At 65.8% G+C, this 54,684-nt stretch carries 54 protein-coding genes, 1 tRNA gene and 1 pseudogene (2 of these 56 running past the window's edge); 34 read left to right on the forward strand and 22 right to left on the reverse strand.

Annotation, left to right across the window (positions count from 1 at the left end; all coding sequences use genetic code 11):
- Positions 1 to 597: the 3' portion of a glycosyltransferase family 4 protein gene (locus ACEN9Q_RS05450; protein ID WP_495627616.1), read on the forward strand. It extends 567 nt beyond the left edge of the window; 597 of the gene's 1,164 nt are visible here — the last part of the coding sequence; its start codon lies off the left edge, out of view; it ends in the stop codon at positions 595 to 597.
- Positions 584 to 1,870 carry a DUF2334 domain-containing protein gene (locus ACEN9Q_RS05455; protein WP_495627617.1) on the forward strand — a complete coding sequence of 429 codons (1,287 nt, stop codon included), beginning with the start codon at positions 584 to 586 and terminating at the stop codon, positions 1,868 to 1,870. Before ACEN9Q_RS05450 ends, ACEN9Q_RS05455 begins: the two co-directional genes overlap by 14 nt.
- Here ACEN9Q_RS05455 and ACEN9Q_RS05460 read toward each other — a convergent pair.
- On the reverse strand, positions 1,764 to 2,072 hold the full coding sequence (locus ACEN9Q_RS05460) for a hypothetical protein (RefSeq protein WP_082548254.1): 309 nt from the start codon (positions 2,070 to 2,072) through the stop codon (positions 1,764 to 1,766). The genes ACEN9Q_RS05455 and ACEN9Q_RS05460 overlap by 107 nt on opposite strands.
- Before the next feature lie 181 nt (positions 2,073 to 2,253).
- On the opposite strand from ACEN9Q_RS05460, the gene ACEN9Q_RS05465 reads away from it, so the two are divergent.
- Positions 2,254 to 4,668 carry a penicillin acylase family protein gene (locus ACEN9Q_RS05465; RefSeq protein ID WP_495627618.1) on the forward strand — a complete coding sequence of 805 codons (2,415 nt, stop codon included), beginning with the start codon at positions 2,254 to 2,256 and terminating at the stop codon, positions 4,666 to 4,668.
- 138 nt (positions 4,669 to 4,806) lie between these two features.
- Here the strand turns inward: ACEN9Q_RS05465 and ACEN9Q_RS05470 are convergent, their stop codons facing one another.
- Entirely contained in the window at positions 4,807 to 6,984 is a 2,178-nt protein-coding gene (locus ACEN9Q_RS05470) for a putative bifunctional diguanylate cyclase/phosphodiesterase (protein ID WP_495627619.1), read from the reverse strand.
- 1 nt (position 6,985) lies between these two features.
- Positions 6,986 to 9,832, reverse strand: a complete 2,847-nt coding sequence (locus ACEN9Q_RS05475; protein WP_495627620.1) for a response regulator — start codon at positions 9,830 to 9,832, stop codon at positions 6,986 to 6,988.
- Positions 9,833 to 10,184: 352 nt separating this feature from the next.
- Here ACEN9Q_RS05475 and ACEN9Q_RS05480 point away from each other — a divergent pair, with 352 nt between their 5' ends.
- On the forward strand, positions 10,185 to 11,351 hold the full coding sequence (locus ACEN9Q_RS05480) for an IS4 family transposase (RefSeq protein ID WP_495626177.1): 1,167 nt from the start codon (positions 10,185 to 10,187) through the stop codon (positions 11,349 to 11,351).
- Between the two features lie 81 nt (positions 11,352 to 11,432).
- On the opposite strand, the gene ACEN9Q_RS05485 is transcribed toward ACEN9Q_RS05480, so the two are convergent.
- On the reverse strand, positions 11,433 to 11,630 hold the full coding sequence (locus tag ACEN9Q_RS05485) for a YbdD/YjiX family protein (protein ID WP_056127383.1): 198 nt from the start codon (positions 11,628 to 11,630) through the stop codon (positions 11,433 to 11,435).
- Positions 11,630 to 13,705 carry a carbon starvation CstA family protein gene (locus ACEN9Q_RS05490; protein ID WP_495627621.1) on the reverse strand — a complete coding sequence of 692 codons (2,076 nt, stop codon included), beginning with the start codon at positions 13,703 to 13,705 and terminating at the stop codon, positions 11,630 to 11,632. The genes ACEN9Q_RS05485 and ACEN9Q_RS05490 overlap by 1 nt, the downstream gene beginning before the upstream one ends.
- A gap of 255 nt (positions 13,706 to 13,960) precedes the next feature.
- Between ACEN9Q_RS05490 and ACEN9Q_RS05495 the strand changes: the two genes are divergently transcribed.
- The 14 genes and pseudogenes from ACEN9Q_RS05495 to ACEN9Q_RS05560 all read left to right on the forward strand — a co-directional run bounded on the left by ACEN9Q_RS05495 (position 13,961) and on the right by ACEN9Q_RS05560 (position 26,204).
- Positions 13,961 to 15,328, forward strand: a complete 1,368-nt coding sequence (locus tag ACEN9Q_RS05495; RefSeq protein WP_495627622.1) for a cache domain-containing protein — start codon at positions 13,961 to 13,963, stop codon at positions 15,326 to 15,328.
- Complete coding sequence (locus ACEN9Q_RS05500) at positions 15,325 to 15,963, forward strand: response regulator (RefSeq protein WP_056447586.1); 639 nt, start codon at positions 15,325 to 15,327, stop codon at positions 15,961 to 15,963. The genes ACEN9Q_RS05495 and ACEN9Q_RS05500 overlap by 4 nt, the downstream gene beginning before the upstream one ends.
- A 107-nt stretch (positions 15,964 to 16,070) precedes the next feature.
- Positions 16,071 to 17,231, forward strand: a complete 1,161-nt coding sequence (locus tag ACEN9Q_RS05505; protein ID WP_495627623.1) for an HDOD domain-containing protein — start codon at positions 16,071 to 16,073, stop codon at positions 17,229 to 17,231.
- A gap of 1 nt (position 17,232) precedes the next feature.
- Positions 17,233 to 19,308, forward strand: coding sequence for a putative bifunctional diguanylate cyclase/phosphodiesterase (locus ACEN9Q_RS05510; RefSeq protein WP_495628918.1), 2,076 nt, complete (start codon positions 17,233 to 17,235; stop codon positions 19,306 to 19,308).
- A 67-nt stretch (positions 19,309 to 19,375) separates the two neighbouring features.
- Positions 19,376 to 19,465 (forward strand) — tRNA-Ser (locus ACEN9Q_RS05515).
- 578 nt (positions 19,466 to 20,043) lie between these two features.
- Complete coding sequence (locus ACEN9Q_RS05520; protein ID WP_495627624.1) at positions 20,044 to 21,261, forward strand: ParA family protein; 1,218 nt, start codon at positions 20,044 to 20,046, stop codon at positions 21,259 to 21,261.
- A gap of 1 nt (position 21,262) precedes the next feature.
- A complete protein-coding gene (locus ACEN9Q_RS05525; RefSeq protein ID WP_495627625.1) occupies positions 21,263 to 21,901 on the forward strand; it encodes a HEPN domain-containing protein in 639 nt (212 codons plus the stop codon).
- A 331-nt stretch (positions 21,902 to 22,232) separates the two neighbouring features.
- Positions 22,233 to 22,351, forward strand: a pseudogene (locus ACEN9Q_RS05530) (IS481 family transposase); the annotation flags it as partial.
- A gap of 310 nt (positions 22,352 to 22,661) precedes the next feature.
- A complete protein-coding gene (locus ACEN9Q_RS05535; protein WP_495627626.1) occupies positions 22,662 to 23,426 on the forward strand; it encodes a PEP-CTERM sorting domain-containing protein in 765 nt (254 codons plus the stop codon).
- 162 nt (positions 23,427 to 23,588) lie between these two features.
- Complete coding sequence (locus tag ACEN9Q_RS05540) at positions 23,589 to 24,122, forward strand: TM2 domain-containing protein (RefSeq protein WP_495627627.1); 534 nt, start codon at positions 23,589 to 23,591, stop codon at positions 24,120 to 24,122.
- A 175-nt stretch (positions 24,123 to 24,297) separates the two neighbouring features.
- On the forward strand, positions 24,298 to 25,029 hold the full coding sequence (locus ACEN9Q_RS05545) for a helix-turn-helix domain-containing protein (RefSeq protein ID WP_056447594.1): 732 nt from the start codon (positions 24,298 to 24,300) through the stop codon (positions 25,027 to 25,029).
- A 74-nt stretch (positions 25,030 to 25,103) separates the two neighbouring features.
- Positions 25,104 to 25,436 (forward strand): ArsR/SmtB family transcription factor, encoded by a 333-nt coding sequence (locus ACEN9Q_RS05550; protein ID WP_229412835.1) that lies wholly within the window; start codon positions 25,104 to 25,106, stop codon positions 25,434 to 25,436.
- An 8-nt stretch (positions 25,437 to 25,444) separates the two neighbouring features.
- Positions 25,445 to 25,702: a hypothetical protein gene (locus ACEN9Q_RS05555; protein WP_495627628.1), complete on the forward strand. Its 258-nt coding sequence runs from the start codon at positions 25,445 to 25,447 to the stop codon at positions 25,700 to 25,702.
- A 49-nt stretch (positions 25,703 to 25,751) separates the two neighbouring features.
- A complete protein-coding gene (locus ACEN9Q_RS05560) occupies positions 25,752 to 26,204 on the forward strand; it encodes a hypothetical protein (protein WP_056447598.1) in 453 nt (150 codons plus the stop codon).
- Positions 26,205 to 26,264: 60 nt separating this feature from the next.
- On the opposite strand, the gene ACEN9Q_RS05565 is transcribed toward ACEN9Q_RS05560, so the two are convergent.
- Complete coding sequence (locus ACEN9Q_RS05565; RefSeq protein WP_495627629.1) at positions 26,265 to 27,497, reverse strand: alpha-amylase family glycosyl hydrolase; 1,233 nt, start codon at positions 27,495 to 27,497, stop codon at positions 26,265 to 26,267.
- 326 nt (positions 27,498 to 27,823) lie between these two features.
- Here ACEN9Q_RS05565 and ACEN9Q_RS05570 point away from each other — a divergent pair, with 326 nt between their 5' ends.
- Positions 27,824 to 28,882, forward strand: coding sequence for a porin (locus tag ACEN9Q_RS05570; RefSeq protein WP_495627630.1), 1,059 nt, complete (start codon positions 27,824 to 27,826; stop codon positions 28,880 to 28,882).
- Positions 28,883 to 28,964: 82 nt separating this feature from the next.
- Entirely contained in the window at positions 28,965 to 29,396 is a 432-nt protein-coding gene (locus ACEN9Q_RS05575) for a hypothetical protein (protein WP_056447656.1), read from the forward strand.
- A gap of 167 nt (positions 29,397 to 29,563) precedes the next feature.
- Here the strand turns inward: ACEN9Q_RS05575 and ACEN9Q_RS05580 are convergent, their stop codons facing one another.
- The 3 genes from ACEN9Q_RS05580 to ACEN9Q_RS05590 form a co-directional block, all read right to left on the reverse strand.
- Entirely contained in the window at positions 29,564 to 30,604 is a 1,041-nt protein-coding gene (locus ACEN9Q_RS05580; RefSeq protein ID WP_495627631.1) for an SDR family oxidoreductase, read from the reverse strand.
- Positions 30,605 to 30,634: 30 nt separating this feature from the next.
- Complete coding sequence (locus ACEN9Q_RS05585) at positions 30,635 to 31,693, reverse strand: SDR family oxidoreductase (RefSeq protein WP_495627632.1); 1,059 nt, start codon at positions 31,691 to 31,693, stop codon at positions 30,635 to 30,637.
- Positions 31,694 to 32,091: 398 nt separating this feature from the next.
- A complete protein-coding gene (locus ACEN9Q_RS05590; RefSeq protein WP_056447608.1) occupies positions 32,092 to 32,304 on the reverse strand; it encodes a hypothetical protein in 213 nt (70 codons plus the stop codon).
- 176 nt (positions 32,305 to 32,480) lie between these two features.
- Between ACEN9Q_RS05590 and ACEN9Q_RS05595 the strand changes: the two genes are divergently transcribed.
- Genes ACEN9Q_RS05595 through ACEN9Q_RS05605 form a run of 3 tightly spaced genes read left to right on the forward strand, consistent with a single transcriptional unit; the run spans position 32,481 to position 34,999 of the window.
- Positions 32,481 to 33,236, forward strand: coding sequence for a phosphatase PAP2 family protein (locus ACEN9Q_RS05595; RefSeq protein WP_056447610.1), 756 nt, complete (start codon positions 32,481 to 32,483; stop codon positions 33,234 to 33,236).
- Positions 33,233 to 34,147 carry a diacylglycerol/lipid kinase family protein gene (locus ACEN9Q_RS05600; protein ID WP_082548259.1) on the forward strand — a complete coding sequence of 305 codons (915 nt, stop codon included), beginning with the start codon at positions 33,233 to 33,235 and terminating at the stop codon, positions 34,145 to 34,147. The genes ACEN9Q_RS05595 and ACEN9Q_RS05600 overlap by 4 nt, the downstream gene beginning before the upstream one ends.
- Positions 34,148 to 34,162: 15 nt before the next feature.
- Positions 34,163 to 34,999 carry a metallophosphoesterase family protein gene (locus ACEN9Q_RS05605; RefSeq protein ID WP_495627633.1) on the forward strand — a complete coding sequence of 279 codons (837 nt, stop codon included), beginning with the start codon at positions 34,163 to 34,165 and terminating at the stop codon, positions 34,997 to 34,999.
- A 234-nt stretch (positions 35,000 to 35,233) separates the two neighbouring features.
- Here ACEN9Q_RS05605 and cls read toward each other — a convergent pair whose 3' ends face one another.
- Both cls and ACEN9Q_RS05615 read right to left on the reverse strand, forming a co-directional pair.
- Complete coding sequence (gene cls / locus ACEN9Q_RS05610) at positions 35,234 to 36,637, reverse strand: cardiolipin synthase (RefSeq protein ID WP_495627634.1); 1,404 nt, start codon at positions 36,635 to 36,637, stop codon at positions 35,234 to 35,236.
- Positions 36,634 to 38,769 (reverse strand): site-specific recombinase, encoded by a 2,136-nt coding sequence (locus tag ACEN9Q_RS05615; RefSeq protein ID WP_495627635.1) that lies wholly within the window; start codon positions 38,767 to 38,769, stop codon positions 36,634 to 36,636. The genes cls and ACEN9Q_RS05615 overlap by 4 nt, the downstream gene beginning before the upstream one ends.
- Positions 38,770 to 38,894: 125 nt before the next feature.
- Between ACEN9Q_RS05615 and ACEN9Q_RS05620 the strand changes: the two genes are divergently transcribed.
- Positions 38,895 to 39,731, forward strand: coding sequence for a branched-chain amino acid aminotransferase (locus ACEN9Q_RS05620; RefSeq protein ID WP_056447614.1), 837 nt, complete (start codon positions 38,895 to 38,897; stop codon positions 39,729 to 39,731).
- Positions 39,732 to 39,852: 121 nt separating this feature from the next.
- On the opposite strand, the gene ACEN9Q_RS05625 is transcribed toward ACEN9Q_RS05620, so the two are convergent.
- The 6 genes from ACEN9Q_RS05625 to ACEN9Q_RS05650 form a co-directional block, all read right to left on the reverse strand.
- Positions 39,853 to 40,413: a DUF3617 domain-containing protein gene (locus ACEN9Q_RS05625; protein ID WP_495627636.1), complete on the reverse strand. Its 561-nt coding sequence runs from the start codon at positions 40,411 to 40,413 to the stop codon at positions 39,853 to 39,855.
- 30 nt (positions 40,414 to 40,443) lie between these two features.
- Positions 40,444 to 41,040 carry an NUDIX domain-containing protein gene (locus ACEN9Q_RS05630; RefSeq protein WP_495627637.1) on the reverse strand — a complete coding sequence of 199 codons (597 nt, stop codon included), beginning with the start codon at positions 41,038 to 41,040 and terminating at the stop codon, positions 40,444 to 40,446.
- Between the two features lie 76 nt (positions 41,041 to 41,116).
- Positions 41,117 to 41,788 carry a YiaD family glycine zipper/OmpA-like lipoprotein gene (locus tag ACEN9Q_RS05635; RefSeq protein ID WP_200958422.1) on the reverse strand — a complete coding sequence of 224 codons (672 nt, stop codon included), beginning with the start codon at positions 41,786 to 41,788 and terminating at the stop codon, positions 41,117 to 41,119.
- 132 nt (positions 41,789 to 41,920) lie between these two features.
- On the reverse strand, positions 41,921 to 42,067 hold the full coding sequence (locus ACEN9Q_RS05640; protein ID WP_157202169.1) for a lmo0937 family membrane protein: 147 nt from the start codon (positions 42,065 to 42,067) through the stop codon (positions 41,921 to 41,923).
- Between the two features lie 98 nt (positions 42,068 to 42,165).
- On the reverse strand, positions 42,166 to 42,396 hold the full coding sequence (locus ACEN9Q_RS05645) for a hypothetical protein (RefSeq protein WP_495627638.1): 231 nt from the start codon (positions 42,394 to 42,396) through the stop codon (positions 42,166 to 42,168).
- 231 nt (positions 42,397 to 42,627) lie between these two features.
- Positions 42,628 to 43,434, reverse strand: coding sequence for a glycine zipper 2TM domain-containing protein (locus tag ACEN9Q_RS05650; protein ID WP_495627639.1), 807 nt, complete (start codon positions 43,432 to 43,434; stop codon positions 42,628 to 42,630).
- A 241-nt stretch (positions 43,435 to 43,675) separates the two neighbouring features.
- Here ACEN9Q_RS05650 and ACEN9Q_RS05655 point away from each other — a divergent pair, with 241 nt between their 5' ends.
- Positions 43,676 to 44,407 carry a Crp/Fnr family transcriptional regulator gene (locus tag ACEN9Q_RS05655; RefSeq protein ID WP_056450965.1) on the forward strand — a complete coding sequence of 244 codons (732 nt, stop codon included), beginning with the start codon at positions 43,676 to 43,678 and terminating at the stop codon, positions 44,405 to 44,407.
- A gap of 342 nt (positions 44,408 to 44,749) precedes the next feature.
- Here the strand turns inward: ACEN9Q_RS05655 and ACEN9Q_RS05660 are convergent, their stop codons facing one another.
- From ACEN9Q_RS05660 to ACEN9Q_RS05670, 3 genes are all read right to left on the reverse strand, one after another.
- Positions 44,750 to 44,971, reverse strand: coding sequence for a YMGG-like glycine zipper-containing protein (locus tag ACEN9Q_RS05660; RefSeq protein ID WP_056450720.1), 222 nt, complete (start codon positions 44,969 to 44,971; stop codon positions 44,750 to 44,752).
- Positions 44,972 to 45,021: 50 nt separating this feature from the next.
- A complete protein-coding gene (locus ACEN9Q_RS05665; protein ID WP_056450726.1) occupies positions 45,022 to 45,351 on the reverse strand; it encodes a BON domain-containing protein in 330 nt (109 codons plus the stop codon).
- A 119-nt stretch (positions 45,352 to 45,470) separates the two neighbouring features.
- Positions 45,471 to 47,522: an AsmA family protein gene (locus tag ACEN9Q_RS05670; protein ID WP_495627640.1), complete on the reverse strand. Its 2,052-nt coding sequence runs from the start codon at positions 47,520 to 47,522 to the stop codon at positions 45,471 to 45,473.
- 194 nt (positions 47,523 to 47,716) lie between these two features.
- On the opposite strand from ACEN9Q_RS05670, the gene ACEN9Q_RS05675 reads away from it, so the two are divergent.
- The 6 genes from ACEN9Q_RS05675 to ACEN9Q_RS05700 all read left to right on the forward strand — a co-directional run bounded on the left by ACEN9Q_RS05675 (position 47,717) and on the right by ACEN9Q_RS05700 (position 50,850).
- Positions 47,717 to 48,109 (forward strand): DUF4398 domain-containing protein, encoded by a 393-nt coding sequence (locus ACEN9Q_RS05675; protein ID WP_056450732.1) that lies wholly within the window; start codon positions 47,717 to 47,719, stop codon positions 48,107 to 48,109.
- Between the two features lie 77 nt (positions 48,110 to 48,186).
- Positions 48,187 to 49,110 carry an OmpA family protein gene (locus ACEN9Q_RS05680; RefSeq protein ID WP_495627641.1) on the forward strand — a complete coding sequence of 308 codons (924 nt, stop codon included), beginning with the start codon at positions 48,187 to 48,189 and terminating at the stop codon, positions 49,108 to 49,110.
- Positions 49,111 to 49,147: 37 nt separating this feature from the next.
- A complete protein-coding gene (locus ACEN9Q_RS05685) occupies positions 49,148 to 49,684 on the forward strand; it encodes a ferritin-like domain-containing protein (protein ID WP_056450739.1) in 537 nt (178 codons plus the stop codon).
- Positions 49,685 to 49,720: 36 nt separating this feature from the next.
- Positions 49,721 to 50,062 (forward strand): DUF883 family protein, encoded by a 342-nt coding sequence (locus ACEN9Q_RS05690; protein WP_082548410.1) that lies wholly within the window; start codon positions 49,721 to 49,723, stop codon positions 50,060 to 50,062.
- 18 nt (positions 50,063 to 50,080) lie between these two features.
- A complete protein-coding gene (locus ACEN9Q_RS05695) occupies positions 50,081 to 50,467 on the forward strand; it encodes a phage holin family protein (RefSeq protein WP_056450742.1) in 387 nt (128 codons plus the stop codon).
- A gap of 17 nt (positions 50,468 to 50,484) precedes the next feature.
- Entirely contained in the window at positions 50,485 to 50,850 is a 366-nt protein-coding gene (locus ACEN9Q_RS05700) for a hypothetical protein (protein ID WP_056450745.1), read from the forward strand.
- Between the two features lie 201 nt (positions 50,851 to 51,051).
- On the opposite strand, the gene ACEN9Q_RS05705 is transcribed toward ACEN9Q_RS05700, so the two are convergent.
- Positions 51,052 to 51,516: an outer membrane lipoprotein gene (locus ACEN9Q_RS05705; RefSeq protein ID WP_056450748.1), complete on the reverse strand. Its 465-nt coding sequence runs from the start codon at positions 51,514 to 51,516 to the stop codon at positions 51,052 to 51,054.
- A gap of 198 nt (positions 51,517 to 51,714) precedes the next feature.
- On the opposite strand from ACEN9Q_RS05705, the gene ACEN9Q_RS05710 reads away from it, so the two are divergent.
- The 3 genes from ACEN9Q_RS05710 to ACEN9Q_RS05720 all read left to right on the forward strand — a co-directional run bounded on the left by ACEN9Q_RS05710 (position 51,715) and on the right by ACEN9Q_RS05720 (position 54,045).
- The gene (locus ACEN9Q_RS05710) at positions 51,715 to 52,263 is read left to right on the forward strand and encodes a hypothetical protein (RefSeq protein ID WP_056450751.1); all 549 of its coding nucleotides are present in this window, start codon (positions 51,715 to 51,717) and stop codon (positions 52,261 to 52,263) included.
- Positions 52,264 to 52,328: 65 nt separating this feature from the next.
- The gene (locus tag ACEN9Q_RS05715) at positions 52,329 to 52,643 is read left to right on the forward strand and encodes a BON domain-containing protein (RefSeq protein ID WP_056450754.1); all 315 of its coding nucleotides are present in this window, start codon (positions 52,329 to 52,331) and stop codon (positions 52,641 to 52,643) included.
- Positions 52,644 to 52,770: 127 nt separating this feature from the next.
- Positions 52,771 to 54,045, forward strand: coding sequence for an AI-2E family transporter (locus tag ACEN9Q_RS05720; protein WP_082548412.1), 1,275 nt, complete (start codon positions 52,771 to 52,773; stop codon positions 54,043 to 54,045).
- Positions 54,046 to 54,096: 51 nt separating this feature from the next.
- On the opposite strand, the gene ACEN9Q_RS05725 is transcribed toward ACEN9Q_RS05720, so the two are convergent.
- Positions 54,097 to 54,684: the 3' portion of a YihY/virulence factor BrkB family protein gene (locus ACEN9Q_RS05725; RefSeq protein ID WP_056450756.1), read on the reverse strand. It continues 345 nt past the right edge of the window; 588 of the gene's 933 nt are visible here — the last part of the coding sequence; its start codon lies off the right edge, out of view; its stop codon occupies positions 54,097 to 54,099.

Genomic DNA, 54,684 nt, shown 5'->3' on the forward strand with positions numbered 1-54,684 from the left:
CGCGAGCGCCTCGGCCTCGATCCGGACGCGCGCCTGCTCGTCTATGCCGGCCGCTTCACGCCCGAAAAGAAACTGCATGTGCTCATCGAAGCCGTGCGCAAGCTGGGCGATCCCTATCACCTGATCCTCGTTGGCGGTGGCGGCGTGCTGCCGTTTTGCGACCACGTGACGCACATCCCGTTCCGGCGCGACCAGCGCCAGCTGGCCCGCCTGCTGGCCAGCTGCGACGTGCTCGTGCACCCCGGCGATTGCGAGACCTTCGGCCTGATCGTGCTCGAAGCGATGGCTTGCGGCCTGCCCGTCGTCGCCACGAACCGGGGCGGCGTGGCCGAGCTGGTCGACGCGGAGACGGGTATCCTCGCCGAGCCGAACCATGTCGACAGCCTGGCCGGCGCGATCGAAGCGATCTTCCGGCGCGACCTGGAACGCATGGGCCACGCCGCGCGCCGCAAGGCCGTCGAACGCTACGACTGGAACGAAATCCTCCCGCAGGTGCTTGGCCGCTACGAGGCATTGGTCGGCGGCCATCCTTATGTCGGCCGTGTCGTCGGCGGCGACGTGATCAACGAGCGGGAGCGCATCCATGTCACGGACTGACGACCCCATCGACGAGCAGGTGCTGTGCGTGTCGATCCACGACGTGGCGCCGGCCACGTGGACGGATTGCCTGCGCCTCGTGCAGGCCGTGCGCGCCGTGGCGGACATCCCGCTGACGTGGCTCGTCGTGCCGCATTATCACTTCCGGCCAGAGCAATCGCCGGCCATGGAAGCGTGCCTGAACGTGGCGCTGGAACGCGGCGACGAGCTGGCGCTGCACGGCTACAGCCATCTCGATACGGAAGCGGGCGGCGGCGGCCTGCGCGCCCGCTTCCTGCGCACCGTCTACACGCGGCGCGAGGGCGAGTTCGCGGCGCTGGCCGAGGCGGAAGCGCGGCGCCGCCTGGCGCTCGGCCTGGACTGGTTCGCGGCACGCGGCTGGACCCCGACAGGTTTCATCCCCCCGGCCTGGCTGCTGGGCGAGGGCGCGTGGCGGGCCCTGCGCGACTCGCCGTTCGCGTACACGACGACATTCAGCCATTTCCACTGCCTGCCCGGTGCGCGGGATGCCCAGCCCGGCAGGGAGGTGCAACGCAGCGGCGCACCGCCGGCAAGCGAACGCGGCAAGGCATCCCGGCACGCGCACGAGCGTCGCGACGGCTATCGCGGCGATGGCGGCGCAGGCATGCAGTATGGCAGCGGGGCCATGCAGAACGGCCAGCGGAACCACTCGCGACACGACAGCCCGAACCGGCAATTCGATCAAAGCAACTGGACTGGTCCCGTTGCCGTTGACGATGCGTGCGATGCGCGCGATGCGCGCAGCCGGCACAACGAAGCTGCCCAACCCGCGAATCAACCCGCGACCCAACCCGCGACCCGTCGCGCGAATCCGGACCCGAACCAGCCGGACGTGCAGCGCCTGCCGGCTCCGACCGACCCGCACGGGCCGTTCACGCAGAACAACCGCCACGGCACGCATGCGATCCTGTCGCCGTCGCTCGTGTACGCGGCGCGCAACCGCAGCGGGCGCCTGCTGTCGCCGCGCGTCGCCGATGCGACGGCGGCCATGCTCGCGCAGTCACCGCTCGTGCGCTTCAGCCTGCATCCGCCCGATGCGCGCTATCCGGAACTCATCCGGCACATCCAGCAGGTGCTGGAACGCCTGCTGGAACGGCGCGAGGCCATCACGAAGGCCGAGTGCGCGCGCCGTCTCATCCGCGGTGTCACCAGTACGGATCCCACCAGCCGCCCCGCCAGTAACCCGGACCCCAGCCGTAGTAGCCCGGGCCCGGCCCATAGTGCTGCAGATCGTACTTCGCGCCCAGATTGATCACGCAGCTGCGCCACGCGTCCGACTGGGCGGCATAGCCGAGCCGGGTGCAGGCCGGTCCATAGATCGCCATCATCTGCTCGACGTCGGCCTGCGCCTGCGCCGCGCGTTCCTGTGGCGTGGCGCACCCGGCCAGCGTCAGCACGATGGACAGGCCTGCCCACCGCAGCGATGGGAATATCCAAGTGAGCACGCGAACCATGGCGCCTCCCTCATCCGACACGCGCGTCCTGCGCGCCTGTCTTCAGCTTAGGAGACCGCGCCGGCCGACCATCAAGCTCGCTCAATCGCGTGAAGGGAACCACGGCGGATATGAAATGTCACGCACTCGCCCGGACGTGGGATTTCTGGCAAGATGCATTTTTTTCCGAAGGATGAGCGGCATGGGACAGCGTGGATGGCGGAAGTGGGGACGGCGGGTCGCGGCCGGGATCGTCGTGCTGCCGGTGCTCGTCGCGGGCGGCGCCTGGATGACCTTCCGCGCGAGCCTGCCCGAGCTCGACGGCCAGCACCGTTCGCCGCTGCTGTCCGCGCCCGTGACGGTGGAGCGCGACGCGGACGGCGTGCCGACGATCAGCGGTGCCAACCGGCTCGACGTCGCCTATGCCACCGGCTTCGTGCACGGCCAGGAGCGCTTTTTCCAGATGGACCTGCTGCGCCGCAGCGCCGCCGGCGAACTGGCCGAGCTGTTCGGACCCAAGGCGCTGCCGCTCGACCGCGCGCACCGGCTGCACCGCTTCCGTGCCCGCGCCGCGCAGGTCCTGCAGCGCATGACGCCGGCCGAGCGCGCGCTGCTGGAGCGCTATGCCGCCGGCGTCAACGACGGCCTCGGCGGGCTCCGTGCGCGGCCGTTCGAATATCTGCTGAGCCGTACGGCGCCGCGGCCGTGGACGCCGGCCGATTCGCTGCTGGCCGTGTGGGCCATGTACTTCGACCTGCAGGGCAACCAGGAGCCGCGCGAACTGGCGCGCGGCTGGCTGGCCGCGCATCTCGATCCGGCCCAGCTGGCCTTCCTGCTGCCGGAGGCGACCCGCTGGGATACGCCGCTGGATACGCCGCTGGATGCGCCCGCCGTCGCGCCGGCACCCGCGCCGGTTCCGGCCACGGCGCCGGCCTGGTGGGGCCGCAAGGACGCCGTGCCCGCGCGCCAGGTGGCGGGCATCGCGTTCACGGACTCGGTCGGCAGCAACAACTACGCCATCGCCGGGACGCGTACGGCGAGCGGCGCCGCCATCGTCTCGGACGACATGCACCTCGGCCTGCAACTGCCGAACACGTGGTACCGCCTCGCGCTGCGCTTCCCGGACGACCACGGCCGGCCGCGCCGCATCGTCGGCGTGAGCCTGCCGGGGACGCCGCCGGCCGTCATCGTCGGCAGCAACGGCCATGTCGCGTGGGCCTTCACCAACAGTTATGCGGACACGCTCGACCTCGTCCGGCTGGGCACCGATGCGGCCCACCCCGGCCAGGTGCGCCTGCCATCCGGCTGGGAGACGCCCGTGGCGCACACGGAGACGCTGCTCGTGAAGGGCGAGCCGGCGCAATCGATGACCGTGCGCGACACGAGCCTCGGCCCGATCCGCACGGTCGAGGGCACGCTGTACGCCGTGCACTGGGTGGCGCATGCGCCCGACGCGCTGAACCTGAACCACCTGAAGCTGGAGTCGTCGACGAACCTCGATGACGCGCTGGCCGCGGCGGCAAGCGACGGCATCCCGGCGCAGAACGTCGTCCTCGGCGACGACCGCGGCAACATCGCCTGGACCATCGGCGGCGCGCTGCCGCACCGGACCCAGGGCGGCGTCGGCATCTCGTTCCCGCTGGCCTTCGACGGTGCGGTGCCGACCTGGGACGGGCTGCTCGCGCCCGCGACGCACCCGCGCGTCGTGAACCCGCCCGGCGGCCAGCTGGTGACCGCGAACAGCCGCCAGCTGGCGGGCGACGCGGCCCAGGCGATCGGCGACGGCGGCTTCGACCTCGGGGCGCGCGTCAACCAGCTGAGCGGGAACGTGCGCCGGCTGGGCGACAAGACGGACGTGCCGGCCGCGTTCCAGGCTTCGCTCGACGACCGCGCGCCGTTCATCGCGCTGTGGCGCCAGCGCGCCCTGGCGGCGCTGGACGCCCGTGCGCTCGACAAGCACCCGCAGCGCGCCGCGTTCCGCCACCTGCTGGAAACGAGCTGGGACGGCCGCGCCAGCACGACGTCCGTCGGCTACCGCCTGGCGCGCCAGTTCATGTGGTCGCTGCACGACCTGCTGTTCGCCGGCGTCGACGCGCAGCTGGCCAGGCTCGACCCGAAGGCCAGCATCGTGGCCGCGACGTCGCGCTGGCCGGAGGTCGTCGCGCGCCTGCTGGACGAGCGTCCGGCCGCGTGGCTGCCGTCCGGCTACGCCAGCTGGCAGGACCTGCAGCTGGCCGCAGTCGACCGCGCCGTCGCCGAACTCACGGCCGACGGCACGCCGCTCGCGCAGGCCACCTGGGGGCGGCGCAACACGGCCGCGATCGCGCATCCGTTCACGATCGCGGTGCCGGCGCTGCGCCGCTGGCTGAGCGTCCCGCCGGACCAGCTGCCGGGCGACGCCAACATGCCGCGCGTGGCCGGTCCCAAGTTCGGGCAGTCGGAACGGCTGACGGTGGCGCCGGGCCATGAGGAAGCCGGCCTGTTCGACATGCCGGGCGGGCAGAGCGGGCATCCGCTGTCGCCGGATTTCCTCAAGGGGCACGAGGCGTGGGTGCACGGGAAGCCGACGCCCCTGTTGCCGGGGGCGGCGGTGCATACGCTGACGTTCACGCGATAAAGACACAGCAAGCCGTCGTTCCCGGACCCGCCGTCCGCCCTGGCTGGAAACCAATGACGTCGCGCGGTTGCTGAAAACTTGGGCCCCCGCCTGCGCGGGGGCGACGGATATGAGTGCGTCCGCGAAAACAGCAGGCTTTCAGCGTGCCGTCACCGGCACCCACAACTGCTGCAGCATGCCGGTCACCGCATCCGCCGGCGCGGGCCGGCCGAGGTAGAAGCCCTGCACGAGGTCGCAGCCGTATTCCTCCAGCAGCACGAGCTGTTCGCCCGTCTCGACGCCTTCCGCCACGACGATCATCTTCAGCCCGTGCGCCATGGCGATGATGGCGCGGGTGATCGCCGCGTTCTCGGAATCCTGCGGCAGGCCGCTGATGAAGCTGCGGTCGATTTTCAGCGTGCGCACGTCGAAGCGCTTCAGGTAGTTCATCGACGAATAGCCGGTGCCGAAGTCGTCGATCGACAGGTACACGCCGATGCCGCGCAGCTGTTCCAGCGTCGCCAGGGTCGCCTTCGCATCGTCCATCAGCGTCCCCTCGGTCAGCTCAAGTTCCAGCAGGCGCGGGTCGAGGCCCGTGTCGTGCAGGGCGGACAGCACGATCTGCGACAGGTTCTCGTCCTTGAACTGCTTGGCCGACAGGTTCACGGCCATGCGCACGGGCCGGCGCATCAGCTTCTGCCAGTGGCGCGCCTGGTTGCATGCCGTGCGCAGGACCCATTCGCCGATCGGCACGATCAGGCCCGTCTCTTCGGCCAGCGGGATGAATTCGTTGGGCGAGACGACGCCGCGCTCCGCATGGCGCCAGCGCACGAGGGCTTCCACGCCGACGATCTCGGACGAGCGCACGTCGAGCTGCGGTTGATACAGCAGGTACAGCTCGTCGTTCTGCAAGGCCTTGCGCAGGCCGACTTCGAGCTTCACGTGGCTCATGATCTGCATCGTCAGCGACGACGAGTACAGCTTGGCGTTGTTCTTGCCGCAGTTCTTCGCGTGGTACATCGCGGTGTCGGCGTACTTGAGCAGCGACGTGCAGTCGTCGCCGTCCTCGGGGAACAGCGAGATGCCGATGCTCGCCGTGACGAAGATCTCGTTGCCCTCGATGATGAAGGGGCGGCGCATGGCGTCCTTCACGCGGTGCGCCACGTTGAGGGCGTGCTCGACCCGTTCGAGGTCGGGGATCAGGATCGTGAATTCGTCGCCGCCCAGCCGCGCGAGGTTCGTGTCCGCGCTCCCGGCCGCGTCCGCGCGCGGCAGCAGGTCGCCGCGCGACAGCAGGTCGTTCGGCCGGATCGTCTCGCGCAGGCGGTCCGACACCTGCTTCAGCAACTGGTCGCCGACGTTGTGGCCGAGCGTGTCGTTGATGCGCTTGAACGCGTCCAGGTCCATGAACAGGACGGCGAACTTCTTGTTGCTGATCTTCGAGCGCTGCAGCTCGCGTTCCAGCGTCTCGAGAAAGGCCTGCCGGTTCGGGATGCCCGTCAGGCTGTCGCAATAGGCAAGACGCCGGATCTGCTCCTCGGCGCGTTTGCGTTCGCTGATGTCGCGCACGAGCCCCAGCACTTCGTCCGGGCCGGTGGCGACGAGGCGCGCCTCGACATGCTGCGCTTCGCCGAAGCGGATCAGTTCATATTCGACCGAGCGCACCTGGTGCACGTGCAGGGCCATGCCGACCTGTTCGAGCAGGCGTTCGGCGATGTCGCGCGGCAGGACGTCCGTCACGTGGCGGCCGACGATCTGTTCCTCCGCGCCCGCGTCGCGCACGCCGCGGCCAGGTCCGTCGCGGCCCGGCCCTTCGCGGCCCGGTTCGTAGTCGAGGTAGACGCCGTCGCGCGACATGCGGAAGAACGTGTCGGGGATGGCGGCCAGCACGGCGCGGTTCTGGGCGTCGGCGATGCGCAGGCGGACGATGGCGTCGCTGGCGCGCAGCACGTACAGCACGCGGTGGCCGAGGATCGGCCAGTTGATCGGCTTCGACACGAAGTCCGTGGCGCCGGCCTCGTAGGCATTGGTGACGGCTTCCAGGTCGTCGCCGCCGGTGACCATCACGATCGGGACCATCGCGCCGTTCGGCAGGTCGCGGATCGCGCGGCACGCGGCGAAGCCGTCCATCTTCGGCATCTCGACGTCCAGCAGGATCAGGTCGGGCGCGCGCGCGCGCGCGAGGGCCACGGCCTGTTCGCCGTCCGCGGCCTCGATGCCTTGCAGGCCGACGCCGTCCAGCATCTCGAGCATCAGGAGGCGCATCACCGGATCGTCGTCGGCGACCAGGACGGTGGCGGGCAACCGGGCGCGCTCGCGGGAGGAATGGGCTGGCATGTCAGGTTTCCTTTTCGAGGATGGCGGCGAGCGAATGCCGGACGGCCTGGAACTCCTGTTCCATGTCGGTCAGGATCGCGTCGGCGCCTTCGGTGGTGTCGGCGCGGCCCAGGTGCTCCAATGCCTTGCACAGGGCGGCGAGGGCCTCGGCGCCCACGTTGGCGCTGGCCGATTTGAGGGTGTGCGCGATGCGCCGCACATTGCCCGTATCGAGGCCGTCGATGGCACTGCGCAGCGTGCGCAGCTGCTGCGGCGTGTCGTCGACGTAGGCGGCGATCACCTTCTGCACGAGGGCGTCGCCGCGCTCGCGCGACAGGGCGCGGATCTTCTCCAGCGCGACGCGGTTGATGACGTCGCGCTGGATCACTTCGACGGATTCGCGCGGCAGCCGCGGGGGCGCGTCGTCGTGGTGGATGGTGGCGGCCAGCGGCAGCGCCATCCAGCGTCCGATCACGGCGGCCAGTTCCTGCTGGCTGAACGGCTTCGACAGGTAGTCGTCCATGCCGGCCGCGAGGCATGCTTCGCGGTCGCCCTGCAGCGCGTTCGCCGTGATGGCGATGATGGGAAGGACGCGGCCCCGCCCCGCTTCGCGTTCCGCGCGCCGGATCGCGGCCGTCGCGGCGAAGCCGTCCATCACGGGCATCTGGCAATCCATCAGCACGGCGTCGTACTGGTTCTCGTTGCGGCGTTCCTGCACGGCCTGCAGGGCGTCCTGGCCGTTGCGGGCGCAATCGACCTGCAGGTCGAGGCTTTCCAGCATCGCCCGGGCCACTTCGACGTTGACGGGATTGTCCTCGGCCAGCAGCACGCGCCGCGTGCGCGGGCGGCTGGCGTCCAGTTGCAGGGGACGCGGCGGCAGGAAGCGCGGCGCCGGCGCCACCTGGCCGCGCGGCGGCGTCGCCAGGCAGGCGAACAGGTCGGCCGCGCGCGCCGGCTTGATCAACTGGTACGCGACGCCGGCCTCGCGCCGCTGCACCGGGTCGGCGGCCAGCAGTTCGGGGCTGAGCAGCACGAGCCGCGTGGCGCGCGTGGCCGGGTCGGACTTGATCTGCGCGGCCAGCAGCAGGCCGCTCGTGTGCGCCAGCTCCATGTCGAGGATGGCGGCGTCGTACGGCTGGCCGGCGCGCGCCGCCTCGTCCAGGCGGGCCAGCGCTTCGTCCGCGCTTTCCGCCGCATCGCACTCGACGCGCCAGGTGCCCAGGTGGCGTTCGAGACCGACGCGGCTCGTTTCCCGTTCGTCGACGACGAGCACGCGCAGGCCGTCGATCGTGTGCTGGTGGTCGCCCGGCGCATCGGGGTCGACGCGGCGCTTGTCGAAGGCGACCGTGAACCAGAACACGGAACCCTGCGTCAGCGCGTTCTCGACGCCGATGGCGCCGCCCATCAGTTCCACCAGCTGTTTCGAAATGGCGAGACCGAGTCCGGTGCCGCCGTATTTTCTCGTGGTGGAATCGTCGGCCTGCGAGAACGCCTCGAAGATGCGGCTGCGCGCGTCGCGCGAGATGCCGATGCCGGTGTCGTGCACTTCGAAGCGCAGCATCACGGCCTGGTTGTCTTCGCTGGCGATGCGCACCTTGGCGAGGATGCGGCCCTGGTCGGTGAACTTGACCGCGTTGCCGAGCAGGTTGGCCATGATCTGGCGCAGGCGGTTCGGGTCGCCGCAGATCGCGACCGGGATGTCGTTGGCGATGTCGAAGTGGAGCGCGATGTTCTTCGCCTCGGCCTGCGGCGTGTAGACGGTGTGGATGTCGTCCAGCAGGTCCCACAGGTTGAAGTTGATGTACTCGACGGTGAGCTTGCCGGCCTCGATCTTGGAAAAATCGAGGATGTCGTTGATGATCACCAGCAGGTGTTCGCCCGACTGTTTGACGAGGCGGGTGTAGTTGCGCTGGGTCTCGGTGAGCTCCGTCCCGAGCAGCATTTCCGTCATGCCGAGCACGCCGTTCATCGGGGTGCGGATCTCGTGGCTCATCGTGGCGAGGAAGGCGCTCTTCGCGCGGCTCGCCGCCTCGGCCGCGTTCTTCGCCCGTTCCAGCTGTTCGGTGCGCACGCTGACCTGGCGCTCCAGTTCGTCGCGGTGGTGGGTGAGCGCGGCGCCGCGTCCTTCGACCTGGGCCAGCATATTGTTGAAGCTGTCGATCAGCATGCCCAGTTCGTCGCTGCGGTTGTGGGCGATACGCAGCGTGTAGTTCTGGCTGGCCGACACTTTTTGCGCCGCGTTGATCAGCTTGCCGATGGGGTCGCCGATGCTGCGCCGCAGCCGCCGCGCCAGCACGAACGCCGTCAGCATCGCGGCGCCCAGCGCGGCGGCCATCACGCCCAGCGCACGCGCGATGTCCAGCCACAACGGCACGAGGTCACTCTCGATCATCACCGCGCCCACGGGCGGCAGGGGATGGCCGTCGGCATCCGCCGCCGCGCCGAGCACGTGGTAGACGCGCAGCGCCGGCAGCCATGGCCGGCTGCCCGCGGCGGCGGCGGCGGCGAGGGCATCCGGCGCGACGCTGTCCAGCGCCTCGTCCGGGCCGGCGTCGTGGCCGGGCGCGTGCCACGCGGCGAACGGCCGGCCCTTGCCGTCGTACAGGACGGCGGCGCTGAGGCGTTGACGGGCGTCCAGCGCCGCCAGCAACTGCGTGGCGAGGCGGCGGTCGTTGAACTGCACGGCATCGAGAGCGCCCTGCGCGAGCACGGCCGCGAGCGCATCGAGCTCCTGCCGTTCGGCGCGGCGCTGGCCGGCCACGGTCGCCACGGCGAAGACGATGTAGACGACCAGCAGCGCGCTCGCGGCGGCCTGCAGGCACATCGACGTCAGTTTTCGGTTGAGGCTTGAGCGCTCGAGAGTCAGCATGGGTTGGGCGGATCCGGCGGTCGGCGCTGCGAACGAACCTGTCAAGCAGGCTCACCATGCAAGAAAGCAAATTCTTGCAGGAATTGACTATAGGGGAGGGCTATGGCGCGCCGTTTGTGCTGGCGCAAAGCGGCGGGGAACCGAGAGGAGGGAAAGACCTATAAAACGTCGTCCCCGCGGAGGCGGGGACCCAATTTTGCATGAGCTGTCGAGCTGCATGCGGAACTTGGGTCCCCGCCTGCGCGCACTGCTGTCCGGAATAATTTGAGGGGAAATCGCTGAAGGTGTTGCAGGGACTGGTTTACGGGCGTATACCCGAGTCGCCAAACTCAAAAAACCAAAACCCCGCAACATGTTCAGCATAGCTACCTTTCAGGAATTATTAAAGGGCCTGCCCCGCTCGGAGTTCGATCGGCTGGTAAAAAGACACAAGGCCGACAAGTACTCTAAAAAATTCGGGCACTGGCAGCACCTGATCGCAATGATGTACGGGCAGCTCAGTGAAGCGCCGGGCTTGCGGGCGCTGGAGACGGGCTTTAATCATCACCGCTCTCACCATTACCATTTGGGCGCCGGGATGATCAAACGTACGACGCTGGCCGATGCGAACGCCAGGCGCTCCGATACCGTGTTCAGTGACGTCGCCAATTGGCTGATGGGACAGGTGTCGCGTCAGTTGCGCAGCGATAGTGCTGAATTGATGTATCTGCTCGACTCGACGTCGTTGACGCTCAAGGGACGGGAATTCGAGCGCTGGACACAAGAAAACCGCACCCGCAACACCCAGGGTATCAAGGTCCATGTCCTGCTCGATGCCGAGACCCGGACGCCAGACTGGATTTCGTTCAGCGCGGCCAACGTCAACGACGTAGAGAAAGCCTGGAGCGTACCGCTGGTTCGGGGCGCCCTTTACGTCTTCGACAAAGGCTACTGCGACTACGCCTGGTGGAACGCCATCAGTCAGGCTGGGGCGCAGTTCGTTACCCGGTTCAAACGCAATGCCGGCCTACAGATAATCGAAGAAAGAAGCATTCCCGCCGAAGCCGCCGGGGTCGTGCTCAATGATGAAATCGTCCGGCTCAAACATAAGCGTCCCGGAGGACGAGGCAACCCGTACCTGGCATCGCTACGGCGTATCACGATCGCTCGCCCGGAAAAGGACACGCCGCTTGTCCTGGCCACCAACGATCTGGACAGCGCCGCGTTCGAGATCGCCCAGCGTTACAAGGAGCGCTGGGGAATCGAACTGTTTTTCAAGTGGATCAAGCAGCACCTGAAAATCAAAAAATTCCTCGGGCGGAGCGAAAACGCAGTGCGCATCCAAGTGCTTACAGCGTTGATCAGCTATTTGCTCGTGGCGCTCTACAAGCAGCGGCACTCGCTCAAGATCAGTCTCTGGGACTGTCTCGTGCTGATACGCGCCACCTTGTTTCAGCGCCCCGAGATCGAAGCTTCCCGCTATCGACAACGACGGCGACTTCAGCAAGAAATGGCAGAGCTCCAGCTGAGCCTCATCTGATGAAACTGTCAAGAATTTTATTCCGGACAGCAGTGCGCCTGCGCGGGGACGACGGGTGGGTGCGACCTGCTTACTGCCAGCTCAGCAACACCCGCCGCGCTTGCCGTTGCCGTAGCGCGCCTGCTGGCGCTCGCGGAAGAACTCCTCGTAGCTCATGACCGGCTGGTCCGGATGGGTCTTTTCCATGTGCGCCACATAGGTGTCGTATTCCGGCAGGCCGACCATCAGGCGCATGCTTTGCCCGAGGTAGCGGCCCGCCTGTGCCAGCGCGCCGAGCATCACTGCGCCTCGGCCATCGATGCGGCCGGCGCCGCGACGTACGGCGTTTCCTGCGCGCTCGGACGGGCATTCCTGCGCGCGGCCAGCGCCGTGCGGATGCCGTACAGCAGCACCGCCAGCACGACGACCATGAAGAAGCCGCACAAGGTGGCGTCGACGTAGTCGTTGAAGATGATGCGGCCCATCTGGTCGAGCGACTTGGCCGGCGCCAGCACCTGGCCCTGGTCGAGCGCGGCCTGGAACTTGTGGGCGTGCGCCATGAAGCCGACCTTGACGTTCGGATCGAAGATCTTGAGCCAGCCGGCGGACAGGGTGCAGATCAGCAGCCAGATGGTCGGCACGATCGAGACCCACGCGTACTGGCCGCGCTTCATCTTGAACAGCACGACGGTACCCAGCGTGAGCGCGATACCGGCCAGCATCTGGTTGGCGATGCCGAACAGCGGCCACAAGGTGTTGATGCCGCCCAGCGGATCGACGACGCCCTGGTACAGGAAATAGCCCCAGGCGGCCACGCACAGGCCCGTGGCGATCAGGTTGGCGGGCAGCGACTCGGTGCGCTTGAACGACGGCGCGAAGGCGCCCAGCAGGTCCTGCAGCATGAAGCGGCCGGCGCGCGTGCCCGCGTCGACGGCGGTGAGGATGAACAGCGCCTCGAACAGGATCGCGAAGTGGTACCAGAACGCCATCATGACCTTGCCGCCGATGACGTTCGACAGGATGTGGGCCATGCCGACGGCCAGCGTCGGGGCGCCGCCGGCGCGCGAGATGATGGTGTTTTCGCCGACGTCTTTCGCGATCTGCGTCAGCTGGTCGGGCGTGATCACGAAGCCCCAGTGCGAGACCGCGGCGGCGGCCGTCTGGGCGGTGGTGCCGATCACGGCGGCCGGGCTGTTCATCGCGAAATAGACGCCCGGGTCGATCGTCGACGCGGCGACGAGTGCCATGATCGCGACGAACGATTCCATCAGCATGCCGCCGTAGCCGATGAAGCGGGCGTGCTGTTCGTTCTCGATCATCTTCGGCGTGGTGCCCGACGAGATCAATGCGTGGAAGCCGGACACGGCGCCGCACGCGATGGTGATGAACAGGAACGGGAACAGCGAGCCGGACCAGGCCGGGCCGGTGCCGTCGATGAAGCGGGTGATCGAGGGCATCTGCATCATCGGCGCGACGAACACGATGCCCAGCGCGAGGCCGACGATGGTGCCGATCTTGAGGAACGTGGACAGGTAGTCGCGCGGCGCCAGCAGCAGCCACACGGGAATGACCGACGCCACGAAGCCGTAGCCGATCAGCATCCAGGTGAGCTGGATGCCGGTGAAGTTGAACATCGCGCCCAGGGTGGCCGAGTCGTGCACGTACTGGCCGCCGGCGATGGCGCCGATCAGCAGCACGAAGCCGATCAGCGACACTTCGCCGATGCGGCCCACGCGGATGTAGCGCGAGTAGATGCCCATGAACAGCGCGATCGGGATCGTCGCCATCACGGTGAACGCGCCCCACGGCGAGGCGGTGAGGGCCTTCACGACGATCAGCGCCAGCACGGCCAGGATGATCACCATGATCATGAAGGTGCCGAACAGGGCGATCACGCCGGGGATCTCGCCCATCTCGGACTTGATCAGGTCGCCGAGCGAGCGGCCGTCGCGGCGCATCGAGATGAACAGCACCATGAAGTCCTGCACGGCGCCGGCGAACACGACGCCGGCCAGGATCCACAGCATGCCCGGCAGATAGCCCATCTGCGCGGCGAGCACGGGGCCGACGAGCGGACCGGCGCCGGCGATCGCGGCGAAGTGGTGGCCGAACAGCACGTAGCGGTTCGTCGGCACGAAATCGAGGCCGTCGTTGTACTTGTACGCCGGGGTCTGGCGGCGGGCGTCGAGGCCCATCACCTTGTCGGCGATGAACCGGCTGTAGAAGCGGTACGCGATCAGGTAGACGCAGACCGCCGCGACGACGACCCAGACGGCGTTGATGGATTCGCCGCGCTTGAGGGCGACGTAGGCGAGCGACGCGGCGCCCGCGAGCGACAGCGCAGCCCAGCCGAGCTGGCTTGTTAGACGTTTCATTATTGACTCCTCCGATTGGATGCGCTGCCCGACCGGTCGATGCCGGCTTGCATGAACAGCAGCGTGCCTGTCAGTATCTTGCACGGGTCGGCATCCAACAAGCGCACGACTACGCAGCGCGCTACGTAATCCTACGTACGGCGGGCTCCCCGAGCCCACGCGCAACGCCAACACGGCACATACGTCACGCGTGGGCACTGGGTGCCCACCCTACGCTGTACAATTTGATGTTACGACTGATTCCACGCGCACGGCATGCAATTACGGCAGAAGGTCATTTTTCTCGCGATCGCCCCGCTGATCGTGGCGCTGTGCGCGATCGCCCTGTTCGTCCGGCAGCAGGCGATCGCGCTGGCGCACGAGCAACACGCGACCATCCAGCAGGCCTATCTGGCCAGCAAGCAGGCGGAACTGCGCCATTACGTGGACCTGGCCTCGCACTCGATCGCCCACCTGACGGCGTCCGGCCGCAGCGACCCGGCCACGCTGGCGGAGGCCAAGCGCGTGCTGCAATCGCTGAGCTTCGGCGACGACGGCTATTTCTTCGTCTACGACATGCACGGCCGCAACCTGATGCACCCGCGCCAGCCCGAGCTGGTCGGACGCGACCTGTGGAACCTGCGCGACCAGTTCGGTGCGCCGACCATCCAGAACATCGTCGCCGTGGCGAAGCAGGGCGGAGGACTCGTGCGCTACAACTGGGTCAAGCCGTCGACGAACAAATCGGGCCCCAAGCTCGGCTACGTCGTGGCGGTCCCGCAATGGGGCTGGATCATGGGCAGCGGCCTGTACCTGGACGACGTGCAGGCCGCGCTCGACCAGGTCGACGCCCAGCAGTCGCGCAACATCCAGACGACGATGTGGTGGATCGCCGGTCTCGCCATCCTCGCCACGCTCGTCATCGGCGGCGCCGGTCTGGCGCTGAACATCAGCGAATCGCGGGTGGCGGACACGAAGCTGAAAGCCCTCGCGCAGCGCGTCGTCGATTCGCAGGAGCAGGAACGGGCGCGCCTGTCGCGCGACCTGCACGACGGCATCAGCCAGTGGCTCGTGTCGATCAAGCTGCAGATCGAGGCGGGCATCATCCGCCTCGGCGGCACGCCGGACCAGCAGCGCCAGGCGCGCGCCAGCTTCGAGCGCACGGCGGAAGAACTCAACAAGGTGCTGGGCGAGGTGCGCCGCATCTCGCACGACCTGCGTCCGACCCTGCTCGATGACCTCGGCCTCGCGGCCGCGCTCGACCACCTGGCCGAGGAATTCTCGCAGCACAGCGGCACGCCGGTGACGTTCGCCGCAACGGGCGACCGCGATGCCGAGTACCTGCCGCAGACCGTCGGCACGGTGCTGTTCCGCATCGCCCAGGAAGCGCTGACGAACATCGAGCGCCACGCGGGCGCACGGCACATCGACCTGTCCCTGCACACGGGCCGCGGGCGCGTGCTGCTCACCATCGCCGACGACGGCGCCGGCTTCGACGCCGAGGGCGTGGCCACGCACCCGCAGCGCGGCATCGGCCTGCGCAACATGATGGAGCGGCTGGACGCCATCGGCGGCCACCTCGACATCGCATCGTCGGCGGCCGGCACCACCGTGTGCGCGAGCGTCGAACTGGAGGATGAATGACGACCGGGACCATCCACATCATGCTCGTCGACGACCACCCGCTCGTGCGCGACGGCCTGCGCGCGCGCCTGGAGGCCGTGCCCCATTTCCGCGTCGTGGCCGAAGCGGATTCCGGCGCCGAGGCGCTCGCGCTCGCGGGCAGCACGCGCATCGACCTCGTGCTGATGGACATCACCATGCGCGACGGCAGCGGCATCGAGGCCACGGCGCGGCTGACCACGAATTTCCCGGACATCGCGGTGCTGATCCTGTCGATGCACGACAAGCTGGAATACGTCACCCAGGCCATGCAGGCCGGCGCGCGCGGCTATGTGCTGAAGGACGCGCCGGGCAAGGACATCGTGCTCGCCATCGACACCGTCATGGCCGGCGGCATCTACTACAGCGCCGCCGTCGCGCGCCAGCTGGCACGCCCGGCCGCCCAGGACAACCAGCTCACTTCGCGCGAGCAGGAAGTGCTGCGCCACATCGCCAACGGCGAATCGAACAAGCAGATCGCGCGGGCGCTCGACCTGTCCGTGCGCACCGTCGAAACGCACCGCCTGAACATCAAGCGCAAGCTGGGGATCGAGGGGCAGGCGGAGCTGATCAAGTTCGCCGTGCAGCACGGCCGGTTCGGCAGCGCAGGCGTGTAAATATATCTGTAAAAGCGTATCCTATAGGAAACAGAAACAGTTGCTTTCCGAAAAGGGGTGCTCTACTATTAGCTGGTTACTATCAATGCATATTCGCTAATCCGCCAATGGCCAGCGCCCCGTTCCCGGTGGTTGAAATACGTTCCGTCGCCAATGCGCAGAACGAGTGGGTCGCACTTTTGCTTGGCACGCCGGGGCAGGGGCTCGACGATGCCGGGCTGCTGGGCGTGTTCGGCACGGCGGACCTGCTGGCCGCCATCGCGCCGCTCGACTGCGTCGTCCGGCTCGACGACATCGCCGTCCTCACGCCACCCGTCCTGAACGTCCTGCCGGCCAACCGCGTGCTGCTGGCCGTGCGCGCCGCGGCGCTGGCGACGGACGGCACGGCGCGCCGCCTGGCGGAATTGCAGATGGCCGGCTACCGGGTGCTGATCGACGGTCCGCTGCCGGAAGGCGTCGCGGCACCGGTCGCGCTGCGCACCGTCGCGCGCGACGCGTGCGCCGAGCTGCCGCGCGCCGGCGCGCTGCCCGCGCTGTTCGGCCCGCACCTGGCCTACCAGGTCGACGACATGGCGCGCTACCGCGCCTGCGAGAACGCCGGCTTTTCCTGGTTCAGCGGCGACTACGCGCTTGGCGGCAGCGTGCCGGAAGGCGACGACGGCACGTCGCGCCGCCACATGCTGACGATGCTCGCCCTGCTGGCCCGCGATGCCGATTCGCGCGAGCTCGAAGCGCAGCTCAAGCAGGACCCGGCCCTGTCTTACCATCTTTTGAAGCTCGTGAACTCGGCCGCGTTTTCCGTCGGCACCCAGATCACGGGCTTCGCCCAGGCGATCAGCCGCCTGGGCCGCCGCCAGCTGCAGCGCTGGCTGCAATTGCTGCTGTACGCGCGCCAGCATCCGGACAGTCCGCCGAACCTGATGCTGCCCGTGGCCGCGCTGCGCGGCGCGGCGCTGGAAGCGCTGTGCAAGCGCGACGGCGGCGACCGCGACGACCAGGACCTCGCCTTCATGGCCGGCGTGTTCTCGCTGCTGGACCGCCTGTTCCAGATGCCGATGGCGGACGTCGTACAGGACTTGAACCTGCCCGAACATGTCGAAGCCGCGCTGCTGCGGCGCGAGGGGCAGCTCGGACAACGATTGCGGCTGGCCGAAGCAGGCCGGCCCGACCCGGAGACGTTGGAGGAGGCGGGCGTCGACGGGGCGGACTGGTGGCAGAGCCAGTTGCATGCCTATCACTGGGCCATCCAGGTAGCCCGCAATGTCTAAGATGCCAGCCGCTGCGCCAATGGATTTCGTGGGCGGCAGCGCTGCCGTCTGCGACGCCGTGTTGAAACTCCGGGGCGATGCCCTGTACGCCGAACTGGGACACATCGCCGCGGCGCTGCTCGCCAGCCCGCACGGCGCCTTCATCCCCGACGACGCCATTCCGCGGGCCGCGGTCGACGGTGCGCTGCTGCAGGAAGTGCGCGCCGACGCCCTGTGCTTCGGCCGCTACGAAGTCGCCGGCCGCACCTACAGCCTTGAAGACTGGCGCCTGCTGGAAGGCCTGGCCGGCCTCACCGGTTCGCTGCTGCAGGTGCATTCGCTGGCCCGGCGCACCACCCATGCCTACGCCCAGGTCGAGGCGCAACTGGCGCACCAGTCGCAGATCCTGGACCAGATCCACGAATCCGTCCTCACGCTCGACCGCCTGGGCTACATCACCAGCTGGAACAAGGGCGCGGAACTCCTGTTCGGCTACACGGCGCTGGAAGCCGTGGGCCGCAACATCCTGTTCCTGTACGCGGAGGAAGAGCCGGATTTCGAGGACGCCTTCGCGGAGCAGGGCGGCCGCATGATGGAAGTGCGGCGCCGGAAGAAATCGGGCGAAGTGTTCTGGGCCAGCCTGTCGCTGTCGCCGCTGTGCGACCTGGAAGACCGTCCCATCGGCCTGATCGCCTACCTCACCGACATCACGGAACGCAAGCTGGCCGAGGAACGCCTGCATCATCTGGCCTACTACCAGGAGCTCACCGGCCTGCCGAACCGCACGCTGTTCGGCCGCCTCGTCGACCAGGCCCTGATGGTCGCCCAGCGCAACGAGTCGACGGCCTGCGTGCTGTACCTGGACCTGAACCGCTTCAAGCTGATCAACGGCACCCTGGGCCGCAGGGTCGGCGACGAACTGCTGCGCCAGGTCGCCGAACGCCTGCGCAACACGCTGCGCGACGAAGACGTCGTGGCGCACCTGTCCGGCGACGAATTCGCCGTCGGCCTGTTCGACATCCGCCAGCACTTCGAGGCCACGACGGTCGCGCAAAAACTGCAGGGCGCGCTGGAAGCGCCGTTCCTCGTGCAGGGCCACGACCTGCGCGTGGGCGCGAGCATCGGCATCTCGGTCTACCCGCAGGACGGCCAGGACGCGGAAACGCTGCTGCGCATGGCCGACATCGCGATGGAGCGCGCCAAGGAACACGCCGAAAATCCGGACCGCAGCGTCGCCTTCTACCGCCTCGACATGAACGAAGGCATGCAGCAGCGCATGCTGATCGAATCCGGCCTGCGCCACGCCCTCGGCAACGGCGAACTCATTCTGCACTACCAGCCCAAATTCGAAATCGGCTCGACCCGCCTCGTGGGCGCCGAAGCCCTCGTGCGCTGGAAGCATCCGGTGCGCGGCATGGTCCCGCCGATCGAATTCATCCCGCTGGCCGAAAGCACGGGCCTGATCGTGCAGGTCGGCGAGTGGGTGCTGGAACAGGCCTGCGCCCAGGCCGCGATCTGGCAACGCGCCGGCCTGCCGCCGTTCCGCCTCGCGGTGAACGTGTCGGCACGCGAATTCACGGCATCGCTGCCGGGCCGCGTCGCGGAAACCCTGCGCCGCTACCGCCTCGACGCGCACTGGCTGGAACTGGAGATCACGGAAAGCACGCTGATGCACGACATCGAGCACGTGATCGCCATCATGGACCGCATCAGCGCGCTGGGCGTGGCGCTGTCGCTGGACGATTTCGGCACAGGCTATTCGAGCCTGTCGTACCTGAAGCGCTTCCCGATCGACACGCTGAAGATCGACCGCTCGTTCACGACCGGCATCCCGCAGGACCCGAGCGATTGCGCCATCGCGAGCACCATCATCGGCATGGGCCGCAAGCTGGGGCACCGCGTGATCGCGGAAGGCGTGGAGACCCTGGAGCAGCTGGAGTTCCTGCGCCAGGCCGGCTGCGACGAAGTGCAGGGCTATCTGTACGGGAAGCCGCTGCCTGCGTATGAATTCGAGAAGAGTCTGCGGGAAAACTGGCTGCTGATGGCACGCATGGAGTCGGATGCGGCCGTTGGATCGGTCGTGTGGTCGGCCAAGTAGGCCCAGTCTGTTTGCTGCCCGTTTGCTGCCCGTGGGGCAATGATTTATGTATAATGCCGGTTCCTCAGGAAGCGTGGCCGAGTGGTTGAAGGCAGCAGTCTTGAAAACTGCCGACGGGGGAACCCGTTCGTGAGTTCGAATCTCACCGCTTCCGCCAGAACACATGAATAAGCCCTTGAATTGCAGGGTTTTTTCGTATCGTTTGTCTCTAGAGCAGTCCGCGAATTGTTGCGTTACTGCCTTATCGATTTACAAGTTGCGGAAACGATTTCCTCAATCGATCGTTATTTCCCTCGTACGTAGAGTCGCACGTGCATGCTTTTGCTTCTTGAAGTGCGATCCGATATATCGAATAGGTCCATCGCTGTTTGATCTTCAATTTGAAACTCCCGTTTCGGTCTGTCGGTGCCGGTCGCGACATGTCCCCTAGCTCCCTTTAGCTACCTTGCAAGGAGTTCGGTCGTTTGCGATCAGGATTTTCCGGCCGCGGCAGTTAGGCGGATTAGCGCCTAGGCACAAGAGTATCCAAGTGGCGGCACTCGTTGACGGTTCTGTAGTTCGATACGGAAGCGATCATTGTCGTCGGCGCGGCTCGTCACCTTGTTGGCACCGACTGCGCTTTTGTAGTTGGCGTTGGTCAGCATGATCGGTGTGACGCTCCGAAGCGTTATCAACATGTATACGAAATTTCCCCGAAGAAGTACACTATGGAAAATCAAACCTTGGAGAACTGCAATGGCCACTTCAGCGAAAAAAACGACAGGTCCCGCAGCAAAGAAAAGCACTAGCGCCGCCACGACGCCGAAGGTCAGCATTAAGGCGCCACCAGTGAAGAAGGCGAATGCGAAACCCGTAGCTGCGAAGCGTGTTCTCAGGGCTAAATTATCCCCTAAAAGCCAGAGCCAGAAAAAATCTCCCAAAGTTTTGTGTTTATTTAATCACAAGGGTGGCGTCAGTAAAACGACGACTGCCTTCAATTTAGGTTGGATGCTTGCTACACAAAAGAAGCGAGTACTTCTGGCTGACTTTGATCCGCAATGTAATTTGACAGGAATGGTTCTGGGATTTAAGGGGATTGAGGATTTGGAGAATACTTATTCACCTGATCCTGCAAATAATGTAAAGGACGGCTTGGCGCCAGCTTTCGAATCTAAGCCTAGGCAAATTGTTGGTGCTGAATGTGTTCAGGTGCAAGGAAACGCAAATTTATTTTTACTGCCTGGGCACATCGGTTTGGCTGAATATGAAACGACGCTGGGTATTGCGCAAGAGCTAAGTGGATCGCTGCTTGCCTTAAGAAATCTTCCTGGTTCTCTTCGTTACCTTCTTGATCTCACTGCCGAGAAATATAATATTGATTATGTTATTGTTGATATGAGCCCTAGTTTGGGTCCAATTAATCAGAATCTATTGATGACATGTGATCATTTTATTGTTCCATTGCATCCTGATTATTTTTCATCAATGGCCCTCAGTTCGCTTGCAAAGTCATTGCCACGGTGGGCTGCTTGGGCTAGAACTGCATACGACATTGAGGTACTGCGAGAAGCCGATTACCCTTTTCCACAACCCCACGCTCAATTTATTGGTGCAATCGTGCAAAAATATCGCCCCCGTAACGGTCAGCCGAGCGCGGCGTTTGAACGTTGGATTGGTCGCCTTACTGATGGCCTGGAAAAAGAATTGGTGCCGAGTCTTGAAAAAGCGGGATTGCTTAACAGGGAAGCCTTCGAAAGTAAAGTGGATTTCGCGCCGTATGAACCGCTGTTATCAGTTGCTGATTTTAATAGTCTAATTGCTTTATCTCAAGAACATCAGATTCCTGTGTATGGGCTGACCGCTAGAGGTTTGAAGCAAAAGGGGAAAGTTTGGCAGCAAACCTCTGCAAATATGAAGGTTTTTGAGGCTGCGTTTAAAGATTGTGCAGCCAAGATTATTGCGCTTACTAAATAAAATGAGCCCGATACAACAGTTCGACCTCGTTTGGAAGCGATGTAATGAACTAAATGCTCTTTATCGATACCTTACAAGTAAAGCTACAGCGGTTCTGAATTTTGATGAGCTACTTCGAGCTGAATGGGTTGCGCGCGTTAGTGCTTTGGATCTTTATGTTCATGAGCTAATAACGCAGCAATTAATTCAAATTTTTCGTGGCGAACGACTGGCGCCGGTCGGTTTTAAAAAATATCCTTTTACAGGTGAAGTTCTGTTAAGGATGCGGCATGCGGATATCGAGCAGCAAGCAGCAGCTTTTGAGCTTGATGTGCGAAATCGTTTAAACATTCTTTCATTTCAGGATCCGGAGAAAATCGCTGATGGCGTCAGAATGGTGTCTGAGATCGAGCTTTGGAATGAGTTGGCAACTAGGGCGGGCGCGCCAATAAACCAACGTGTTGTGCGTGCAAAAGCTCTCAAACTACAACTCTCTGCGGTTGTAAATCGACGAAACAAGATTGCACACGAAGGAGATCTCAAGCCGGGTGTTCCGAGGGAGACATGGGAGATCGAAGCAACTGACCTCCAAACTGTAGTTTCTTGTATCGAGTTTGTGGTGCATGGCTTGGACCAGTTGGTGTGGAAAGCAACGCCATAAATTTGAGGTATGGCTCGGAATTTGAGTGCACTAAGAGACATGTTAAAGCCAGTATTCATGCGAATCATAGAGGCTCTTTTACTTTTTCGCTTCGTGTGAAAGTCGAAGGGCTGGGCTTACGAGCCAAGACATTTCAAATCGTCTCATTTGCCGTCCAAGTAGTGCATAGCATTGAGAGCTGACGCGGTGATTACTTGGTCAGTTTCGTGCGATCATATTCCCTGTCGCGGGATGGCCCTGTTCCGAGCAAAGGCCATGCTTGATCAGTTGATCGCTGGTTTTCCTCCGACGGTCGCCCACCAGTTCCGAACCGTCAGGTGAAGTTCGATCCATGAGCAATCGCGTCCATCCCAAGCTCGTACGGCGCCAAAGTTTCGGCAGGAAATCAAAGAGTCTGGCCTGTCTCACCGCGAGGCAGCCAAGGTCTTCAATATTTCTCGTGCCACCGCTGGGGCCGCCCGTACCAAGGCATCATTGCCCCGTGTTGCAATGGTTACCATAGGTTGATTTTCCTATCGCCATCTTATTATCTCTGCTAGAGCTTTGCTATTAAAGAAATGCGGCAAGCCCCGCCGTACATCTCGACAGAGACATCCGCACCTTTGCGTTCGAATAAGCGAAAGGCTGGCAGCGCTTCTTATAGTCGATCGAGGTCGGCTGGCTCGTCACCTATCCATTCTGCGCGCCTGGCAATATTCCCGGGGCCAGACGACTGCGATACCGCCAGGGCTGCGCCAGGTGCCCGTCAACGGAGCAGATCATGAAAACCTCGCTTCACGCAGCCATCGCGACGCTTCTTTCCGCGGCAATGCTGGGTGCCTCGCCCGGTGCTTTGGCACAATTGGGTGCAACCTCATCGTTCGATTCGTTCGCCTATCAACTCGTCGACCTCAATGTCTGCGACGGCATCGATCCCAGCGTCAGCTTCCTCGATGATTCATCGGTGAACGGATGGGCGCTCCTGCGCGACATCAACGGCGCCGTACGCGAATCGGTGCAGGACGGCAGCAGGGGAGAGCGCCCCGTCCAGGTACGGATCGACACGGGGGACGCGTATCTGGCCGGCGACGCCACCCCGACCAGCGCCAGCTCGCTGGTTACCATCCAGGGCGGCATCGCCGATACCAACACCGACAGCTTCCTCGGGTTCGTCCTGGCGCCGTACACGCAAGTCACGTTCACCATCGATGCCAGGGCAACCGCCAGCGCGGCCGGTTCTCCGAACTATGCGTTTGCCACCGTGGCGGTGAACGGGACCGTCACGGACGAGGACGGCAATCACATCCTCGAAACGGATGGCCTGTCCAGCTACCTCGCGTCCTCCGATACATTGTCGGTCACCTTGCGCTCGGCCGGCGTCGCACGCATGGGAACGCTCGAGTTCGCCACCGCGGCCCACGCCCTGTTGCAGCCGGTACCGGAGCCGGCCTCGATGGCGATGCTGGTCGTCGGGCTGGCCGTCGTGGGCGGTTACGCGCGCCGGCGGTCAGCGCGCGGCGCGTACTCGCGCGCCGTGTGCATGTGAGGAATGCGGCGTCGAAACACCATCTTCGTATCCGACGGGGCTGCGATGGCTGGTCCTGTCGATGCCGGCTGAATGTCGGTTGATAATTTATTGCCAACACGAAATAGATGCGATACTCTTCAACAATAGTTGTTAGTTCGAAATCAAACTGTTGGAGGACGCATGGCAATGGTGTTTTGCAGAGGCTGCGGTAAAGAGATCCATGAAACGGCCGTTTCGTGCCCCCATTGCGGATGCCAGCAGACGGCCGCTGCGACGGGCAATATCAAAAGCCAGAGCGTGGCCGCGGTGCTGGCGGCGTTCGTCGGCGGGATCGGTATCCATCGGTTCTATTTGCGCAGCCCAATCTCCGGTATTTTCTACATCCTGTTTTGCTGGACCGGGATTCCGGGTCTGATCGCCTTCGTCGAGACGTTCATCTACACCTTCATGAGCCAGCAGAGCTGGGCGAGAAAATACAATAACGGTGTGATCAGCGAGCCTGTGCATATCGCGATCCGGATTCTCGTATTGATTTTCCCCGTGGCGTTCGTTGCCGGCATTCTTGCCGCCATCGCGATTCCCGCGTATCAGAGTTATCGGCTCAAGGCCGAAGCGGCGAAGTCGAGCGTTTCCATCGAAGCGCCCCGGCATGCCGCCGTTCATTCCGTGATCGTCGTCCCGGCTGCAAAGACGGTGACGCCGCTCGCCGCCTGAGCGTCGACGGCCGCTCATCGCACGCGAAGACCAGCTTCTTCGCGTCGCGCCGTGGGCCAGGTCGTCGGCCTGGCTCATCAGATCTCTTCGTGGTGGCCGGCCGGTATGGCTGGACATGCTACGATCGCACGAATCAGCTCCCATCTTATAGCCCTCCGTATCGGAATCCGCGACCATGTCCGAAGTCACCCAACTGCTCACGACTATCAAGCGCCAACTGAAGCTGCAAGGCAAGACATACCGCGACGTGGCCGGTACGCTGGGCCTGTCGGAGGCGAGCGTCAAGCGGCTGCTGACGTCGGACACGCTCGGCGTCGACCGCCTCATCGAGATCAGCAACATGCTCGGTTTTACGCTGGCCGAGCTCGCGCAGGAGGCGGCGCTGTCCGGCACCCGGTTGCATACCTTGAGTCCGGCGCAGGAAAAGGAACTCGTGTCGGACACGAAACTGCTGCTCGTCGCCGCGTGCGCGCTGAATCACTGGACGTTGGCGGACATCCTCGCCGTGTACCGTCTTACGGAGGCAGAGTGCCTGCAGAAGCTGCTGCACCTCGACCGCCTGCACCTGATCGCGCTGATGCCGGGCAATCGCATCCGCCTGAACGTGGCGCGCGATTTCGACTGGCTGCCCGATGGGCCCATCCGCCGTTACTTTCGTACGCAGGGCCTGGCTGATTTCCTCGACGGCCGCTTCGACCTGCCCGACGAGACGCTTGCCTTCACGCACGGCATGCTGACGGAGAGCGCGCTCGCGGCGATGCAGGTGGAGCTGCGCCGCTTGCGCGCCCGCTTCGCCGAACTGCATGAGGAAAGCCTGGCGTCGCCGCTGCCCAGGCGGCGCGGCAGCGGCCTGCTGCTGGCGCTGCGCGAGTGGGAGCCGGCCGGGTTCACGGCGCTGCGGCGCTGACGATCGCTGCGCCGCCGGCGCGTATGCATCAATCCGTTCTGGACTTTCTTTCACCTGTCAGATATTGTTTACACGTGAAAGACAAATCCAAACACCTGCAGGGAGACCGCTTGCTGGCCATGCTGGCGGCGCTCGCCAATCCGCACCGGCTGCGCATCGTCGCGGCGCTGGAGACGGGCGGGCGCAATTACGTGAGCCAGCTGGCGCGCGAGATCGGGTTGAGTCGTCCATTGCTGCACCTGCACCTGCAAAAGCTGGAAGAGGCCGGGCTCGTCACGAGCCAGCTCGAACTGTCCAGCGACGGCAAGGCGCTCAAGTATTTCGATGTGGCCGAGTTCGGTGTGTTGCTGGCGCCCGCCGCCATCGCCGAAGCGGTCAAGACGTTGAACCTTCACGAGGAAGAGTAGAGGCTGCCATGTCCACCACCGTGTATCTGTTGACGATCTGCCTGCCCCTGGCCACCGTCCTGCTGGTCTTCGGCATGAAGTATTTCGCCATGATCCAGCAGGCGAAGGCGCGCACTGCCCGCGACGAGGCCGACCGCCGGCTGGCGGACGACCTCGCCCGGACCCAGGCCGAGACCGTGGCCCAGCTGGCGGCGATGAATGCCGCGCTCGCACGGCTGGATGGGCGCATGGGCGCGGTCGAGAAAGTGTTGAAGGAAGTCGAGTAATCGCAGTTCAATGGCCGCAAGGTCATCGACCAACGTTCGAGGAGCCATCATGCGCGAAGTGTCGTTGTTGCGGCTGTACCTGTTGCGGGCGATGTATCTGCTGGTCGTCGGCGGGCTCGGCGTGTTTGCCGTGCCGTCGATTCTCCGCCATGCGGGGCAGCGCGAGCTGGCACAGGGCATCGTCGATGCCATGTTGCTGGCGTTCTGGCTGCTGTGCATCGTCGGCCTGCGCTATCCGTTGCGGATGCTGCCCGTGCTGTTGTGGGAACTGGTGTGGAAGGTGCTGTGGCTCGGCATGGTTGCCTGGCCTGCATGGCGTGCGGGCACGATGGACGCCGCCACGGCGGAAAACACGTTCAATTGCGCCTTCGTCGTGATCATGCCGTTCGTGCTTCCCTGGGGTTATCTCGTGCGCCATTACCTGCGCGCACCCGGCGACCCGTGGCGCGCGGATCGTTCCGCGTTTGGCGGGACGCCCGAGCGCAAGGCGGCCGAGGCCTGAGCCCGGGCGCCTGTCCGCTGAGCGCGGCCTCCGACCGGTCAGCCCGGCCGCCTTCCCGGGTCAGTGCTGGCGCGGCGCGTCGATGCGATAGTCCCAGGCGGCCAGCGTCTGCGGCTTGCCGCCGGGCAGGGTGTAGCGCTGGGCGCCGTCCGACACGTTGACCGTCACCTGCACGCTGTTGCCAGCCAGTGTGCGGCGGAACGCGAACACCTTGTCGTTGCCGGTTCGAAGCACCTGGACGGGGCCGCCGTACTGGCCGTTCCACAGCGCCGGATTGGCGTGCTTGAGTGCCAGTAACTGCGTGTAGAAGGGCGCATAGGCGTAGTCCTTCCACTGGATCGGATCTTTTTCGAAGAACTGGATGCGCTTGTCGAGGCCGGATTCCTGTCCGCCATAGATCAGCGGCATGCCCGGCAGCGTGGCGGCCAGCACGGCCATCGCCTTGAATGCGGGGCCGTACAGTTCGGCGTCGCTGCCGGCCCAGGAGTTCTCGTCGTGGTTGCTCGTGAAGCGCATGCGGTAGGCGCCCGGCGGGAATGCCTTCGGGGGGTGTTCGACGAAATCCGTGAGCGTGCGCGCATCCGCCTTGCCCTTGGCGACGGCCTTGAACAGGTCTTTCGTGTCCCATCCATACGTCATGTCGAAAGCGTGTTCGTGCAGCTCGGGCTTGTCGGCCTCGGCCAGCATGAACACGGGTTTTACGCGGTCGAGCTCGGCGCGAGCCTGGTTCCAGAACGGCGTCGGCACCTTGCCGGCGACGTCGCACCGGAAGCCGTCGACGTCGGCTTCGCGCACCCAGTACAGCATCGCGTCCGTCATGCCTTTCCACAGGCCGGGCTTGCTGTAGTCGAGGCCCGTCACGTCGGTCCAGTACTCGGGCTCGGCGCCATCCGTGTAGGTGACCGGATAGATCTCGCCCTTGTCGTTCTTGAGATACCAGTCGCTGTGCGCCTGCGTCCACGGGTTGTCGAACGCCGTGTGGTTCGCGACCCAGTCGAGGATCACGTGCATGCCGAGGCCGTGTGCCTGCCTGACGAGGGCCCGCAACTCGTCGAGCGTGCCGAATTCCGGGTTGACGGCCGTGTAATCGCGCACGGCGTAATAGCTGCCCAGCGTGCCCTTGCGGTTCTTTTCGCCGATCGGCTGGATCGGCATCAGCCACAGGATGTCCACGCCCATCTTCTTGAGGCGCGGCAGATGTTGCGCAAAGGCCTTGAACGTACCTTCGGGCGTGTATTGCCGGATGTTCACTTCATAGATATTGGCGTTGCGCGACCAATTTACGTGTTGCATTGGTGCAACGTTTGTTGTTTTCGTGGTCACTGCCATTGCTGGCAGGGCCGCACACAAAGCGAGGGAAATTGTAGTCAGGGTACGGTGGAGCTGTCTCATGGTTCTTGTTATTCCGTAGTTTAGTTACAAATTGGCTCATGTGATTCTAAATCGGAATCCTGGCGATGACCAGTCGGCAAAATCGAAACCATCATATGTTCCGTACGTACATACGTCAGAATACGCTGACAAGACATCGGGAAAAGATGAGAGTAGATTTGTGCGATATTGGACAGATAGAGTTGTGGTTAAGCGGATAGTGTTAAGGCGTAGAGAGGAATTGCGCCATGAACAAGGGTTTCGTTGTGTGTGTGATGCTGGGCGGATGTGCGTCGCTCGCATGCGCGCAGGATTCTGAAAGTGCGGCCAGCGCCGGCAATCCGGATGCGACGCGCAAGAGCGCTTGCACCGATTGCGCCCGGCCGGCAGGCACGCGCGCGGGCACGGACTACGTCGGCGAAGCGCCGGGCGGGCATGACATCGCCGTGTTCACGGGACAGCCGACCCGGAGCAATGGCGCGGTCTGGGCCTCGCCGCCGCGCCGCACGTACGGACGCCTCGACGACATCGGCACCCAGCCGGGCACCTGCGGCTTCACGCTGGGCCACCAGTACAACTTCGAATACCTGGCGCATCCCGACGTCGGCGATCCGTTCCACGCCGGCACGGCCGGCAAGGCCAGCAATCTCGTCACGCGGAGCGGCTTGCCCATCGACGGCGGCGTGCGCTATTACAACAGCCAGTTCAAGCACCTGAGCACGGGCGCGTCCTGGACCACCGACACGCTCGGCGGCGACCCGCTCGGGGACCGCGCCTGGGGCATGTCGATCGGCTTCGACTACGGCGCACTGTCGCTGCGCGCCGCCCACCAGAACCGGCACGTGGCCCAGATCCATTTGTACGACTTGGCAGGCAACAATATGGATGCCAAGAACTCCCTGATCGCGGCCAATGTGCGCATGCGCTGGGGCACGGCCTATGCCGCGTATTCCGCCAACCGCGGCTGGGGCAGCTCGCCGCTGTACAACCCCGACAATCCGTATGGCGCCGGCGTGGCCAGCACGTCGTCGACCGACAGCCGCGACACCCTCGTCGGCGTCGCCGTCCCGGTGACGCGCTCGACCACCTTCCTCGCCTCGTTCATCCACAAGAACGACCGTGACCTGGCCAACCGCGACGCCAACCAGTTCGCGATCGGCGCCAGCTACGTCGTCTCGCGCAGCACCGACTTCTACGCCGCGTTCTCGCGCACCGTCAACACGAACGGCACCGGCATCCTGATCGGCGGCGCGGCCCGCCCGAGCGGCAGCTCGGCCGTGAACGTCGGCATGCGCCACGCTTTTTAGCGCTGGTTCCCGTGCGCTGCGCCGCTGCGCGGCAAAAGCAGGTAGCCTGTCCTCATGATTTTTGCATTATTTCGGAGGCAACATGACTGGTACGAGCACACTTGATCCAGATAACTTTCCTGAAGCACCCGACCGTAGCCTGGGCAAGGGCCACGGCATCGATTCGCTCGGTCCGAGCGATATTTCGGACACCGGCAGTGACGTCGTCGGCGGTCCCGGCTTCGCGGCCAATCTGGACGACGATCAGAAGATCGACCTGGACACCGGCACGACGTCCGACAACGAAGCCGGCTACGACAGCGCCGGCGCCGACCTGGGCGACCCGAACTTCGAAAGCGACAGCGACTTCGGCGGCACGGGCGAACGGGCCGCGGCCGGCCGCGACCTGATCGGCAAGGACGGCAGCGACATCGATACCGACCGCATCGAATCGATTCCGAGCCTGCCGCTGACGGACGACGATGTCGACTTCCTCGGCAGCGAGCCGCCGCGGGGGCGGGCGCCGGGCAAGTAAGCCGCGGCACATCACGCACGAGGGCCGGATGGTGGATGCCATCCGGCCCTTTGTCATTGCCGCTCACGCGTCATGGCCGCGAGGCTCATCCAGCCGTAGGGCGGGCACCCCGTGCCCGCCAAATGCATGCGTCACGGCGGCGCGGACGTGGGCACGGGGTGCCCACCCTACGACGCATGCCACGCCGTCCGCTGCCACGGCTTGCGCGTCAGCGCCCAGGCCGCCAGCAGCGCGCCGCCCAGCAGCACGGTCTTGGTGGACTTTGATCGCATCTCGAACGATGTGTACGGGCTCCGTTCGACGACGAGGTGGTCGCTGTCGTTGCGCTGGCGGAGTTCCTGCGCGGCGTCCGGCCGGTACAGGGTGTCGCGGCGCGCGCTCGAATTCGGGCGGTCGGATTGCTGCTGGCTGAACATCGTTCTGCCCATGAAGCGGTCGAGCGCGCGCGGCATCAGGTAGCCCGCCAGCGACGTCAGCTTCGAATGGCCACCCACATACAGGTCGCGTTCGGGCACCTGGGCTGCGTGCACGATGGCCTGCGCCACCAGCTCTGGCGCGTAGTTCGGCGGGGGCAGGTCGGGCTCGTGTTCCATATAGCTCTTGGCGTGGTTCGGGAACGGCGTGGCGATGGCGGACGGCTTGATCACGGTGAGCGAGATGCCCGCGTCTTCCTTGTCCAGCTCCATGCGCAGCGATTCCGTGAACGCCTTGATCGCGTGCTTGGACGCGGAATACGTACCCTGCAGCGGCACGGCGCGGTCCGACACTTCGCTGCCGAGGTTGATGAGGGCGCCGCCGCCGCGTCCCTTCATCAGCCTGACGGCTTCCAGCGAGCCGTGCACGACGCCCCAGAAATTTGTCTGCATGACCTTGCGCATGTCTTCCAGCGCGATGTCTTCGTTCCTGCCGTACACGCTGATGCCCGCATTGTTGACCCACGTGTCGACGCGGCCGAAGCGCTCCATCGCTTGCTGGCCGATGCGCGCCACGTCGGCAGGGTTGCCGACGTCGGCCGTGACGGTTGCCACTTCCATGCCGCGCTGGCGCATTTCGTGCGCGAGGGTGTCGAGGGCGTCGGCGTCGCGCGCCGCCAGCACGAGCCGTGCGCCGCCTTCGGCCGCCATGCGGGCGGTGGCCAGGCCGATGCCGCTCGTCGCACCCGTGATCACCATCACCTGTTCATCCAGTTTTTTCAGCTTGAGGGACATGATGCCTCCTTGTCGATCGATGACGGAGATTCACAGCGCCTGGCGCAGGCGGCTCGCGGACCACGTGCGCGCGGCCGGACGTCCCGCCAGCTTCCACGCGGCGTACAGGGCGCCGGCGCCCAGCAGCGCGCCCATCACCTTGCCCTTGCGCAGCGACAGCGCCGTGTACGGGCACGTCTCGATCACGTGCGCGGAGATGCCCTGGCGTTCGCGCAGTTCGTGCTGCGGGTTCGGCTCGTGCAGCGCATCGCCGCGGTTCGGCGCGCTGGTCGCGTCCGACTGCTGCTGCTTGAACATCGTCGCGCGCAGGTAGCGGTCGAGCACGGCGGGCAGCGCGAAGCTGCCGGCCGAGAGCGCCTTGGCCGCGCCGCCGACGAATACGTCGCGCCTGGGATGCTGGGCCGCGTACAGGATCGCCTTGGCCACGAGTTGCGGCGCGTAGACCGGCGGCGGCAGGCTCGGTTCCCTGTCCATGTAATTCTTGGCGTGGGCGACGAACATCGTGTCGACGGCGGCCGGCTTGACGAGCGTGACGGAGATCGGCGCCCTGTCTTTTTCCAGTTCGACGCGCAGCGAATCCGTGAACGCCTTCACGGCGTGTTTCGATGCGGCGTAGATGCCTTGCAGGGGGATGGAATGGTCGGACAGTTCGCTGCCCAGGTTGATGATGGTGCCGCCGCCGCGCGCTTTCATGTGCTTGACGGCTTCCAGCGAGCCGTGCACGACGCCCCAGTAATTGGTGTCGAACAGGCGCTGCATGTCGTCCAGCGACACGTCTTCGTTGCGGCCGAAGATCGAGATGCCGGCGTTGTTGATCCACGTGTCGATGCGGCCGAAGCGTTCCATCGCGGCGTGGCCGATGCGTTCGACGTCGGCCGGGTTGCCGACGTCGGCGACGACGGTCGCGACTTGCGTGCCGGTGCGGCGCAGCTCGCTTGCCAGCTGGTCGAGCGCGTCGGCGCTGCGCGCGGCGAGGACCAGCTTGGCGCATTGCTCGGCGGCCATGCGCGCCGTCGTGAGGCCGATGCCGCTCGTGGCGCCGGTAATGACCATCACCTGCTCGTTAATCTTGCGTAGTTGCAGTGCCATGAATGCTCCTTCTCTCGGTTGGAGAACGGACGCCGCATTCCGCGGCATGCGGATTCCGGAGGCCCGCTCAATGCGTACGGTCGATACGATGACCGATCACGACAATCGTGGTCGCACGGCAGAATTCAAGACGTTTTTACAAGGTGGGGCGAGGAGCAGGGTTTGCAAGGTCGATAACGACGCCGCGCGGCGCACCCTTTCGGGGGCCGCCGCCAGTTGTGCGCGATAAGGCCGCGTTCGCTGATAGCATCGATGTCATACGCGAGCTTTTATTGAACATCGTTTTCTTTCGACCGCGTGCCCGGAAGACGGCGCCGGTTTTCGGGCAGCGACCAGTGAGAGACGACAGGCGCCGGCCCCGCGAAAGACAACGAATCAAAACGATGATGCTTATGGATTCAATGCGCCTTGGACAGGATCAGCAGCCAGCGGCGCAGCAGCAGCACTTCCACGTGGCCCGGTTCGACGCCGGTATCGCACTCGATGATCGGGTTGACCGGGTAGAAGCGCTTGCGGAAGTCGCGCGTCACCAGCACTTCGCGGCGACCAAGGCGCAGCAGGAAAGGCGTCGGAGCGTATTCAAGGCCGAAGGAGCTGTTCAGAGTAGTCATGACGATCCCTTAATCGAGTTAATTTGCGAATCAGGTTGGGCTGTTCTGGGCAAGTTGTCTTGCTCGAGTAGGTACAGAATAGCACAACTACTGTATGAATCCACAGTTACTGTACAAAAAACCAGTTATTGCATATTTGTGTGGTTTTTTCGCCAATACACCCCATCTGGAGCGGCATGTTGAATACCGTTCCGTCACGCCTCTCGCGCTTCCTCGCCGCCCGCCTGTCGCCCGAGGGCGAGCTGGGCCTGCACCTGACCGTCGGCCTCGCGCTGCTGCTGGCGGCCGCCTGGATCTTCGGCGCGATCGCCGCGGACGTCGTGCATGGTGCCACCATCACGCGCGTCGACGTGCGGCTCGCCCACTGGTTCCACGAGCGCGCCACGCCCGGCTTCACGCGCGCCATGCTGTTCGTCACGCACTGGAACGGCCTCGCCGGTTCCAGCGTCATGGGCGCGCTGCTGGCCCTGTGGTTCTGGCGCCGCCGCGCGCGTTACTGGCTGATCGCCTGCCTCATCGCCGTGCCGGGCGGCATGCTGCTGAACGTCGCGCTCAAGCACGTGTTCCGGCGCGTGCGCCCGTCCTTCGACGACCCGCTGCTGAGCCTGCTCACCTACAGCTTCCCCAGCGGCCACACGGCGGCGGCCACGGTGTTCTACGGCCTGCTCGCGTGCTACCTCGTGCGCCGCGTGCACGCGTGGCGCGCGCGCGTGCTCGTCGTGACGGCAGCCGGCGCGATGGTGGCGCTCGTCGCGCTGTCGCGCATGTACCTGGGCGTGCACTACCTGTCCGACGTGCTGGCTGCGGCGGCCGAGGGTGCGGCGTGGCTGGCCATCTGCATCACGGCCGTCTCCACCCTGCACCGGCGCCGGCTGGCGCGGGGAGAGACATCGTGGAGCGAGCGTACCCATGCGGCGGAGGACCTCGGATGAAGCCCGTGACCGTGATCGTCAACGCCGGCGCCGGCACCGGGCACGACGAGGCGGCGTGCGACACGCTCAAGACGCAACTAACCGACGCGGGACTGGATGCCGAACTGGTCCTGGCCGATGGCGGCGAACGGATGATCGCCACGGCGCGCCGCGCGCTGGAGCAGGGCGCGCGCCTCGTGGCGGCCGGCGGCGGCGACGGCACGATCAATGCGGTGGCCTCGGTGATGGTCGACAGCGGCGTGCCGTTCGGCGTGCTGCCGCTCGGCACGCTGAACCATTTCGCCAAGGACCTCGGCATCCCGCTCGACCTCGATGCGGCCGTGCGCAACCTGGCGACGGGCCGGCCGGTGCAAGTCGACGTGGGCGAGGTGAACGGCCGCATCTTCCTGAACAATTCGAGCCTCGGCCTGTATCCGGACATCGTGCGCGACCGCGAGAAGCAGCAGCGCCGCCTCGGCCGCGGCAAGTGGCCGGCGGCCGTCTGGGCGGCGCTGGCCGCGCTGCGCCGCTATCCGTTCCTGTCGATGCGCCTCGACGTGAACGGCGAGCGCCTGGCGCGGCGCACGCCGTTCGTCTTCATCGGCAACAATGCCTACACGATGGAAGGCTTGTCGATCGGCGAGCGGGCGCGCCTGGACGAAGGCGTGCTGAGCCTGTACATGGCCCAGCATCCCACCCGCCTGGGCCTGCTGCGCTTCGCCGTTGACGCGCTGCGCGGCCGCCTCGGCGAGGCGCGCGACTTCGACGTGCTGACGGCGCCCGGGTTCGACATCGACACGCACCGCCGCCATCTGCTCGTGGCGACGGACGGCGAGGTGACGGAAATGCGTCCGCCGCTGCACTACCGGATGCGGCCTGGCGCACTGACGGTGCTCGTGCCGCCGGTACAAAATGGCGCCAACGATCGCTAACGGAAAGGGAAGCCCATGCGTACACTCGTCCATCTGTCCGACCTGCATTTCGGCCGGGTCGACCCCGTGCTGCTCGATCCGCTGCGCGAACTGGTCCACAAGCTCGCGCCCGACGTCGTCGTCGTCTCGGGCGACCTGACGCAGCGGGCCAAGAGCGAGCAGTTCGAGGAGGCGAAGGCCTGGCTCGACACCTTGCCGGGCCCGCAGATCATCGTGCCGGGCAACCACGACATTTCGCTGTACAACGTGTTCCGCCGGTTCCTGTTGCCGCTCGACCGCTACAAGCGCTACATCACGGACGACCTCGACCCCGTCCATATCGACGACGAGATCGCCGTGCTGGGCGTGAACACGGCGCGTTCGCTCACGTTCAAGGACGGCCGCGTGAACCGCGAGCAGGTGGAAAAGATCCGCGCGACCTTGTCCGGCCTCCCGCCCGGCGTCACGCGCGTCGTCGTCACGCACCACCCGTTCGACCTGCCCAAGGGCGTGGAAGAAGGCGACCTGGTCGACCGCGCGCACATGGCGATGGACGTGTTCGCGGAACTGGGCGTGGACCTCTTGATGGCCGGCCACCTGCACATGAGCCACGCGGGCAATACGCAGGCGCGCTACAAGATCAGCGAGTACGCCGCGCTCGTCGTGCAGGCCGGCACGGCGACGTCCACGCGCGGGCGGGGCGAGGTGAATTCGTTCAACGTGATCCGCATCGAGCCGCTGCGCATCGAAGTCGACCGTTATGGCTGGGACAGCGTGCACAACCAGTTCCAGTTGCTCGCCACCGAAAAATTCATGCGCAGCGGGAACATCTGGGCCGAGGTTGCGGATGGGATGATGGCGGCGGGGATCTAGCCACGTGCGCGGATCAACGCCGTCGCCTCGGACATATCGACATCGTCCCCGCGCGCATATCAACGTCGTCCCCGCGCGCATATCTACGTCGTCCCTGCGCGCATATCAACGTCGTCCCCGCGCAGGCGGGGATCCAATTTTGCGTCCCGGGCCGCTCGAACTTGGGTTCCCGCCTGCGCGGGAACGACGACGTGAGTAGTCGGATCACTTGACGCGGGCGGCCCGCGCGTCCACTCAAATCCAGTATTCCCCCAACCGCGACATCCATTCCTTGATCCGGTCCGACCACGGCCGGTGCCGCCACCGTTCGAGCAGGACTTCCTTCGAGTCGCGCAAATCCTCGTTGAACGCGCTTTCCATCGCGGTGCCGAATGCCGGGTCCATCACGACGACGTTCAGTTCGTAGTTGTGGATGAAGCTGCGCCGGTCGATGTTGGCCGAGCCGATCGTCGACCAGCCGCCGTCGATCACGGCCGTCTTGGCGTGCAGCACGGCGATCTGCAGCTCGAAGATGTGCACGCCGCCGGCCAGCAGCGGGTCGTAGAACGCCTGGCCCGCATACCGGATCAGGCCGTGGTCCGACACGCCGGGCAGCACGAGCTTCACGTCCACCCCGCGTTTCGCCGCCGCGATCAGGGCGTCGACGATCTGCTGGTCGGGCACGAAATAGGCGGACGTGATGTGGATCGTCTTCTTCGCCTCGCTGATCGCGACGACGAGCGCCTTGTAGATGTCCGATTCGTGGTCCGGGCTTGAGGCGAGCACGCGGATGATCTTGTCGCCGGCGGGCGTCAAGGTCGGGAAATACTCGGCCTGCGGCAGTTCGCCGCCTTCCTGCTGCACCCACAGGTCGATGAACGACCATTGCAGCGGCGCGACGGCCGGGCCTTCGATCTTGACGTGGGTGTCGCGCCAGCCGACCTTGTCGCCGTCGACCTGGTCCGGCTTCCGGCGCGAGCGGAACAGCGAGCTGTTGGCATACGTGCTGCTGATGTTGATCCCGCCCGTGAACGCCACCTTGCCGTCGACGACCATCAGCTTGCGGTGGTTGCGGTTGTTCAGCTCCCACTTGCCGCGCGCCTTGGCCGGGTTGACGGGATTGAAGATCAGCACGCGGATGCCGGCCTGGCGCATGCGGTCGAAGAAGGCGGCCGGCGTCGCGAGGGCGCCGACGGCGTCGACCATCACGTTCACCGCCACGCCCTGGCGCTGCTTCTCGATCAGGACGTCGGCGAATTCGTTGCCGATCCTGTCCTGGTCGAAGATGTAGGTCTCGAGGTTGATGGAACTCGTGGCGACGCGCGCGGCGGCCATCATCTCGCGCATCGTCGCCGGGCCGTCGAACAGCAGGGTGACCTTGTTGCCCGCGATGAGCGGCACGCCCGTCGCCTGTTCTTCCAGCGCGGCCAGCGCCTTGAGGTTGCCGCTCGCATTGGCCCAGCGCCGCGCGACGAGGGCGGACGCCTTCTTGGGCGGCAACGTGCCCTTCGTCGTCGCGATCGTCGGCGTGGCCTTGGCCGCCGGCGCGGGATCGACGTCCGGCAGCGACTTGCACGCGACGACGCCGCAACACAGGCACAGGGCCAGGAGCCAGGCGAACGGGGACAGGCGGCGTGCGAAGCGCAGTGGGAATCTCATTTGAATCCTCGCGGGTTGGGGGCAAGCTGTGCCTCGTCGAGGTCACGCGGTCCGATGAAGAAATCGAGCGGCGCCGCGCGCAGGCGGCGGCCCAGCGCGTGCAGCAGCTTGAGCCCGTGGTGGAAGCGCACCTTGCGCGCCCTGAGCGCCACCCACAGCGCGAGGCCGAAGCTCACCAGCAGGTTGACCATGCCGATCAGGGCGATGCCGAGTAAGGTCACGGCGATCGTCTCCGGATCGAGCGGCTTCCCGAGGCCGACGATGCCGATGGCGAAGTTGGCGGACGAGAACGTCACGTGGCGCACGTCGAGCGGCAGGCCGAGGAGGAAGCCGGCGGTGGCCGTCGTGCCCATCAGCACGCCGAACACGAAGTTGCCCATCAGGCCGCCGAGGTTGTCCTCGACGTAGCGCGCGAAGCGGGCCCGCCGTTCCTCGCCGAGCAGGCGGCGCAGCCAGCGCAGCTGTTCGACCCGCCGGCCCATGCGCGTGTACAGCGCCTTGTTGTCGTAGTAGCCGGACACGAGGCCGGACACGAATAGCCACGCGCCCGCGATGGCCGCGTGCAGCAGCGCGAGCGAGTGCCACGGGTGGCTGTCCGCGATCAGGTGTTCCGCCTTGGCCGGCGTGACGAGGTGGGTGCCGAAGGCCCAGTACCACGCGAGGGCGATGATCCACGCGACCGGGATCACGGTCGCGAGGTTGCCCAGCACGGCGACGATCTGCGTGCGGAACACTTTGTTCACGAGGGCCGCCATGCTGTCGACGTCGACCTGGCGCCGGCTCTTGCCGCGCACGTTGCCCCGTTGCGCCGTGTCGTGCAACGCGGCGGCGATGCGCGCGGCCGTCATCGCCGGCTGCTTGGTGGCGATGGTGAAGTGCAGCACGTGCACGAGGATGAAGCCGGCGGCGTAGTTGAGGCTGTAGAACAGCGCCTCGATCAGCGGCGCGCGGTGCTGGTACGAGATCAGGATCTTGAAGAGTGCCATGAAGCCGATGACGATGCCGGCCCCGGCCGACGACGCGAACATGCCGCCCAGGTCGGCGCGCCGTTCGGCGATGTAGTGCTCGCCCGTGCGGCTCGCGTTTTCCGTCACGTTGCGGGCCAGCAGGTCGATGTTGTCGCGCAGCAGGCCGCGCACTTCGTATTTCGTGTTGTGCGCCTCGGCCAGTTCCTGCGCGAGGTCGACGGCGGCCGCGCGCCGCAGGCTCGTCGGCGGCGCCGAGGCCGGCGTCGCCTCGTTCGCGAGCGCCTCCACGTCGATCGTCGGCGCGGACGGCAGCTCGCCGCTCGTATCGACGAGGAACAAGAGCTTCCTCAGGCGGTCGATGCTCTGCGTCAGCGCGACGAGCAGGTAGGTCAGCGCGACGCTCGTGCCCGAGGCGAGGGCCTTGCTGCGGATCTTGAGCACGACGTCTTCGCACTGGTCCAGCATCACGAGCAGGTGGCGTGCGTCTTCCATCGTGTCGACCTCGCCCGCGGTCAGGCGGCCGTAGTCGTCGAGGTATTTGTTCGCCTCGATGTTTTGCATGAGGAAGGGCGAATCGACTTCCTCGATCTCCATGTGGGCGTGGATCAGGCGCGGCTCCAGGCCCAGCGCGCAGACGCGGCAGGACAGCGTCCGGATCGCGTCGAGCAGGCCGGCCAGCACGACCTGGCGCGCGCGGGCGGGTTCGGCGGGTTCGTCCATGGCGCCGTCCGGCGGCGCGGCAGCGGCCACGACGTCGAACATCTCGAGCCAGTCGGCGGTCGGCACGGCGCGGATCCACTGATAATCGTCGTCGCGGCACAGGACCTTGTCGAGCGTGTCCGACAGGTACAGCTCGTCCAGCGCGGGCGGCAGGATGCGGTAGGCGATGCGCTTTTTCAGTTCGGTGAAAAAGCCGTCGTTCGACAGGATGCCGACGTCGGAATACAGGCTCGTGTGGCGGCGCGTTTCGAGCAGGGTGGTCAGGTAGCGGCGCAGGGTCCAGGCCTGGCCGGGATGGCCTTTCAGGAGCTGGGCCAGCGTGCGCACCTGGGCGATCGCGTCGCCGTGGTCGCGCGCGCGGCGCGGGCGCAGCTGGTCGACCAGGTCGACGAGGAGGTCGATGCGGTCGCTGTCGGGATCGAGGCGTTCGAGAATCGGGAGCATGGAAAACATTCGCGGCATGGAAATGTCAGTGTACGCGTGGATACCCCCGGCCACTGTACGCTGACGAACCGAGCGGACCGGGCCTGCGTTACACTGGATGCGTGACGTCATCGCGAGGGGAGAACATGTACCTGACTTACTACAAGGGACAATGGGCCGAAGGGAATACGCCGCTGCTCGGCGCGATGGATCACAGCGTGTGGCTGGGTTCGTCGGTCTTCGATGGCGCGCGTGCGCTGCGCGGCCACCTGCCGGACCTGCGGCCGCACCTGGAGCGCGTGATCGCGTCGGCCGAGAAGGTGGGCCTGCGCTGCCCGCTGGGCGTCGACGAGATGGAGGCGCTGGTGCGTGAAGGCGTCGCGCGCTTTCCGGCGGATGCGGAGCTGTACATCCGTCCGCTCGTGTTCGCTTCCGAAGGTTTCCTCATCCCCACGCCGGAAGCGGCCGGCTTCGCGCTGACCCTGTTCGACGCGCCGCTGCCGCCGTTCGCCGGCTTTTCCGCCTGCCTGTCGCCGCTGCTCCGCCCGGAACCCACGATGGCCCCGACGGACGCCAAGGCGTCCGCGCTGTACGCCAACACGGCACGCGCGCTGCGCGCCGCGAAGGCACGCGGCTTCGACAACGCCGTCCTGCTGGACGCGGCGGGCAACGTGGCGGAGTTCGCGACGTCGAACCTGTTCATGGTGGCGGCCGACGGCGCAGTCGTCACGCCGGCGCTGAACGGCACCTTCCTGGCCGGCATCACCCGCGCCCGCGTGATCGCGCTGCTGGCCGGGGCCGGCGTGAACGTGGTCGAGCGCACCGTCCGGCCGGAAGAGCTGGAAACGGCGCGCGAGATCTTCAGCACCGGCAACTACGGCAAGGTCACGCCGTGCACGCGCTACGAAGCCCGCGACCTGCCCGCGGGGCCGCTGGCCCAACGGGCGCGCGAGCTGTACCTCGCCTACACCGAGACGACCTGAGTCGACAATTCGGGGTCAGAGCCCGGTTTTGGGCAAGTTGTCTGGGGCAAAACCAGCGCGGCGCGTCGACAATAAAAAGCCAGGCACGCGGCCTGGCCGGACGTCCCGCCGGGGGCCGCCGCTATTTTGCCCGCGGGACGGCGATCGGACGGACGTTGCCGCAGTCGGCCGCCAGCCATTTGCCCGTCACGTCCATGTCGACGACCTGGTTGCGCCCCTGTTCGTCGCTCCTGATCTTCATGCGGGCGCGGTAGCGCGTGTCGCCGTCCGACGTGACGTCGCCTTCGCCGCTCACGCGCGGCTTCGTGCAGGTAAAGGCGATGTGGCCGCGGGTGGCCGACTGCTGGGTGAACGTCTGCTTGCAGTCGCCCTGCTGGACGGGGAATTCCTTGCGCTCGGCCATGTCGCGCGTCATGCACAGCTGCGTCTGCAGCGCGCCGCCCGCGCCGATGTCGAGCTGCACGCCGTTCTGCTGCATCATCTGCTGCATCTGCCGGCGCTGCTCGGGCGACATGCTGGCCATCTGCTGCTGCATGGCGGCCATCGCTTGCGCCACCGCCGGATCGCTCGACGTGACCTGGTTCGACAGCGACCACAGGCCCGGCTTCATGGTCTGGGCGCCGGCGGGGAGCGCCGCGCAGGCGCAGGCCAGCAGGAGGGTGAGGGCAATGTTTTTGTTCATCGTCATGGGTTCCTTGTCATCGATGCGCGATCACGACGCTTCGCCGTGCCGCCCCAGCACCTTGCGCTCCAGGTACATCAGCAGCAGCACCGTCTTGGCGTCGACGATGTCGCCCGTTTCGACCATGGCGAGCGCGTCGTCGAAATCCAGTTCCACGACCTCGATGTCCTCGCCTTCCCCGGCATTGCCGCCGCCGCCGTCGCGGCGCCGCTCGCGCTCGTACTCGGCGACGAACAGGTGGACGCGTTCCGTGGTCGAGGCCGGACTGGCATACAGCTGCAGCGCCGGTTGCACGCGCTCGATGTCGTAGCCGGTTTCCTCGCGCGCCTCGGCCAGCGCGCGCGTGGCTGGGTCGGCGCCGTCCAGCATGCCGGCCGCCGCTTCGAGCAGGAAGCCATCGTGGCCGGCCAGCCGCGCGCCGACGCGGAACTGGCGCGTCAGCACGACCGAGCGATGGGTACGGTTGTACAGCAGCACGGCGGCGCCGTCCGCGCTGTCGTAGACCTCGCGCGACTGCACCTGCAGGTCGCCGTCATGGCGGCGCAACGCGTAGGTGACGTTTTTCAGGGGCAGATAATGGTCCGAGAGAATTTCCTCGCGGACGATGCGCACCGTGTCGCTGGACATGGCATCTCCTGTGGTTGGCCTTGCCGGAGGATACACCGTGCGTCGTGAGATCCGGCGCGCACCTGCGCCGGCGCGCTCAGCCTTGCTGGGCGGGTTCGCCGACGAAGATTTCGACGCGGCGGTTGCGCGCGCGGCCGGCCGGATCGTCGTTCGAGGCAACGGGCTCGCGGGCAGCGCGGCCTTCGACCGTGATGCGGGCCGGATTCACGCCGCGCGCCGTCAGGTAGTCGCGCGTGTGGGCGGCGCGGTCGAGCGACAGCGGCTGGTTGATCTGGTCGCCGCCCGTGTTGTCCGTGTGGCCGATGATGGTCACGTTGGTGGCCGGATTCTCGTTCAGGGTGGCGGCGAAGCGGTCGAGGATGGGGCGGAAATTCGGCTTGATGTCGGAGCGGTTCGTGTCGAACGAGATGTCGCTCGGGATCTCCAGCTTGAGGCGGTTGTCGGACGTCTGCGAGACCTGCACGCCGGTGCCGCGCGTGGCCTGTTCCATCGCCTGGCGCTGCTGTTCCATGTGGCGCGACCAGACGTTGCCGGCGACGGCGCCCGCCGCCGCGCCCAGGATCGCGCCGCGCGTGGCCCGGCCGGAACCGCCGCCGCCCGTCGTGGCGCCGAGGATCGCGCCGAGGCCGGCACCGATGCCGGCGCCGCTGGCGGTGCCGCGCTGGGTCTGGTTCATGTCGGCACAGCCGGTGGCGGCCACGGCGAGGGCGGTGGCGCACAGGGTCGAACGGATCAGGGTTGTTTTCATGGGGAGTCTCCTTCAAAAAAAATATCCGTTTCGTGGTCGCACCCGCAGTAGCAGGCACGACCGCGAAACGGATCGGTCAGGACCGCACGTCGCTGCGGTTCGGCACGACGGTGCGTGCCTTCGTCGTGATGACTATATGCCTCGGCCACTGATCAGGCGCACCAGGATCATGATGACGGCGACGACCAGCAGGATATGGATGAAACCGCCGACGGTGTAGGAGGTTACCAGACCGACGAGCCACAGAATGATGAGAATGACGGCAATTGTATAGAGCATGATGATGTCCTCATGGTTGACGGCGGGAGGTTGACGGCTTGCTTGCCGTGTTTCCAGTATCGAACTATCGACCTCTGCGCTCCGTACGATGCCGTACATTACATCGCGCTTTTTTGCTCCTTGTGCAAGCCCGGGATCCAGCCCATGAAGCCGATCAGTCCCAGGAAGCCGATCAGGCAGGTCAGGAGGCCGCCCGTGATGAGGAAAAACACGTCCTGGGCCGCCAGGTCGGCCGTTGCGGCCTGCGGTGCCGGGCCCGCGCTGACCAGGCCGAAGCCCGTCAGGAGAAGTCCCCAGAGAATGATGCCGATCCATGCCACGCTGTTCATGTCACGTCCTTTCGCTTGAGTGTTCTCTGCCGTATGAAGCTGAGGTCGATTCTTATGTGCGCAGGCGAACTCATCCGTGCGCCAGCGCACATTGCGAAAAAGAAAACTTAGTGAGCGATCGTACAAGGTGCGATCCATGCGAGCCGGCACCCGTCTTCAACATAGCACGTCGGCCGTACAAAAACAAAACCGGGGCCGCAGCCCCGGTTCGTCGTGCACATGCTCCCCCGTTCAGGCGGACCGCAGCGTGCCCTTGACGATGCGCACGCGGTCGCCCGTGCGCCACGGCGGCACGCTGTGCTGGTGGAAGGTGCGCAGGGTGCCGTCGTCCAGGCGGACCCGGATTTCGTAGCTGGAGTCGGCCTTCATATTGCCTTCGACCTGGTTGCCGACGACGGCGCCGCCGACCGCGCCGGCGACGGTCGCCAGTTGCTGGCCGTGGCCGCCGCCCAGCTGATGGCCGAGCAGGCCGCCGAGGATGGCGCCGCCGGCCGCGCCCACGCCGCTGCCCTGGGCGCGCGTCTTGATCAGTCGGATCGATTCGATGTTGCCGCAGTTGCCGCACCAGTTCTCGCGGGTGTCGGCTTGCGCCACGCGGGTCGGTTTATGCACGGTCCGCGGTTCCACCGGCGCGGCGGCGTAATCGGTGCCGGCGCCGGTCGCTCCCTGGCTGCCGCTGTCGCCGTAGGCCTGGGCGCCCGCCGGTGCCGGATAGGTGGACGGTGCCGGCGCAGCATAGCCCGGCGCAGCGACGCCCGGGGCCGCCAGCGGTTGTGCCGCGAGCGGCGCGGCCGGTACGGTGGCGGGCGGCAAGGCATTGGGCGCCGCGTAACCCGGCTGGCCCGGCTGTTGCAGGCCGGCCGACAGGGCGGCGCGGTCGGCGTCGTTCAACTGGCCGCGGTTGCCGCCGGTCGACGTCGGCAACCAGCCCATGATGGCGGCCGTGCCGATGGCGCAGAACAGGATGATCGCGATCGCGGCGGCGATCAGCAGGGGGTGTTGCCTGGCCCTTGCGGGCGGGGTGGGGTGCGTTTCCATGGCTATCCTTTCCGGTGTCTGTGGGGACGGTGTGGGGCCGCAAGCCCCTGAGTCCGGTACGTTTCCATTGTCCCTGGCAACAACACCCCGTTCCGTGCGTCACCGTACATACTTGCCATGGCGTGGCCGGTAGGCTGACTGAAAGTTGTTTGCAAATGTTTCCGGACGGTGTAAATACCGCTGTTTTGTTTTCGAACCTCAGCCACCGTGTGAACCGATGAAGTCCAACCGCGAGGGTCCGATGAACTCAGCCGCTCCACCCGTGGTCGCCGAGCACAATGCCAACCTGTTGCTGGCCGCGTTGCCGCCGCAGGAACTGGCCCGGATGCTGCCCGCGCTCGACCAGGTGAAGGTGGACGTCGGCGCGGTCCTGTGCGAGCCGGGCGACGTCATCCGGCACATCTATTTTCCGCACGACTGCCTGATCTCGCTGATGGCCGTGGCCGAGGGCCGCATGACGCTCGAGGTCGGTCTCGTCGGCCGCGAAGGCATGCTGGGCGCCACGGTGGCCCTCGGCCACGACACGACCCAGGTGCGCGCCGTCGTGCAGCGCGCGGGCAGCGCGAGCCGCATCGAGGCCGCCCGCCTGCGCGCCGAATTCGCCCGCAATCCGGTCCTGCAGCGCGTGCTGTACCGCTACACCGATTCGCTGCTGGCCCAGGCCATCCAGATCGCCGTGTGCAGCCGCTACCACGTGCTGGAAGCGCGGCTGGCGCGCTCGCTGCTCGTCACGCGCGACCGCCTGCAATCCGACAAATTCCACCTGACCCACGAATTCCTCGCCCACGCGCTGGGCGTGCGCCGCGTGGGCGTCACCAAGGCCGCCAGCGCGTTGCAGCAGCAGGGGCTCATCAACTACAGCCGCGGGAATATCGAGATCCTCGACCCGGAACGGCTGGCCGCGGCGGCGTGCACCTGCTACGAGATCGTGCGCGAAGCGGGGGCGGGCGTGGGGGCGCCGGTGCTGGCCTGAGTCCTTTTGTCGGCATGTCGGCATCTCGGCATCGTGGGCGGGGGCCGCCCACCCTACGGTAATGCGTCAGCCTGTATGTCGTGGGCGAGGGCCGTGCGCCCTACGGTTGCGCATCCCCGATACGTGCGCGATTTTGCAACCTCTCCACGCGGTGATAGATTGTGCCAGCCGGCACGCGCATGATTTTGTCACCCGCCCCGATCACCGCGTCAAACGTGCTCACCCCGTAGAGTGGGCACCCCGTGCCCACGAAGCAGGTCCGGTCCGCAAACGTGTCCAGCGGCGACGACGAAAAAAACGCCCCGGCTCGCGGGGCGTCCTTCACTGCTGCGTCACACGTGCTCAGTGCGTCGACTTGACCTGATTGCCGATCACGCCGCCCACGGCTGCGCCGCCGACGGTGCCGACCGCGCTGCCGCCGGTCAGTGCGCCGCCGACCACTGCGCCGGCGCCGGCGCCGATGGCGGTGTTACGGTCCTGCGTCGACATGCCGGCGCAGCCGGACAGGCCCAGGGCCACGGTTGCCAGCGATGCGGTCACGATGATGTGCTTGATGGTTTTCATGATGATCTCCTTGAGGTGGGTTGCTTACGCTTCTTCACGGTTTCCAATGCTCACTTGAGGCGCAGCTCATTCCTGACCGATCTCACGCCCCTCACGGTGCGCGCGGCCGCGGCGGCCGCCGCCACGTCGTCTGCCGAGCTGACGAATCCGCTCAGCCTGACGACACCCTGGTCCGTGTCGACGTCGATCTCGTTTGCCTTCAGGCTGGCATCGCCGAGGAGGGCAGTCTTCACGCCGGCCGTGATGCGGGTGTCGTCGGTCTGCCGGACGGCCGCCGAGGGTGGCGCAGTCGCACATCCCGCGATCCCGCATAGTGCCAGGGCCGCCAGCAGTGCCGTTGCCGATGCTGCCGGGACCTTGCCAATACCGAAACGTTTCATTACGCCTGCGCTTCCTCGCGATGCCGGCCTGTGTTCGGGAACGACGCCGGCCTTACCATGACTCCAGCTTACATGTGCATCGCATAGCGCTCTGTACGACAAATAACACTGTGCCAGCCTCAACGCTTGGCGCTTTTGCCAGGCGGCGGTGCCACCGGCTTCGCACCCGCCTTCGCCAGCAGGGCGTTGCACGGGCTGTCCTTGCCCGGCCCCGTGTTGATCAGCGGAAGCAGGGCCGCGGCCGGTGCCGCGACGATCGCGAGCGCGGCTGCCGCGCCGCCCTTGAGCGCCAATACCTTCTTGTCGAGCGACAGGTCGGGATGCTTGAACGTGCCGCGCACGAAGAACGGCGTGCGCAAGGTGAACACGCGCAGCGCCTTCGTCTCCGGCTTGATGCGCAGGTTCAACTGCTCGGTCGACATATTGACCCAGCCATTGATGTCGACGATCGCGTCGTCCGTGTCGAGCACGAACGTGCGCGTGTTCGCCACGCCGTCCTTCACGCCGAGGTCGGCGGCGAGGCAGTTCAACTTGACCTCCTTGTCGCCGAACAGTTTTGTGATGATGACGTTGCCGACGTTCAGGCCCGCTTCCTCGAGCAGGAGCTTGCTGACGACGCCCTGGCTGACGAGGCCCTTCACTTCGCCGTTGGCGTCGGCCAGCATCGCGCCGACGGAGTCCCCGGTCGCCGTGAGCTTCGCTTCGCCATAGATCGAGCCGACGGTCGCCTGCATCTTTTCGATCTGCGGGAACAATTCCTTGATGTGGATGTCGCGCGCCTTGACGTCGGCCGTGGCCTTGATCGGATTGCCGGCGTCGCTGCCGTCGAGCTTGATGTTCGAGTTGACGTTGCCGCCGGCCATCGCGAAATCGAGGGGCTGCAGGGTCAGCACGCCGTCGTTCATCACGACGTGGCTCTGCAGCTTGCTGATCGGCAGGTCCTTGTCCTTGACGATGCGGTCGGCGGTGAAGCGCACGTCGGCATCCAGGACCTTCCAGCGCTCCGTATGGAATTTCTCGACGGGCAGGGCCTTGCCTTCCGGCTGCACGTCGGCGACGCCGCGCGCGCGCTTGCTCGCGTTGGAGTCGGCGCCGATCAGCGGGCCGAGGTCGGCGAAGCGCAGCTGGTGCGACACGACGTTGCCGGTCAGTTTGTTGCGCGGCTTGCCGGTCGCGAATTCGAGGCGGCCGGCGATGTCGGACTGGCCCACCTTGCCCTTGAACTTGTCGTAGACCCAGCGGCTCTTGTCCTTGCCCAGCTCGCCCGTCAGGTGGCCTTCCGTCGAGAACGCGGGCGTCTCCGGCAGCAGCACGCCGGTGAACGGATACAGCCGCGCCATCGACGGCGCCGCCAGCGTCAGGCGCAGGTCGATGCCGGCCAGGTGGGCGGGGCGCGTGACCGTCCCTTCGACCGCGATGCGGGTGTTGGCCGAGCGCACGTCGGCCTTGACGGGGAACGGCTCGTCCTGGTTGCGCAGCGACAGCACGGCGCCCGCCTTGCCGCCGCCGCCGACGGGCGCGCCGTTGTACTCGCCGCGCAGGGTCCAGGCGATGCCGTACGTGGGGTCGTTCGCGATCGTGTCGATGTCGGCCGTGACGTCGGCCTTGGTGACGGCGTCGATGACGTGCACGGTGCCCTTGTTCAGCACGACGCGCTCGAGGTCGAGCGTCCACTTCGATTTCTTTTGTTCGGGCTTGTACACCCAGTTGTAGTGCGTGGCGTCCGTGCGCAGCAGCTCGGCCTGCGGGCCGTCGAAGCGCAGCACCGGCACGTGGATCGTGTGGGCCAGCAGGCCGAACGGATCGAGCGAGAACGAGAACTGGCGCACGCTGGCCATGTCGCGCTGCGGCAGGCCGGCGGGGTTGCCCACGTGGACGTCGTCCGCATACAGGTGCGGCCACGGGATGTAATCGCGCCACGTGCGCTGGCCTTTCGGTATGCTGTCGGATGGACGCTCCCAATGCACGGCAAGGTTGCCGCGGATGGCGAACGGGCGCTCGATCGCGTCGCTGACCTTGTCGTCGAGCCAGGGTTTGATGCGGTTCCAGTCGAACGTGAGCAGGATGATGATGGCGATGACGGGGATCGCCACCAGCACGCCGACGATGCCGAGGGTGATCTTGACCGGACGCGACATGTGCGCGCCGGGCTTGGGCTGTTGGGCTGTCATGGCCTTCCTTTTATTTGTTCTGGTGGGATGGGTTGATCGGAGATTATCGCAAAGGTCAGTCCGTCAATGTGCGGTGCCGCACCGTAGCCCGGCCGCAGGAAGGCCAAGGGAGTGTCTATGTGCGCCAGCGAACCGATCTCGGCGGGCTGGAGGGTTATAACGTTACCAACACTATTCAAGAATGGAGTCGCAAGATGGATACGAAATCGATGAACCTGCTGATGCGGGTCGGCGCGGCCGCCGCGGTACTTTCGCTGGCCGCCTGCGCCAGTCCGGAAAAGACCCCGGCCACGGCTGCCGTCGCGGTTTCGCACAATGCGGTCGAGAACGCCGTGTCGGCCGGCGCGCCGGAGCTGGCGCCGGTCGAGATCAACGCCGCGCGCGACAAGATGATGCGCGCCAACCAGGCGCTCGCCGCCAAGGATTACAAGACGGCGCGCGAACTGGCGGTCCAGGCCCAGGCCGACGCCAAGCTGGCGCAGAGCAAGGCCAATTCGGCCAAGGCCACGGCCGCCGCCGATGCGCTCAACGAGGACCTGCGCGTGCTGCGCCAGGAAGTCGACCGCGCCAATTCCGACCAGCACTGATCAGGGCAGTACTGCAGCTTCATCCGACGACAAGAACCGCGCCGTGAAGGCGCGCCAGACCGCAGAAAGGAAGCATCATGACATTGAAATTCCTGAAGGCCATCGTACTTGCCGGCACCGTCGCGCTGGCCGCGTGCAGCACCGTACCGACCACGACGCCCACGCTGGATGAAGCGCGTGCCGACTTCGTTGCCGCCAACAACAATCCGCAGGTCGCGACGTACGCGCCGATGGAATTCAAGCAGGCCGGCGAGGCGCTCGACCGCGCCAACCAGGCCGCCGCCCAGCGCGAGAGCCTCGACACGATCGACCGCCTGGCCTACGTCGCCAAGCAACGCATCGCCACGGCCCAGGAAGTGGCGAAGTCCAAGGCCGCGGAGGCCGAGGTCGCCAACGCGAGCCGCCAGCGCGACCGCGTGCAGCTGGAAGCCCGCACCGCCGAGGCCGACCGCGCCAAGCGCGACGCGGCCGCCGCCCAGGCACAGGCCGCCGCTGCCCAGGCGCAGGCCCAGGATGCCCAGCAGCAGGCCGCCGCGGCCCAGCAGCAGGCCGCCCAGCAGGCCGACCGCGCGGCGCACCTGGAAGCCCTGCTCGCCGAACTGCATGCGCAGAAGACCGACCGCGGCATGGTCGTCACGATCGGCGACGTGCTGTTCGCCACCGACCGCGCGGAACTGAACGCGAACGGCATGGCGAACGTGCGCAAGCTGGCCGAGATCATGATGCAGAACCCCGACCGCACCGTCATGGTCGAAGGATTTACCGACAGCACCGGCACCGCGGCCCATAACAAGGACCTGTCCGAGCGCCGCGCGGCGTCCGTGGCGCAGGCCCTGGCCAGCCTCGGCGTGCCGCGCGAACGCATCGGCATGCGCGGCTACGGCGAGGCCTTCCCGGTCGCGTCGAACGACACGGCATCCAACCGCCAGCTGAACCGCCGCGTGGAGATCGTGCTGTCGAACGAGGGCGCGACGATCCCGCCGCGAGCGGCGCAGCGCTGAAGCTTGAACCCACCACAGAAACGAGGATAGATTCATCATGGAACAGAACGCATCCAACCTGGCGCACGGCTTCGACATCGCGGAAATCCGCCGCGCGGCCGCCAATCTCGAGGACGGCGCCGTGACGGAAGGCTATGCGGCCGACCGCGAAGCCGTGATCGCGATGCTCAACGCCGCGCTCGCGACCGAGCTGCTGTGCGTGCTGCGCTACAAGCGCCATTACTTCACGGTCAGCGGTCCGAACACGGGCCACATCAAGGCCGAATTCCTCGAGCACGCGCAGCAGGAACAGGACCACGCCGACCGCATCGCCGAGCGCATCGTGCAGCTGAACGGCTCGCCGAATTTCAATCCGGCCACGCTGACCCAGCGCAGCCATGCGGAGTACGACGATTCGGACGACGTGCAGGCGATGATCCGCGCCGACCTGATCGCCGAGCGCGTGGCGATCGAATCGTACCGGCAGATGATCCAGGCCATCGGCGACAGCGATCCGACCACCAAGATCATGCTGACCGAGATCCTGGCCGTCGAGGAAGAGCACGCCGACGACATGCGCGACCTGCTGGCCTGAACTTTTTACCTACCCACCAATAACAAGGAGCACATCATGCTGGATACCATCAGCCGCGCCAACGGCAACGCATCGGCCGTCAACGGCGCCGCGAAAGACACCTCGGGCGACATGAAAGCGCTCGTCAAGGACGCCCAGTCGCTGCTGAGCGCCGCCGCCTCCCTCACGGGCAACAAGGCCGACGAACTGCGCGAGCGCGGCATGGAACTGCTGGACGAGGCGCTGGGCAAGGCCAGCAAATACCAGGGTCAAGCCATGGTCAAGGGCAAGGAACTGGCGCATACGGCCGATGTCTATGTGAAGGACAACCCATGGCGCACCGTGGCCGTGGCGGCCGGCGTCGGTCTGCTGCTGGGTGTCATTCTGGGCCGCAAATAATAACGGTCGGGGGCAGCCATGGATAACAACGAAACCGTCGTGCATAGCCCCGGCCTCATGGGTGGGATCACGGGCCTGGCCAGGAACCTGTTCGGCCTCGTGGTGTCGCGCGTGGAACTCGCCGCGCTCGAGCTGTCGGAAGTGCGCAATCACGTGATCGAACTCGTGGCCATCTTCGCGCTGGCCGCCCTCGCCACGTGGTTCGCGCTGGCCTACGGCACCGCCATGATCGTGGCCCTAGCCTGGGACGAAATGGGGTGGAAGATCCTGCTCGTCATGTTCGCCGTGTTCGCCGTGATCACCCTGATCCTCGTGATGAAGGGACTCTCGCTGCTCAAGCAGGGCAAGCTGGCGTTCCCGGAGACCATGAAGGAATTGCGCAACGACCGCGACATGCTGATGTAAGCAGAAAGGATCACGACATGGAAAAGACGATAGGCCATCACACGCAAGGCTCCCACGAGGAGCGCAAGCGGGCCCTGTTGCGCGACGGCGAGTTCTTCCGCACGGGCGTCGCCCACGCACGCGCGCAGATCAAGCACGCGGCCCGTCCCGAGGTGATGCTGCACTCGGCCATCGACCACGCGACCTGGGCGCTGCGTACCCGGGCCGACGCGCTGCTCAAGCCGACCGGCACGAGCATCTCGGTGATGGCGCCGTACGCCTTGACCGTGCTGGGCTTCATCCGCAAGCGCAAGCTCGGCAAGCCGGCGCTGGGCGTCGCCGTCATCCTGGGCGCGCTCGGTTGGTACTTGCAGCGCAAACGCGCGCAGCAAGTGGCATACTAGGGACAACGCGTCGACATCGACCCCGAGTCGTTGCCGATCACGAATATGGTGGGGCTTGAGCGGCGTCGCAATCATTGATTGGACGCCGTCTTTTTATGTGCGCCGTGGTTGTCGGAACACTGCGGAACACTTCGGATCGCGCGGCCACGAAAAAGCCGGCTCGCGCCGGCTGGACAGGATGGCTGCGCTGCCGGAAGACACTCAGTAACGATAGACGCGCCCGTCGACGATACGCACACGGTTGCCCACGCGCAGGTCGTACACATTGTCCTGGACGACGGTGCGGTATTCGCCATTGTCGAGGCGGACATTGACTGAGTACATCTGCTGGCCTTCCGGATTGCGATTCGCCTCCACGCGGTTGCCGATCGCCGCGCCCGCTACGCCGCCGGCCACGGTGGCCGCGGTACGGCCGCCGCCGCTGCCGACCTGGTTGCCCGCCAGCGCACCGACGAGGCCGCCGACGATCGCCCCGGCGCCGCTCGTGCGGGCTTCGCCGGTACTCACCTGGATCGATTCGATCGTGCCGTAGCCCGTCGAAGCCGTGTTGTCGTAGCCGCTGCGGTAGCCGTCATTGGCGTACGAGGGCTGGGACGACTGGCTGGCGCAGCCACCGAGGAGCGCACTGGCCGCGACGAGGGCGGCAAGGGTACGAGTAGCTTTCATGACTTATTCTCCTGGCAAAAAATGTAGGATCAGATTACGCAGTCATGTGTAACGGGTCTGTGCGATGACGCACCCACTTCCCGGCCATGGACCGACGCGTTTTCACCATCTCCTTTCCTGTGTTCGTCAGCGAACAGAAATCGTCGTTACGGCAGAGTAAAACGTTAACAGGACATCGAACAAGAGTGGAGATAAAAAATGCGCGCACCACACATGATCCTGTTGTTGGCGGCCGCCTTGATGTGGGCAGTTGGACATGTCCACGCGGCGACGCCGGAAGCCAAGCTGGCCTACCAGCAGGCACGCGACGCGGCGGCGGCCGACTACAAGACCGCACGCGCCCGTTGCGATGCCATCACGGGCAATCCGAAAGACGTCTGCGTGCTCGAGGCGAAAGCCGCGCGCGTGCATGCCGAGGAAGAAGCGCGGGCCCGGTACGAAGACACGTTGAAGGCATACACCCGGGCGCGCATGCGCATCGCCTCCGCGAACTACGACGCCGACAAGGCGCGCTGCGCCGGCCTCACGGGCAACCCGAAGGATGTCTGCCAGGAACAGGCCAAGGCCCGCCTCGTCGCGGCCCAGGCCGATGCCAAGGCCGACCAGAAGACGATCGAAGCGCGCAACCAGGCGCGCGACGACAAGGTGGCGGCCGCGTATCGCGTCGCCATGGAGAAATGCGACGCCTTCGCGGGCGCCGCCAAGGATCAATGCGTCTCGGCCGCGAAGGCCGAGTTCGGTAAATAAGCGGGCCATCCGCACCTCGCTCGTCAAGAGCACAACCAAGTACCACCACTAACAAGGAGTTCATCATGAACGTCAGCAAACGCATCGCCACCGCTCTGTTCACCGCCACCGTCGCGTTCACCGTCGTCGGCTGCTCGTCGACCCCGGCCCACGAAAGCACCGGCGAATACGTCGACGACGCCGCCATCACGGCGAAGGTCAAGGCCGCGATCTTCAACGAGCCGACCCTGAAGTCCACCGAGATCAACGTCGAGACCTACAAGGGCGACGTGCAGCTGTCGGGCTTCGTGGCCCAGCCGCAGGATGCGCAGAAGGCTGCCGACGTGGCGCGTGGCGTGAAGGGTGTGTCGTCGGTCAAGAACGACATCCGCGTAAAATAAAATCATCGGGACGGCCGGTCGACGGCCGGCCCGACGGTAGTTCGATCGCCGCACCATGCGGCATCCGCCAGGGCAGTGCGCTGGCCGGCGGATGCCCGGGATCGGCTGTTTTCTTCAGGCAGGTATCATGCAGCTCGCCCAATCCGGCCCCGCTACGTCCGGGGCATCCGACACCATCGTTCCGGTTGCCGTACCGGCCACCGACATGGAACAGGCGGCGCGTGAAGCCGGCCTCGTGAACGATGCCGGCGCGCCGACCGGCGACGAGCTCGGTGCCGTCCACGGCGAACTGCGCCTGCCTGTCCATGTGAATGCGCGCGGTCTCACGCTCGGCGTGATCGCGACCGTCGCCTTCGTCTTCGGCCTGCAGTGGGCCAAGAATTTCTTCGTGCCGCTCCTGCTCGGCATCTTCATCGCCTACACCCTGAGCCCCGTCGTGCGCTGGCTGGAACGCTGGCACATCAGGCGCGCCATCGGCGCCACCGCCGTCACCGCCCTGATCCTCGTCGGCATGGCCCTGACCGCGCAACGGGTGCAGGGCGAATTCCTGAACATCGTCGATGAACTGCCGACGCTGACGCACAAGGTCACGCGCATCCTCACGGACGGGTCGGACGGCCCGTCGACGATCCAGCAGGTGCAGGCCGCCGCGGCCGAGCTCGAGCAGGCCGCGGCCAATGCGGGCGGCGGCGCGAAACGGGCAGCGCCGCCGCGCCGCGCAGCGGCCGCCACGCCGACGCCGGGCGGCAGCAATTTCCGCGTCATGGACTGGCTGCTGGCCGGGTCCGTCGGACTCGCCAGCTTCATCTCGCAGGCCACGATGGTCGTGTTCCTCGTGTTCTTCCTGCTGCTCGCGGGCGACACGTTCAAGCGCAAGCTCGTCAAGCTGACGGGGCCGTCGCTGACGCAGAAAAAGGTCACGGTGCACATCCTCGAAGACATCAACACGTCGATCCAGAACTATATGTTCATGCTGCTCGTCACGAACGTCCTGCTGGCCCTGCTGATGTGGGCGGCGTTGCGCGCCATCGGCCTGGAAAACGCGGGCGCGTGGGCGATCTTCGCCGGCGTGGCGCACATCATGCCTTACTTCGGCCCGCTGCTGATCACGTCGGTCACGGGCCTCGTCGCGTTTTTTCAGTTCGAATCGCTGCGCATGGTGATCCTCGTGGCCGGTGCCTCGCTGGCGCTCGCGACGCTTGTCGGCATGGTCGTCACGACCTGGATGACGGGCAAGATCGCGAAGATGAACCCGGCCGCCGTCTTCGTCAGCCTGCTGTTCTGGGGCTGGCTGTGGGGCATGTGGGGATTGCTGCTCGGCGTGCCCGTCGTCGTCGTGATCAAGGTCGTGGCCGAGCGTGTCGAGGGGATGGAAGTCATCGCCGAACTGCTCGGCGAATAGGTGCGTGCGCGGCTCGGTTGCCGCGCACGCTGGCAGCGCGCCGCGCCCGGTTCAGCGGGCGGGCGACGGGTGCGATCCGGGCGCGGCGTCCGGCTTGCGCGCACCGGGGACGTCCTTGTCGCGCAGGCTGCCCATCTGCAGGGCGTACTGGCGGGCGAATTCCGCACCCAGGAAAAAGATCTGCGCCGAGTAATACACCCACAGCAGCAATGCGATCAGCGAACCGGCCGCGCCGAAGCTGCTCGTTGTCCCGCTGTTGCCGATGTACAGGCCGATCGCGAATTTACCCAGCGTGAACATGATGGCGGTGCCGAGGGCGCCGATGGTCACGTCATGCCAGGACAGTTTCACGCGCGGCAGCAGCTTGTAGATCGCGCCGAACATCACGGCGATGACGAGAAAGCTGAAGGCCCACGCCACCCAGCCGAGCACGATCGTGGCCGAATGCCACATGCCGCCCAGGTATTTTTCGAGCAGGGTCAGCGCGGCCGACACGACGAGCGTGAACATCAGCAGCAGGCCCAGCGTGAGGATCAGGCCGAACGACAGCAGGCGGGTACGCACGGTATCCCACCAGGTCGCGTCCTGCGGTGGCGGGACATCCCAGATTTCGTCGAGACTGTCCTTGAGTTCGGCGAA

The organism is Massilia sp. Masssp93 (genome assembly GCF_059491295.1).

Excerpts from the sequence above, each read along its gene's own strand:
- ACEN9Q_RS05700 (WP_056450745.1), top strand. The coding sequence starts at position 50,485 with ATGGAAAAGACGATAGGCCATCACACGCAAGGCTCCCACGAGGAGCGC.
- ACEN9Q_RS05675 (WP_056450732.1), top strand. The coding sequence starts at position 47,717 with ATGGATACGAAATCGATGAACCTGCTGATGCGGGTCGGCGCGGCCGCC.
- ACEN9Q_RS05555 (WP_495627628.1), top strand. The coding sequence starts at position 25,445 with ATGTCCACCACCGTGTATCTGTTGACGATCTGCCTGCCCCTGGCCACC.
- ACEN9Q_RS05505 (WP_495627623.1), top strand. The coding sequence starts at position 16,071 with ATGGCCAGCGCCCCGTTCCCGGTGGTTGAAATACGTTCCGTCGCCAAT.
- ACEN9Q_RS05480 (WP_495626177.1), top strand. The coding sequence starts at position 10,185 with ATGTTCAGCATAGCTACCTTTCAGGAATTATTAAAGGGCCTGCCCCGC.
- ACEN9Q_RS05715 (WP_056450754.1), top strand. The coding sequence starts at position 52,329 with ATGAACGTCAGCAAACGCATCGCCACCGCTCTGTTCACCGCCACCGTC.
- ACEN9Q_RS05655 (WP_056450965.1), top strand. The coding sequence starts at position 43,676 with ATGAACTCAGCCGCTCCACCCGTGGTCGCCGAGCACAATGCCAACCTG.
- ACEN9Q_RS05615 (WP_495627635.1), bottom strand. The coding sequence starts at position 38,769 with ATGCTCCCGATTCTCGAACGCCTCGATCCCGACAGCGACCGCATCGAC.
- ACEN9Q_RS05600 (WP_082548259.1), top strand. The coding sequence starts at position 33,233 with ATGAAGCCCGTGACCGTGATCGTCAACGCCGGCGCCGGCACCGGGCAC.
- ACEN9Q_RS05645 (WP_495627638.1), bottom strand. The coding sequence starts at position 42,396 with ATGAACAGCGTGGCATGGATCGGCATCATTCTCTGGGGACTTCTCCTG.
- ACEN9Q_RS05670 (WP_495627640.1), bottom strand. The coding sequence starts at position 47,522 with ATGACAGCCCAACAGCCCAAGCCCGGCGCGCACATGTCGCGTCCGGTC.
- ACEN9Q_RS05520 (WP_495627624.1), top strand. The coding sequence starts at position 20,044 with ATGGCCACTTCAGCGAAAAAAACGACAGGTCCCGCAGCAAAGAAAAGC.
- ACEN9Q_RS05560 (WP_056447598.1), top strand. The coding sequence starts at position 25,752 with ATGCGCGAAGTGTCGTTGTTGCGGCTGTACCTGTTGCGGGCGATGTAT.
- ACEN9Q_RS05460 (WP_082548254.1), bottom strand. The coding sequence starts at position 2,072 with ATGGTTCGCGTGCTCACTTGGATATTCCCATCGCTGCGGTGGGCAGGC.
- ACEN9Q_RS05635 (WP_200958422.1), bottom strand. The coding sequence starts at position 41,788 with ATGAAAACAACCCTGATCCGTTCGACCCTGTGCGCCACCGCCCTCGCC.
- ACEN9Q_RS05720 (WP_082548412.1), top strand. The coding sequence starts at position 52,771 with ATGCAGCTCGCCCAATCCGGCCCCGCTACGTCCGGGGCATCCGACACC.
- ACEN9Q_RS05575 (WP_056447656.1), top strand. The coding sequence starts at position 28,965 with ATGACTGGTACGAGCACACTTGATCCAGATAACTTTCCTGAAGCACCC.
- ACEN9Q_RS05590 (WP_056447608.1), bottom strand. The coding sequence starts at position 32,304 with ATGACTACTCTGAACAGCTCCTTCGGCCTTGAATACGCTCCGACGCCT.
- ACEN9Q_RS05620 (WP_056447614.1), top strand. The coding sequence starts at position 38,895 with ATGTACCTGACTTACTACAAGGGACAATGGGCCGAAGGGAATACGCCG.
- ACEN9Q_RS05485 (WP_056127383.1), bottom strand. The coding sequence starts at position 11,630 with ATGCTCGGCGCGCTGGCACAGGCGGGCCGCTACCTCGGGCAAAGCATG.
- ACEN9Q_RS05470 (WP_495627619.1), bottom strand. The coding sequence starts at position 6,984 with ATGCCAGCCCATTCCTCCCGCGAGCGCGCCCGGTTGCCCGCCACCGTC.
- ACEN9Q_RS05640 (WP_157202169.1), bottom strand. The coding sequence starts at position 42,067 with ATGCTCTATACAATTGCCGTCATTCTCATCATTCTGTGGCTCGTCGGT.
- ACEN9Q_RS05580 (WP_495627631.1), bottom strand. The coding sequence starts at position 30,604 with ATGTCCCTCAAGCTGAAAAAACTGGATGAACAGGTGATGGTGATCACG.
- ACEN9Q_RS05630 (WP_495627637.1), bottom strand. The coding sequence starts at position 41,040 with ATGTCCAGCGACACGGTGCGCATCGTCCGCGAGGAAATTCTCTCGGAC.
- ACEN9Q_RS05660 (WP_056450720.1), bottom strand. The coding sequence starts at position 44,971 with ATGAAAACCATCAAGCACATCATCGTGACCGCATCGCTGGCAACCGTG.
- ACEN9Q_RS05685 (WP_056450739.1), top strand. The coding sequence starts at position 49,148 with ATGGAACAGAACGCATCCAACCTGGCGCACGGCTTCGACATCGCGGAA.
- ACEN9Q_RS05475 (WP_495627620.1), bottom strand. The coding sequence starts at position 9,832 with ATGCTGACTCTCGAGCGCTCAAGCCTCAACCGAAAACTGACGTCGATG.
- ACEN9Q_RS05495 (WP_495627622.1), top strand. The coding sequence starts at position 13,961 with ATGCAATTACGGCAGAAGGTCATTTTTCTCGCGATCGCCCCGCTGATC.
- ACEN9Q_RS05535 (WP_495627626.1), top strand. The coding sequence starts at position 22,662 with ATGAAAACCTCGCTTCACGCAGCCATCGCGACGCTTCTTTCCGCGGCA.
- cls (WP_495627634.1), bottom strand. The coding sequence starts at position 36,637 with ATGAGATTCCCACTGCGCTTCGCACGCCGCCTGTCCCCGTTCGCCTGG.
- ACEN9Q_RS05570 (WP_495627630.1), top strand. The coding sequence starts at position 27,824 with ATGAACAAGGGTTTCGTTGTGTGTGTGATGCTGGGCGGATGTGCGTCG.
- ACEN9Q_RS05565 (WP_495627629.1), bottom strand. The coding sequence starts at position 27,497 with ATGCAACACGTAAATTGGTCGCGCAACGCCAATATCTATGAAGTGAAC.
- ACEN9Q_RS05625 (WP_495627636.1), bottom strand. The coding sequence starts at position 40,413 with ATGAACAAAAACATTGCCCTCACCCTCCTGCTGGCCTGCGCCTGCGCG.
- ACEN9Q_RS05680 (WP_495627641.1), top strand. The coding sequence starts at position 48,187 with ATGACATTGAAATTCCTGAAGGCCATCGTACTTGCCGGCACCGTCGCG.
- ACEN9Q_RS05585 (WP_495627632.1), bottom strand. The coding sequence starts at position 31,693 with ATGGCACTGCAACTACGCAAGATTAACGAGCAGGTGATGGTCATTACC.
- ACEN9Q_RS05500 (WP_056447586.1), top strand. The coding sequence starts at position 15,325 with ATGACGACCGGGACCATCCACATCATGCTCGTCGACGACCACCCGCTC.
- ACEN9Q_RS05605 (WP_495627633.1), top strand. The coding sequence starts at position 34,163 with ATGCGTACACTCGTCCATCTGTCCGACCTGCATTTCGGCCGGGTCGAC.
- ACEN9Q_RS05695 (WP_056450742.1), top strand. The coding sequence starts at position 50,081 with ATGGATAACAACGAAACCGTCGTGCATAGCCCCGGCCTCATGGGTGGG.
- ACEN9Q_RS05545 (WP_056447594.1), top strand. The coding sequence starts at position 24,298 with ATGTCCGAAGTCACCCAACTGCTCACGACTATCAAGCGCCAACTGAAG.
- ACEN9Q_RS05540 (WP_495627627.1), top strand. The coding sequence starts at position 23,589 with ATGGCAATGGTGTTTTGCAGAGGCTGCGGTAAAGAGATCCATGAAACG.
- ACEN9Q_RS05510 (WP_495628918.1), top strand. The coding sequence starts at position 17,233 with ATGCCAGCCGCTGCGCCAATGGATTTCGTGGGCGGCAGCGCTGCCGTC.
- ACEN9Q_RS05665 (WP_056450726.1), bottom strand. The coding sequence starts at position 45,351 with ATGAAACGTTTCGGTATTGGCAAGGTCCCGGCAGCATCGGCAACGGCA.
- ACEN9Q_RS05525 (WP_495627625.1), top strand. The coding sequence starts at position 21,263 with ATGAGCCCGATACAACAGTTCGACCTCGTTTGGAAGCGATGTAATGAA.
- ACEN9Q_RS05690 (WP_082548410.1), top strand. The coding sequence starts at position 49,721 with ATGCTGGATACCATCAGCCGCGCCAACGGCAACGCATCGGCCGTCAAC.
- ACEN9Q_RS05650 (WP_495627639.1), bottom strand. The coding sequence starts at position 43,434 with ATGGAAACGCACCCCACCCCGCCCGCAAGGGCCAGGCAACACCCCCTG.
- ACEN9Q_RS05455 (WP_495627617.1), top strand. The coding sequence starts at position 584 with ATGTCACGGACTGACGACCCCATCGACGAGCAGGTGCTGTGCGTGTCG.
- ACEN9Q_RS05490 (WP_495627621.1), bottom strand. The coding sequence starts at position 13,705 with ATGAAACGTCTAACAAGCCAGCTCGGCTGGGCTGCGCTGTCGCTCGCG.
- ACEN9Q_RS05710 (WP_056450751.1), top strand. The coding sequence starts at position 51,715 with ATGCGCGCACCACACATGATCCTGTTGTTGGCGGCCGCCTTGATGTGG.
- ACEN9Q_RS05705 (WP_056450748.1), bottom strand. The coding sequence starts at position 51,516 with ATGAAAGCTACTCGTACCCTTGCCGCCCTCGTCGCGGCCAGTGCGCTC.
- ACEN9Q_RS05595 (WP_056447610.1), top strand. The coding sequence starts at position 32,481 with ATGTTGAATACCGTTCCGTCACGCCTCTCGCGCTTCCTCGCCGCCCGC.
- ACEN9Q_RS05465 (WP_495627618.1), top strand. The coding sequence starts at position 2,254 with ATGGGACAGCGTGGATGGCGGAAGTGGGGACGGCGGGTCGCGGCCGGG.